General features: G+C 71.2%; 47 protein-coding genes, 2 pseudogenes and 1 riboswitch (1 of these 50 running past the window's edge). Of the genes and pseudogenes, 14 read left to right on the top strand and 35 right to left on the bottom strand.

Annotation, left to right across the window (positions count from 1 at the left end):
- The 14 genes from ACGF8B_RS39885 to ACGF8B_RS39820 form a co-directional block, all read right to left on the bottom strand.
- Positions 1-315: the start of an MMPL family transporter gene (locus tag ACGF8B_RS39885; protein ID WP_392747574.1), read on the bottom strand. Its footprint begins 1905 nt before the window's first position; 315 of the gene's 2220 nt are visible here — the first part of the coding sequence; it begins with the start codon at positions 313-315; its stop codon lies off the left edge, out of view.
- Positions 316-497: 182 nt separating this feature from the next.
- Positions 498-1979, bottom strand: coding sequence for a hypothetical protein (locus ACGF8B_RS39880; RefSeq protein ID WP_392747573.1), 1482 nt, complete (start codon positions 1977-1979; stop codon positions 498-500).
- Between the two features lie 67 nt (positions 1980-2046).
- Entirely contained in the window at positions 2047-4173 is a 2127-nt protein-coding gene (locus ACGF8B_RS39875) for a phosphocholine-specific phospholipase C (RefSeq protein WP_392747572.1), read from the bottom strand.
- Positions 4174-4378: 205 nt separating this feature from the next.
- Positions 4379-5887, bottom strand: a complete 1509-nt coding sequence (gene gatB, locus ACGF8B_RS39870; protein WP_392747571.1) for an Asp-tRNA(Asn)/Glu-tRNA(Gln) amidotransferase subunit GatB — start codon at positions 5885-5887, stop codon at positions 4379-4381.
- 15 nt (positions 5888-5902) lie between these two features.
- Positions 5903-6142, bottom strand: a complete 240-nt coding sequence (locus tag ACGF8B_RS39865) for a hypothetical protein (protein WP_266911811.1) — start codon at positions 6140-6142, stop codon at positions 5903-5905.
- Positions 6139-7641 (bottom strand): Asp-tRNA(Asn)/Glu-tRNA(Gln) amidotransferase subunit GatA, encoded by a 1503-nt coding sequence (gatA, locus tag ACGF8B_RS39860; protein ID WP_392747569.1) that lies wholly within the window; start codon positions 7639-7641, stop codon positions 6139-6141. Before gatA ends, ACGF8B_RS39865 begins: the two co-directional genes overlap by 4 nt.
- A gap of 5 nt (positions 7642-7646) precedes the next feature.
- Complete coding sequence (gene gatC / locus ACGF8B_RS39855) at positions 7647-7943, bottom strand: Asp-tRNA(Asn)/Glu-tRNA(Gln) amidotransferase subunit GatC (RefSeq protein ID WP_003966094.1); 297 nt, start codon at positions 7941-7943, stop codon at positions 7647-7649.
- 265 nt (positions 7944-8208) lie between these two features.
- Positions 8209-8700, bottom strand: a complete 492-nt coding sequence (locus ACGF8B_RS39850; protein ID WP_392747567.1) for a cupin domain-containing protein — start codon at positions 8698-8700, stop codon at positions 8209-8211.
- Between the two features lie 16 nt (positions 8701-8716).
- A complete protein-coding gene (locus ACGF8B_RS39845; RefSeq protein WP_392747566.1) occupies positions 8717-9085 on the bottom strand; it encodes a DUF4267 domain-containing protein in 369 nt (122 codons plus the stop codon).
- A 933-nt stretch (positions 9086-10018) separates the two neighbouring features.
- Entirely contained in the window at positions 10019-12097 is a 2079-nt protein-coding gene (locus ACGF8B_RS39840; protein ID WP_392747597.1) for a putative bifunctional diguanylate cyclase/phosphodiesterase, read from the bottom strand.
- Positions 12098-12542: 445 nt separating this feature from the next.
- Positions 12543-14735, bottom strand: coding sequence for an NAD-dependent DNA ligase LigA (gene ligA, locus ACGF8B_RS39835; RefSeq protein ID WP_392747564.1), 2193 nt, complete (start codon positions 14733-14735; stop codon positions 12543-12545).
- A gap of 30 nt (positions 14736-14765) precedes the next feature.
- A complete protein-coding gene (locus ACGF8B_RS39830) occupies positions 14766-15791 on the bottom strand; it encodes a methionine synthase (RefSeq protein ID WP_392747562.1) in 1026 nt (341 codons plus the stop codon).
- Between the two features lie 46 nt (positions 15792-15837).
- The gene (locus ACGF8B_RS39825; RefSeq protein WP_392747560.1) at positions 15838-16527 is read right to left on the bottom strand and encodes an SDR family oxidoreductase; all 690 of its coding nucleotides are present in this window, start codon (positions 16525-16527) and stop codon (positions 15838-15840) included.
- Positions 16528-16556: 29 nt separating this feature from the next.
- The gene (locus ACGF8B_RS39820; protein ID WP_365475418.1) at positions 16557-17096 is read right to left on the bottom strand and encodes a TIGR00730 family Rossman fold protein; all 540 of its coding nucleotides are present in this window, start codon (positions 17094-17096) and stop codon (positions 16557-16559) included.
- 192 nt (positions 17097-17288) lie between these two features.
- Here ACGF8B_RS39820 and ACGF8B_RS39815 point away from each other — a divergent pair, with 192 nt between their 5' ends.
- The 5 genes and pseudogenes from ACGF8B_RS39815 to ACGF8B_RS39795 all read left to right on the top strand — a co-directional run bounded on the left by ACGF8B_RS39815 (position 17289) and on the right by ACGF8B_RS39795 (position 19897).
- Positions 17289-17624, top strand: coding sequence for a DUF427 domain-containing protein (locus ACGF8B_RS39815; RefSeq protein ID WP_392747558.1), 336 nt, complete (start codon positions 17289-17291; stop codon positions 17622-17624).
- Between the two features lie 95 nt (positions 17625-17719).
- Complete coding sequence (locus tag ACGF8B_RS39810) at positions 17720-18520, top strand: alpha/beta fold hydrolase (protein WP_392747556.1); 801 nt, start codon at positions 17720-17722, stop codon at positions 18518-18520.
- A 248-nt stretch (positions 18521-18768) separates the two neighbouring features.
- A pseudogene (locus ACGF8B_RS39805) lies at positions 18769-18846 on the top strand (hypothetical protein); the annotation flags it as partial.
- A 179-nt stretch (positions 18847-19025) separates the two neighbouring features.
- Positions 19026-19415: pseudogene (locus tag ACGF8B_RS39800) on the top strand (SseB family protein); the annotation flags it as partial.
- A 101-nt stretch (positions 19416-19516) separates the two neighbouring features.
- A complete protein-coding gene (locus tag ACGF8B_RS39795; protein ID WP_392747554.1) occupies positions 19517-19897 on the top strand; it encodes a hypothetical protein in 381 nt (126 codons plus the stop codon).
- A 417-nt stretch (positions 19898-20314) separates the two neighbouring features.
- On the opposite strand, the gene mnmA is transcribed toward ACGF8B_RS39795, so the two are convergent.
- Complete coding sequence (gene mnmA, locus ACGF8B_RS39790) at positions 20315-21451, bottom strand: tRNA 2-thiouridine(34) synthase MnmA (protein ID WP_392747552.1); 1137 nt, start codon at positions 21449-21451, stop codon at positions 20315-20317.
- Between the two features lie 61 nt (positions 21452-21512).
- Here mnmA and ACGF8B_RS39785 point away from each other — a divergent pair, with 61 nt between their 5' ends.
- Positions 21513-22214 carry an N-acetylmuramoyl-L-alanine amidase gene (locus ACGF8B_RS39785; protein ID WP_392747550.1) on the top strand — a complete coding sequence of 234 codons (702 nt, stop codon included), beginning with the start codon at positions 21513-21515 and terminating at the stop codon, positions 22212-22214.
- A gap of 92 nt (positions 22215-22306) precedes the next feature.
- Here ACGF8B_RS39785 and ACGF8B_RS39780 read toward each other — a convergent pair whose 3' ends face one another.
- Positions 22307-23476, bottom strand: coding sequence for a cysteine desulfurase family protein (locus ACGF8B_RS39780; RefSeq protein ID WP_392747548.1), 1170 nt, complete (start codon positions 23474-23476; stop codon positions 22307-22309).
- A gap of 464 nt (positions 23477-23940) precedes the next feature.
- Here ACGF8B_RS39780 and ACGF8B_RS39775 point away from each other — a divergent pair, with 464 nt between their 5' ends.
- Positions 23941-27702, top strand: a complete 3762-nt coding sequence (locus ACGF8B_RS39775; RefSeq protein WP_392747546.1) for a S8 family serine peptidase — start codon at positions 23941-23943, stop codon at positions 27700-27702.
- 53 nt (positions 27703-27755) lie between these two features.
- Here the strand turns inward: ACGF8B_RS39775 and ACGF8B_RS39770 are convergent, their stop codons facing one another.
- The 3 genes from ACGF8B_RS39770 to ACGF8B_RS39760 form a co-directional block, all read right to left on the bottom strand.
- Positions 27756-28766, bottom strand: coding sequence for a helix-turn-helix domain-containing protein (locus ACGF8B_RS39770; protein ID WP_392747544.1), 1011 nt, complete (start codon positions 28764-28766; stop codon positions 27756-27758).
- A 192-nt stretch (positions 28767-28958) separates the two neighbouring features.
- Positions 28959-29303 carry a DUF4190 domain-containing protein gene (locus ACGF8B_RS39765; protein ID WP_392747542.1) on the bottom strand — a complete coding sequence of 115 codons (345 nt, stop codon included), beginning with the start codon at positions 29301-29303 and terminating at the stop codon, positions 28959-28961.
- 100 nt (positions 29304-29403) lie between these two features.
- On the bottom strand, positions 29404-29565 hold the full coding sequence (locus ACGF8B_RS39760; RefSeq protein ID WP_392747540.1) for a hypothetical protein: 162 nt from the start codon (positions 29563-29565) through the stop codon (positions 29404-29406).
- A 117-nt stretch (positions 29566-29682) separates the two neighbouring features.
- Here ACGF8B_RS39760 and ACGF8B_RS39755 point away from each other — a divergent pair, with 117 nt between their 5' ends.
- Positions 29683-30324, top strand: a complete 642-nt coding sequence (locus tag ACGF8B_RS39755) for a TetR family transcriptional regulator (RefSeq protein ID WP_392747538.1) — start codon at positions 29683-29685, stop codon at positions 30322-30324.
- A gap of 15 nt (positions 30325-30339) precedes the next feature.
- Here ACGF8B_RS39755 and ACGF8B_RS39750 read toward each other — a convergent pair whose 3' ends face one another.
- From ACGF8B_RS39750 to ACGF8B_RS39700, 11 genes are all read right to left on the bottom strand, one after another.
- A complete protein-coding gene (locus ACGF8B_RS39750) occupies positions 30340-31383 on the bottom strand; it encodes a helix-turn-helix transcriptional regulator (RefSeq protein WP_392747536.1) in 1044 nt (347 codons plus the stop codon).
- 168 nt (positions 31384-31551) lie between these two features.
- Positions 31552-32418 carry a thioesterase family protein gene (locus ACGF8B_RS39745; RefSeq protein WP_392747534.1) on the bottom strand — a complete coding sequence of 289 codons (867 nt, stop codon included), beginning with the start codon at positions 32416-32418 and terminating at the stop codon, positions 31552-31554.
- A 99-nt stretch (positions 32419-32517) separates the two neighbouring features.
- A complete protein-coding gene (locus ACGF8B_RS39740; RefSeq protein ID WP_392747532.1) occupies positions 32518-33189 on the bottom strand; it encodes a trimeric intracellular cation channel family protein in 672 nt (223 codons plus the stop codon).
- Between the two features lie 18 nt (positions 33190-33207).
- Complete coding sequence (locus tag ACGF8B_RS39735; RefSeq protein ID WP_392747530.1) at positions 33208-34416, bottom strand: ABC transporter ATP-binding protein; 1209 nt, start codon at positions 34414-34416, stop codon at positions 33208-33210.
- Positions 34413-35513 carry an ABC transporter ATP-binding protein gene (locus tag ACGF8B_RS39730; protein WP_392747528.1) on the bottom strand — a complete coding sequence of 367 codons (1101 nt, stop codon included), beginning with the start codon at positions 35511-35513 and terminating at the stop codon, positions 34413-34415. Before ACGF8B_RS39730 ends, ACGF8B_RS39735 begins: the two co-directional genes overlap by 4 nt.
- On the bottom strand, positions 35510-36511 hold the full coding sequence (locus ACGF8B_RS39725) for an ABC transporter permease (RefSeq protein ID WP_124717342.1): 1002 nt from the start codon (positions 36509-36511) through the stop codon (positions 35510-35512). The genes ACGF8B_RS39730 and ACGF8B_RS39725 overlap by 4 nt, the downstream gene beginning before the upstream one ends.
- A 144-nt stretch (positions 36512-36655) precedes the next feature.
- Complete coding sequence (locus tag ACGF8B_RS39720; protein ID WP_392747526.1) at positions 36656-38428, bottom strand: ABC transporter substrate-binding protein; 1773 nt, start codon at positions 38426-38428, stop codon at positions 36656-36658.
- A gap of 95 nt (positions 38429-38523) precedes the next feature.
- Positions 38524-39528, bottom strand: coding sequence for an ABC transporter permease (locus ACGF8B_RS39715; RefSeq protein ID WP_342284114.1), 1005 nt, complete (start codon positions 39526-39528; stop codon positions 38524-38526).
- 500 nt (positions 39529-40028) lie between these two features.
- The gene (locus ACGF8B_RS39710) at positions 40029-40808 is read right to left on the bottom strand and encodes an enhanced serine sensitivity protein SseB C-terminal domain-containing protein (protein ID WP_386895170.1); all 780 of its coding nucleotides are present in this window, start codon (positions 40806-40808) and stop codon (positions 40029-40031) included.
- A gap of 178 nt (positions 40809-40986) precedes the next feature.
- Positions 40987-41757, bottom strand: coding sequence for an enhanced serine sensitivity protein SseB (locus tag ACGF8B_RS39705; RefSeq protein ID WP_392747523.1), 771 nt, complete (start codon positions 41755-41757; stop codon positions 40987-40989).
- A 68-nt stretch (positions 41758-41825) separates the two neighbouring features.
- Positions 41826-42515, bottom strand: a complete 690-nt coding sequence (locus ACGF8B_RS39700) for an AAA family ATPase (RefSeq protein WP_392747522.1) — start codon at positions 42513-42515, stop codon at positions 41826-41828.
- Positions 42516-42674: 159 nt separating this feature from the next.
- Positions 42675-42772: riboswitch (glycine riboswitch) on the top strand.
- A gap of 141 nt (positions 42773-42913) precedes the next feature.
- Between ACGF8B_RS39700 and gcvT the strand changes: the two genes are divergently transcribed.
- The 4 genes from gcvT to ACGF8B_RS39680 all read left to right on the top strand — a co-directional run bounded on the left by gcvT (position 42914) and on the right by ACGF8B_RS39680 (position 47342).
- Positions 42914-44050 carry a glycine cleavage system aminomethyltransferase GcvT gene (gene gcvT, locus ACGF8B_RS39695; protein ID WP_392747520.1) on the top strand — a complete coding sequence of 379 codons (1137 nt, stop codon included), beginning with the start codon at positions 42914-42916 and terminating at the stop codon, positions 44048-44050.
- Between the two features lie 92 nt (positions 44051-44142).
- Positions 44143-44520, top strand: a complete 378-nt coding sequence (gene gcvH, locus ACGF8B_RS39690; protein WP_382926199.1) for a glycine cleavage system protein GcvH — start codon at positions 44143-44145, stop codon at positions 44518-44520.
- A gap of 20 nt (positions 44521-44540) precedes the next feature.
- Positions 44541-45800, top strand: a complete 1260-nt coding sequence (gene glyA / locus ACGF8B_RS39685; RefSeq protein ID WP_392747518.1) for a serine hydroxymethyltransferase — start codon at positions 44541-44543, stop codon at positions 45798-45800.
- Between the two features lie 159 nt (positions 45801-45959).
- Complete coding sequence (locus tag ACGF8B_RS39680; protein ID WP_392747516.1) at positions 45960-47342, top strand: L-serine ammonia-lyase; 1383 nt, start codon at positions 45960-45962, stop codon at positions 47340-47342.
- A 71-nt stretch (positions 47343-47413) separates the two neighbouring features.
- Here ACGF8B_RS39680 and ACGF8B_RS39675 read toward each other — a convergent pair whose 3' ends face one another.
- A complete protein-coding gene (locus ACGF8B_RS39675) occupies positions 47414-48436 on the bottom strand; it encodes a hypothetical protein (protein WP_392747515.1) in 1023 nt (340 codons plus the stop codon).
- A 173-nt stretch (positions 48437-48609) separates the two neighbouring features.
- On the opposite strand from ACGF8B_RS39675, the gene ACGF8B_RS39670 reads away from it, so the two are divergent.
- Entirely contained in the window at positions 48610-50487 is a 1878-nt protein-coding gene (locus tag ACGF8B_RS39670) for a caspase family protein (RefSeq protein WP_392747513.1), read from the top strand.
- On the opposite strand, the gene ACGF8B_RS39665 is transcribed toward ACGF8B_RS39670, so the two are convergent.
- The 4 genes from ACGF8B_RS39665 to ACGF8B_RS39650 all read right to left on the bottom strand — a co-directional run bounded on the left by ACGF8B_RS39665 (position 50468) and on the right by ACGF8B_RS39650 (position 56270).
- Positions 50468-53305: a CHAT domain-containing protein gene (locus tag ACGF8B_RS39665; RefSeq protein WP_392747512.1), complete on the bottom strand. Its 2838-nt coding sequence runs from the start codon at positions 53303-53305 to the stop codon at positions 50468-50470. The two genes, ACGF8B_RS39670 and ACGF8B_RS39665, sit on opposite strands and share 20 nt — an antisense overlap.
- A 2-nt stretch (positions 53306-53307) precedes the next feature.
- Entirely contained in the window at positions 53308-53988 is a 681-nt protein-coding gene (locus ACGF8B_RS39660; RefSeq protein WP_392747510.1) for an RES family NAD+ phosphorylase, read from the bottom strand.
- A gap of 3 nt (positions 53989-53991) precedes the next feature.
- Positions 53992-54657, bottom strand: a complete 666-nt coding sequence (locus ACGF8B_RS39655; RefSeq protein ID WP_392747508.1) for a hypothetical protein — start codon at positions 54655-54657, stop codon at positions 53992-53994.
- 332 nt (positions 54658-54989) lie between these two features.
- A complete protein-coding gene (locus ACGF8B_RS39650; protein ID WP_342284127.1) occupies positions 54990-56270 on the bottom strand; it encodes a cytochrome P450 in 1281 nt (426 codons plus the stop codon).
- A gap of 336 nt (positions 56271-56606) precedes the next feature.
- On the opposite strand from ACGF8B_RS39650, the gene ACGF8B_RS39645 reads away from it, so the two are divergent.
- On the top strand, positions 56607-57371 hold the full coding sequence (locus tag ACGF8B_RS39645) for a hypothetical protein (RefSeq protein ID WP_392747507.1): 765 nt from the start codon (positions 56607-56609) through the stop codon (positions 57369-57371).
- The last annotated feature ends 300 nt before the right edge of the window (positions 57372-57671 follow it).

The raw sequence follows: 57671 nt of genomic DNA, 5'->3' as shown, positions 1-57671 counted from the left end.
GCCGGTGACCGCGCCGACCCCGGGCAGTCCCTCGACCGCGTGCAGGGTCCGGGTCATCGTCTGCCGGACGTCGTCGGCCCGCACGGTGGAGTCGGAGGTGTGCCAGACGATGGTGTCGGTGTCGCCGCCGAGATCCGTGAAGCCGGACCGGAGGAGCTCGGTGGCCCGGCCGGCCTCCGTGCCGGGCACCTCGTAGTCGTTGGAGTACGCGGAGCCCGCGAAGCCGGCCGCGGTGGCGGCGCCACCGAGGGTGAGCAGCCAGATGAGGACGGCGACGAGACGGTGCCTGATGCACCAGCGGGCGATGGCAGCCAACGGACGTGCTCCCTGCTGGTTCGTGGTCCTTGGGCAGCACAACACATGAATCAGCCGCAGAGAACGCATGACCTGAGAACCGTCACTCTGGCAGCAGAAAGTGATCCTTTGTCTCTTTCGTGGCCTTACTCACAACGGCCGGGGAATGACCGTGCCCCGTGCCGCGATGGCCTCCGGCCACCTCACCCGGCCAGTCGTTCCTCCTCCGCCTCCAGCTCTTCCTCGAACTGCTCCTCGATCTCCGTGATGCCCTTCGTCACGACCTCCGCCAGATGGACGGGGCAGGTCAGCACGTCACTGCTGAAGCCCTGGCCGGAGTCCTGGCCAGGGGCGGGGCCTGCGTCCGGGGCGTAGAGATGGGCGATGCGTGCCATGTGGTCGGACGAGCGCTCATGGCGCGGCGCATGACCGTCCGCGTGGTCGCAAGCGCCGCCGGGCAGGGTGGTGGCAGCGGTACGGAGGATGCCGAGGATCTCGCGGGCGATTCCGTACGACAGCTCCAGGGAATCGGCCGCCGCGCCCATCAGGAGCAGCAGGACGGTCCGGTCGGGCGCGGCTCCGTCCGGGCCGAGCCGCTCGTACCGCCGGGCCGCCCAGAGCGCCGCCTCCTCGGAGGCCGTCTCGTCCTTGAACGGGACGTGCCGCTCGCTCAGCGGTCCGATGTCGAGCCGGCCGTCGGGGCGCAGGTACACCTGGTCCAGATGTGCCGTCTCGCGGGTGCCGAAGAGCCGGTCGACCGCTTCGCGCAGATGGTCGCGGGCCTCGACGGCGAGGGCGCGCAGGAAGGTGGTGCACGTCCATGCCTCCAGCGAGGCGCCGTATCCGTCCGCGTGTTCCTCGCGCAGCACGGCCCGGCCGCCGGGGCTCTGCAGGTGGATGCCCTCGGAGGCCTGCTCGGCGCTGCCGGAGCGCAGTGCCGGGTGCTCGCCGTCCTCGTGCGCGCAGGCCTCGTCCGGCAGCAGCGGCAGTACGGACTCCAGGCCCTTGATCATGTCGTCGAGCAGCGACCGCTGTCTGATCCGGCCCGACCCCGCGTACCAGCAGTTCGCATGGGCGACGACGACATAGCCGGCGAGAGCGGCCCGGGAGAGGTCGCCGGGCGGTACGGCGTGGATGTCCAGGTCCCAGAACGGATCACCGTTCGGATAGTCGTTGAGCACACTGCCCAGGCTGCGGATGTATCTCTGATGGTCTTCGGGGACGATCTCGGGGATGCCGTCCGTGCTGCCCGGCAGGATCACATCGGCGGCCGTCCGCGCCCATCCGGCGGCATTGCGGGGGCAGGCCTCGGCCGCGTCCCACTCGTCGAACGGAACCTCGGTGTCCGGCGCGTGGAGCAGCCCGTCCGTGTCCGTCTCCCACTCCTCCAGGCTGTCGGTGTACGGATGGGCCTCGTGCCCGCACCCGCGACCCTGCTCGTCCATGGCCTCGGCGGCGGCGCCGAGCGCGTCCACCACGGCCCGCTCGACGGCCGCGCCGCGTCGCCCGAGGACGTACGGCGCCATGCTCACGAGCCCGAAGGTCAGCAGGACCGCCTGCTCGCCGTCCGGTTCGGCGGCGAGCAGGCGGGCGCACTCCAGGACGACGGGGTCCGCCTCCTCGGGGGCGGCGCCCGCCGTGACTTCGTCCCATTTCTCGATCAGTTCGTTCATGATCAAGGACACGCGGGCCGCGCCCCGGTGGTTCCTGTGGGCGCCGAACCCCCGTGCGAAGGGCCCGCCGGGCGGCCCGTCAGCCGGAGACGCTCGCCCGGCCGTTCTCGATGTGCCCCATCAGCCGTCGCCGGAACGCGTCGTCCCCGTCGACGGTGACGTCCAGGTCGTACCAGCCGTGCGCGTCGGCCGCCGAGTGGACCACCGTGCGGCTGCGTCCCGGCTTGACCTTGATGGTCCGGGTCCAGTCCCGCAGGTCCGCCTCGTCGACGTAGCCGAGCGGCCGCACCGTGAAGGTGAGCGTGGTCCGGCCGGTGTTGCGGAGCGTGAGGTGCAGGTCGCGCTCGTGGGCGTCGACCCGCGAGGCGACCTCGGCCCCGGCCGAGGCGCCGCCCTTCACGGGCCCGGCGAACTCCCGGCGGAAGCCGTTCGGCCCCGTCACCGTGAACCGGTAGGCCTCGCCGGTGACGGGCACCGTCCACTGCGCGGTGCGCTTCACGTCCCGGTGCTGCGGTACGGGGAACTCACCCGCGTACGGGTACAGCGCGAAGTGCGCCGACGAGCGCCCCGTGTTGCTGAGGGCCACCCGCACCGCGCCGTTCACCACCTTCGCCTGCGCGTCCGGCTGGTACGGCAGCGCGCGGGCCGGACGGGCGCCGGGCTCCTGCACCGGCATCTGCTGCACGGCCGGCGGCTTCGGCGACCAGCGGCCGCTGAACGGCGGGATGGCGCCCGGCTGTTCCACCTCGGGCCGGCGGCGGGTGCGCGAGAAGTCGAAGGCGGAGGTCAGGTCGCCGGTGACGGTGCGCCGCCAGTCGCTGATGTTCGGTTCCTTCACCCCGGTCCAGCGCTCCAGGAAGCGGACCACGGAGGTGTGGTCGAAGACCTCGGAGCAGACGTAGCCGCCGATGGTCCACGGCGACACCACGAGCATCGGGACCCGCATGCCGAGGCCGGTGGGCTTGCCCTCCCACTGCTCCTCGGTCACCTCGGACGGGGCGACGGGCGGCGGCACGTGGTCGAAGAAGCCGTCGTTCTCGTCGTAGTTGATGAAGACCGCGGTGTGCCGCCACACGTCGGGGTGCTTGCCCAGCGCGTCCAGGACCTTGTAGACGATCGTCGCGCTGTGGATCGGCGAGGAGACGCTCGGGTGCTCGGAGTCGACGGCGGAGGGCACCAGGTACGAGACCTCCGGCAGGGTGCCCGCCGCGACGTCCTTGGCGAACTCGTCGGCCAGCGTCCCGGTCTCCACCCGGCGCAACGCCCGCTCGAACAAGCTGCGTTCGGTCTTGCCGAGGGTGGCGACACCCTCCTCCAGCAGGCCGAACAGCCGCTCCCGCTCCGTGGCGTCGGCGTCCCGGACCGCGGCGTAGAACGACTCCATGAAGGTGTGGCCGCCGGTCTTCGCCAGCGCCTTGCGGGCCACCGCCTTGAAGGTGGCGAAGAACTCGATCTGGTTGTCGGTGAAGTTCTCCCACTCGGTGTACGTGCGCCAGCTGCGCCCGGCCTTCTCCAGCCGCTCCGCGTACGTGCCCCAGTCGTAGCCGGGGTGGGTGCCCTCGTCGTACGCGTCGTTGCCGACGGCCCGCTTGCCGTTCGGTTCGTTGCCGGTCTTCCCGCTCCACAGGTGGTTGCGGTTGGGGCTGGTCGAGGAGTGGATGGAGGAGTGGTAGGCGTCGCAGACCGTGAAGGTGTCGGCCAGTTCGTAGTGCAGCGGGATGTCGCGGCGGTCGTAGTACGCCATGGTGGCGGCCGTCTTCGCGCTCACCCAGCCGTTCATCCACCCGCCGGCCCACGCCTTGCCGCCACCGCTCCAGGAGTGGTCGAGCGCGCCGATGTACTGGAGGTCCTTCTTCTGCGTCTCGGCGGCGTCGCGCACCGGGAACGGCAGCACGGAGGAGCCGAGCGCCGCGGGCTGCTCGAAGACCGGCTTGCCCGAGGGCAGTTCGACGGCATTGCGGTCACCGAAGCCGCGTACGCCCCGGAGCGTCCCGAAGTAGTGGTCGAAGGAACGGTTCTCCTGCATCAGGATCACCACGTGCTTGATGGCGCCGAGCCCGTCCCGGCCACCGGACCCCGCCGAGTGTGCCGGCTGCGCGGCGATCGCGGCCTGCAGCGAAGGCGGCAGCAGCGACCCCGCCGCCGCGGCGCCGAGTGCACCGCCGCCCAGCGCGAAGAGCCGTCGCCGTGAAATGTCCGTGGTCAAGTGAGCCTCCCGAGTCCTGTCGTACAGCCGGGAAGCTAATCAAGCCAAGTGGCGTGCGGAAGGATTCCGTACGGCTCGGTGGTGAACGTCCAACAGGTCGTGCGGGAAAGTCCAAGGGGCGGCGCACCCGGCTCACGGGTGCGCCGCCCCTCGGGGAACGTGCCTGCGCAGAGGGGTCGGCCCTCGACGCCGAACGTCTCCAGGATCAGCCCTCGACGCCGAGCTTCTCCAGGATCAGCTCGCGCACCCGGGCAGCGTCCGCCTGGCCGCGGGTGGCCTTCATGACCGCGCCGACGAGCGCGCCCGCCGCCGCGACCTTGCCGCCGCGGATCTTGTCCGCGATGGCCGCGTTGGCCGCGATGGCCTCGTCGACCGCGGTGGACAGCGCGCCCTCGTCGGAGACGACCTTCAGGCCGCGCTTCTCGACGACGGTGTCCGGGTCGCCCTCGCCCGCGAGGACGCCCTCGATGACCTGGCGGGCCAGCTTGTCGTTGAGGTCGCCCGAGGTGACGAGCTCGGCCACCCTGGCGACCTGCACCGGGGTGATCGGCAGCTCGTCGAGGCCGCGGGCGGTCTCGTTGGCGTTACGGGCCAGCTCGCCCATCCACCACTTGCGGGCCTGGTCCGAGGGGGCGCCCGCGTCGGTCGTGGCGACGATCAGGTCGACCGCGCCCGCGTTGAGGATGGACTGCATGTCGTGCTCGGAGACGCCCCACTCCTCCTTGAGCCGCGCCCGGCGCAGCCGGGGCAGCTCGGGCAGGCCCTTGCGCAGTTCCTCGACCCACTCGCGGGCCGGGGCGACCGGCACCAGGTCCGGCTCGGGGAAGTAGCGGTAGTCCTCGGCGTTGTCCTTGATGCGGCCGGCCGTGGTGGAGCCGTCCTCCTCGTGGAAGTGCCGGGTCTCCTGCACGATCGTGCCGCCGGAGGACAGCACGGCCGCGTGGCGCTGGATCTCGAACCGGGCGGCCCGCTCGACGGAACGCAGCGAGTTCACGTTCTTCGTCTCGGAGCGGGTACCGAAGGTCTCGGTGCCGTTGGGGCGCAGCGACAGGTTGACGTCGCAGCGCATCTGGCCCATCTCCATGCGGGCCTCCGAGACGCCGAGCGCCTTGATGAGCTCGCGGAGCTCGGCGACGTACGCCTTGGCGACCTCGGGAGCCCGTGCGCCCGCGCCCTCGATCGGCTTGGTGACGATCTCGATGAGCGGGATGCCCGCGCGGTTGTAGTCGAGCAGGGAGTGGGACGCGCCGTGGATACGGCCGGTGGCTCCGCCGACGTGGGTCGACTTGCCGGTGTCCTCCTCCATGTGGGCGCGCTCGATCTGCACCCGGAAGATCTCCCCGTCCTCCAGCTGGACGTCCAGATAGCCGTCGAAGGCGATCGGCTCGTCGTACTGGGAGGTCTGGAAGTTCTTCGGCATGTCCGGATAGAAGTAGTTCTTCCGGGCGAAGCGGCACCACTCGGCGATCTCGCAGTTCAGCGCGAGGCCGATCTTGATGGCGGACTCGACGCCGATCTCGTTGACGACCGGCAGGGCGCCGGGCAGGCCGAGGCAGACCGGGCAGGTCTGGGAGTTGGCGTCCTGCTTGAGCTCGGTGGAGCAGCCGCAGAACATCTTGGTCTTGGTGCCGAGCTCGACATGGACCTCCAGGCCCATGACGGGGTCGTAGGACGCGAGCGCGTCCTCGTACGACACCAGGTCGGTGACAGTCACGGTGAAACTTCCCTCTCAGCCCAGCAGTACGTCGTCGTCGCCGAGGCGCTTGAGTTCGCGCAGCAGCAGGGCGACACCGGTGGCGATGGCGGCGGCGGAGACAACGGCGTCGATCAGTCGGAGCGTGTCGTGCTCGTAGCGGGCCTTCCTGGCCTGCTTGAGCACACTGACGGCCCCGAAGGCGGTGGTGCCGATGGACAGGTACGTGCCGGTCTTGGACTTCTTGAAGCCCTTGGCCTTGGTCAGTGCACTCACAACGACGGAGCCTCCTCCAGCAGCGGGTGACCCCACTTTTCCACGAAGGCGGCCTCGACGGCGGCTCCGACCTTGTAGAGACGGTCGTCCTTCATGGCGGGGGCGATGATCTGCAGCCCGACCGGCAGGCCGTCCTCGGGTGCCAGGCCGCAGGGCAGCGACATGGCGGAGTTGCCCGCGAGGTTGGTCGGGATGGTGCACAGGTCCGCGAGGTACATCGCCATCGGGTCGTCGGCGCGCTCGCCGATCGGGAAGGCGGTGGTGGGCGTCGTCGGGGAGACGATGACGTCCACCTGCTCGAAGGCCTTCTCGAAGTCCTGCGTGATGAGGGTGCGGACCTTCTGCGCCGAGCCGTAGTACGCGTCGTAGTAGCCGGAGCTGAGGGCGTACGTACCGAGGATGACGCGGCGCTTGACCTCGTCGCCGAAGCCGGCCTCGCGGGTGAGCGCGGTGACGTCCTCGGCCGAGCGCGTGCCGTCGTCGCCGACGCGCAGCCCGTAGCGCATGGCGTCGAAGCGGGCCAGGTTGGAGGAGCACTCGGACGGCGCGATCAGGTAGTACGCGGAGAGCGCCAGGTCGAAGGACGGGCAGTCCAGCTCGACGACGGTGGCGCCGAGCGACTTGAGCAGCTCGACCGACTCGTTGAAGCGCTGGACGACGCCGGCCTGGTAGCCCTCACCGGCGAACTGCTTCACGACACCGACGCGCATGCCCTCGACGCTGCCGTTGCGCGCGGCCTCGACGACCGGCGGGACCGGGGCGTCGATCGACGTGGAGTCCATCGGGTCGTGCCCGCCGATGACCTCGTGCAGCAGGGCCGCGTCCAGGACGGTACGGGCACAGGGCCCGCCCTGGTCCAGGGAGCTGGAGAAGGCCACCATGCCGTAGCGGGAGACGCCGCCGTAGGTGGGCTTGACGCCGACGGTCCCGGTGACGGCGGCGGGCTGGCGGATGGAGCCGCCGGTGTCCGTGCCGATGGCGAGCGGGGCCTCGTACGAGGCGAGCGCGGCGGACGAGCCGCCGCCGGAGCCGCCGGGGATGCGGGTGAGGTCCCACGGGTTGCCGGTCGGGCCGTAGGCGCTGTTCTCGGTGGAGGACCCCATGGCGAACTCGTCCATGTTGGTCTTGCCGAGGATGACGACGTCGGCGGCCTTCAGCTTCCGGGTGAGGGTCGCGTCGTACGGCGGGATCCAGCCTTCGAGAATCTTGGAGCCGACGGTGGTCGGCATGTCCTGCGTGGTGAAGATGTCCTTCAGCGCGAGCGGGACGCCGGCCAGCGGGCCGAGCTTCTCGCCGGCCGCCTTCTTGGCGTCGATGGCACGGGCCTGCGCGAGCGCGCCCTCGCGGTCGACGTGCAGGAAGGCATGGACCTTCTCGTCGACCGCGTCGATCCTGGCCAGGTGGGCCTCGGTGACCTCGACGGCCGTGAGCGCGCCGGAAGCGATCTTCGCGGCGATCTCGGCTGCGGTGAGCCTGATGATGATGCTGTGGTCCGTCATGGTTGTTAGTCCTCCCCCAGGATCTGCGGCACCTTGAAACGCTGCTGCTCCTGGGCCGGGGCGCCGGAGAGCGCCTGCGCGGGGGTGAGCGACGGACGGACCTCGTCCGCGCGCATGACGTTGGTCAGCGGCAGCGGGTGGGAGGTCGGCGGTACGTCTTGGTCGGCGACCTCGGAGACGCGGGCGACCGCGCCGATGATGTCGTCGAGCTGACCGGCGAAGTGATCGAGCTCTTCGCCCTTCAGCTCCAGACGCGCCAGCCGGGCGAGGTGGGCGACCTCCTCGCGCGTGATGCCAGGCATGCAGCGATCCTCAGGGGTTGGTGTGGTTTTGGCCGGGCCGGAGGCACATTTCCGTCGTCCGTCCGAAGGACGGGCCGCGCGGCGTCCGGCGCGTGCGATCGCAAAGCGCCGGAGCGCCCTCGTGGCGGGGGCCACGTGGGCGATTCGGCAACGCGGCGAGCGTGCGTGCCAGGCGTCGCGCGGCAGGTGGAAATGTGCCGCCGGCCCCCCAATCCTATGGGGCCCGGAGGCATGGCCCCTAAACGGTTTCCCCCGGAGGGTCTCCTCAGTGCCTTTTCTCCCAGACCGCGCTGTTCAGGAAGTGGTTGTCGTAGCGCTCCTGCACCTCCAGGAGCGACTCGGGGCTCAGCTCGCCCAGCGCGATGCGCTGGAGGTGGCGGAAGTACTCGAAGCGTTCCACGCCGGGCGTGATGACGATGAGCAGATCGGTGTCGCAGCCGGGGGCGGCGGCGAACGCGTGCGGCATGCGGGGCGGCACCACGACGAGGTCGCCCTGCCCGGCCGTGACGACCTCCTCCCCCGCCAGGAACTCGGCGGCGCCGTCGAGCACGTAGAACATCTCGGCGCTGCGCTCGTGGCGGTGCGGGGTGGCGCCGGCGGCGCCGGCGGCGAGCGTGACGCGCTGCGTGGACAGGGCGCCGCCGGTCGCGCTGCTGTCGGCGAGCAGCCGCACGGTGGTGGGCGCGCGGCCGATCACTTCGGCGTCGGTGGAACGGACGACGACGGACTCGTCGAACTCGGGAACGATCAGCGACATTTCGGCTCCTCGGTTCTCAGACGGCGAACAGCAGGCCGGCACTGACGAGCACCGTGACGGCGGTCGCGAAGTGGATGCCGTACGCGACCGCCTTCGTCCCGCCGTGGCGCAGCACTATGAGCGTGTCGCCGAGCGGTGCCAACGCCACGAGCAGCATGAACCACGCCTCGGCCCGCGCGCCGACGAACGCGAGAAGCGCCAGGCCGACCAGGCCGAAGGTGAGGTCCCTGAGCCCCTTGATCGTGAGGTACGCGCGATCCCCGTCCTCCTTGGCGGGGACGCCGTATCCGGCGGCGGCGGGCAGGGGCTGGAGCAGGAAGCGGGCTCCGATGAACACGACGAACAGGTCGAGCACCACGGCGAGCGTGTACGCGGCGACGGTCATGGCAGGACTCCTGGCTTCTGCCGGCTTCACACCGGACGAGTTCATGGGGCGGCTTCACAGGCCACCGCTGCTAGCGCCGCTAGCAACGAGAGCGAAGGTAGCAGAAGCGTCGGCAGCATTTCTAGCACTGATAGAACTTCTGGCACGACCATTCGGACGCACCGGGAGCGGAGGCGCGCGGAGCGGAAGCGCGGAGCGCGGACGGGCGGAGCGCGGACGGGCGGAGCGGAAGCGCGGAACGGAAGCGCGGAACGGACGGGCGGAGCGGAGGCGCGGAGCGCGAACGGGCGGAGCGGGCGGAGCGCCAGTAGCTGAGCGTGGCGGCCACGCGGAGGGCAGGCACGGCCGGAGGGCAGGCACGGCCGGAGGGCAGGCACGGCCGGAGGGCAGGCGGGCGACGACCACGCGCTGGATCGCCTCGGAGGTCGAGTACGGCCGGGCCGATCCTCTACAGCCACCTCAAGGGCACGGACGTGCTCATGGCGGCGGTAGTGGTGGAGGGCTGTGGCGGGCCGGCCACGGCGCTACGGGCGGCCCGCATCTCGGCGGTGGACGAGCGGGGCGCGTCGGCCGCGCTCAGCCGGGCGCACACGGATGTCGCGCGCGAACGGCCGGCGATGTACGACGCGACGCTCACGCACGCGGTGGATCCGCCATTCGCCACGCCCGAGGCACCGGCCGCGCCACACGAGGCGTTCGGCGCAGCTCCGGACCACCGCACGCCGGTACCACCGCAGGCCCGGACCACTGCACGCCGGTACCACCGCAGGCCGGCACCACCGCACGTCGGCACCACCGCAGCCCCGGACCACCGCACGCCGGCACTCCCGCAACCTCGGACCACCGCGTGCCAGTACCTCCGCGGCTCGGGCCGCCAGAAGCTGGGACCACCGCGGCAGCTCAGGCCGCCACGCGCTCCCAGCCCCCCAATCCTCAGGTCGTCGCGGGCCGGGAGTTGACCGGTCGGCCGGGCGGGCGCTGTTCCAGTTCCGGCTGGGTGCCGGCCGCCGCCGCGGCGGCGGCCGCTGCCGCGGCCAGCTCGGCCGGGCGCCGCCAGCCGTGCTCGCCGCGTGCCCGCAGCCAGGCCGTGGTCTCCTGCGGCGGCATCGCCGCGGCGACCAGCCAGCCCTGCACCGCGTCGCAGCGCAGATCCCGCAGCCGCTCCCAGGTCTCGTCGTCCTCGACCCCTTCCGCGACGACCAGCAGACCCAGCGAGTGGGCCAGGTCGATCGTGCAGCGGACGATCTCCGCGTCCTCGTTGTCCACGGCCAGCCGGGCCACGAACGAGCGGTCGATCTTCAGCTCGCTGACCGGCAGCCGGCGCAGATGGACGAGTGAGGAGTACCCGGTGCCGAAGTCGTCGAGGGACATCTTCACTCCGTGCCCGGTCAGCCCGGCGAGTGTGTCGGCGGCGCGCTGCGGGTCCTCCAGCAGCACGTGTTCCGTTATCTCCAGCTGCAGCGCACCGGCCGGGACGCCGTGCCGGGCGAGCCGGGCCGCGACGCCGCCCGCGAAACCTGGGGTGTGGACGTCGCGCGGGGAGACGTTGACCGCGACGGGGACGAACAGGCCCTGCGCACGCCACCGGGCGACCTGGGCCAGCGCGGTCTCCAGGACGTACTCCGTGAGGTGCGGCATGAGGCCGGACGACTCGGCGATGGCGATGAACTCGTCCGGAGGAACCCTGCCGCGTTCCGGATGCACCCAGCGCACCAGGGCTTCGAGGCCGGCCACCTGGCCGTCGAAGCGGACCTTCGGCTGGTAGTGGAGCTCGACCTCGCCGGCGTCCAGAGCACGGCGCAGATCACCCAGCAGCCCGAGCCGGTCCGGGGTGTTGCTGTCCCGCTTGGACTCGTAGACCTCGACGCCCGTGCGGTCCCGCTTGGCCTGGTACATCGCCACGTCCGCACGCCTGAGCAGCCCCTCGGCGTCCAGCGCGTGGTCCGGATAGACGGCGACTCCGGCGCTGGCCTCCAGCACCAGGGTCAGCCCGTCGAGGTCCAGCGGGGAGGACAGTTCGGCGACCAGATGGCGGGCGACCCGCTGGGCGCTGGTGGTGGAGTCCGCGGTCGGCAGGAGCACCGCGAACTCGTCGCCGCCCAGCCGTGCGGCCTCCGCGCCCCGGGGCAGGGCGAGTCTGAGGCGTTCCGCTATCTGCAACAGCAGCCGGTCCCCCGCCAGATGACCAAGGGTGTCGTTGACCGCGCGGAAACGGTCGAGGTCGATCAGGACGAGAGCTGATCTGGCGCCGACGGACTCGGCGTCCTCCAGGGCCGTCCAGGTGCGCTCCAGCAGCCACTGCCGGTTGGGCAGCCCGGTCAGCGGGTCGCGCAGCTGCTCCTCGGCCCGGGCCCTGGCGATCCAGAGGGCGGAGTCGAGGGCGATCAGCGGGACGGCGAAGAGCGGCAGGAGCAGAGGGGTGGCCATCGCGACGACGCAGATCAGCGGTGCGATCGCGACGAGGGCCAGGGCGACGAGACCCTGGCGCAGCAGGGCGGTGCGGGCGATGGTCGGCAGTCCGCCGCCCTGCGGCGTCCTCGCGTACCACAGCAGGACCCTGGTGACCACGAGGTAGGTGGAGGCGGCGAGGAGGACCTCCGGGACGGAGTCGATGCCCCAGTCGAGTGGCTGCCAGGGTGACTCGACGGTCTGCACCTCGCCGAGGGCGCCGAGCACCAGAGCCGCCGCGCCGATCCCCAGGATGTCCACGGCGCCGTGCAGCAGCCCTTGCCACCAGCGGTGTCTGCGGGCGACGCCGACGAGGACGACGACGACCAGGGAGACCAGCGCGGCGGGCACCCAGCCGTAGAGCAGCAGCACCGCCAGGGTGAGGGAGGCACCGGAACCGGTCCCTCCCCACCAGCGGTCGCGGCCGAGCGCGACGAGATGGCCGACGATGATTCCGGTCAGGACGGCGAGGGACCAGCCGGCCCTGCCGTCGGGGAAGAGCGCGTGTCCCTCGCTCACGGTCCGGTAGAAACCGGTCGCGATCTGGACAACGGCGATCGCCATGGCAACGGCGCCCACTTTGGGCGTGAGGCCGACGAAACCTTGCAGCCGCGACACCGGTGCGGCGCTCTCGGTCGGTTTCATTCCGTCCCTCTCACAGCCGGCGATGCCGATGTCACCCGATGGTTCCGTTCCACGCCGCCACGACCCGGTTTCCCACCCCGCAGCCGGGCACGGCAGGTGCACGTCTCAACAGTAGGCCGCGGAGGGCTTCTACGGGCAGCGCTCTGACGCTCTTGCCCGAATGCGGACCGACCATCCGTCAGCATCTGCTATGCACCGATCGGGTGAACCGGCCGAAACCATGAAACCCTTGCCCCGATCCGCCCCTCTACACCCTTGATCGCCCCCTTGCGCACCATTCGCCCACCTCCCGGTCGTACGGCCACCGCTCCGTTCCGACGGACGCCGTTCTGTACCGATACCCCGCCCGGGGGCGGGGATCCGCCTACTGCGCCGGTTCCTCGGCCGGAACCACCGCCTCGCGGGCCGCATCCGGACCCTGTCCGAGCAGTACGGCGAAGCCGTCCTCGTCCAGCACCGGCACCTTCAACTGCATGGCCTTTTCGTACTTCGAACCGGGGTTGTCACCGACGACCACGAAGGAGGTCTTCTTCGAAACGGAACCTGTCACCTTCGCGCCGCGGCTCTGGAGCGCCTCTTTCGCGCCATCCCTGGTGTGGCCGACCAGCGTGCCGGTGACGACGACGGTGAGTCCTTCGAGCGGACGCGGCCCCTCGTCCTCCCCCGCGCTCTCGTCCTCCATCCGGACGCCGGCCTCGCGCCACTTGCGCAGGATCTCCCGGTGCCAGTCCTCGGCGAACCACTGCTTCACCGACGCGGCGATGATGGGACCGACCCCGTCGGCGTCGGACAGCTCCTTCTCGGTGGCCTCGTCGATCCGGTCGATGGAACGGAACTGACGGGCCAGCTCCGCGGCGGCGACCGGGCCGACATGGCGGATGGAGAGCCCGGTGAGGATCCGGGCCAGCGGTGCTTCCTTGGCCGCGGCGATGGCGTCGAGCATGGCGAGCGCGTTCTTCTTCGGCTCGCCCTGCTGATTGGCGAAGACCCAGGCGGTCTTCTCCTCGCCGGACTTCGGATCGCGCTTGGGCAGCCCGCTGTCCTGGTCCAGGACGTAGGCCCGGATCGGCAGCAGCTCCTCGATCGTCAGCCCGAACAGATCGCCCTCGTCGCGCAGCGGCGGCTCGGCGGGCTCCAGCGGCCTGGTGAGGGCCGCGGCCGCGACATAGCCGAAGTGGTCGATGTCGAGGCACTTGCGGCCCGCGAGGTAGGCCACGCGTTCGCGCAACTGGGCCGGGCAGGAGCGCGCGTTGGGGCAGCGGAGGTCGATGTCGGCCTCCTTCATCGGCCGCAGCTCCGTACCGCACTCCGGGCATTCGGTGGGCATGACGAACGCCCGCTCGGTGCCGTCACGGAGGTCGACGACCGGGCCGAGGATCTCCGGGATCACGTCGCCCGCCTTGCGGAGCACCACCGTGTCCCCGATGAGGACGCCCTTCGCCTTCACCACGTTCTGGTTGTGCAGGGTGGCGAACTCCACCTCGGAGCCCGCCACTTCGACCGGCTCGACCTGCGCGTACGGTGTGACCCGGCCGGTCCGGCCGACGCCGACCCGGATGTTGACCAGCTTGGTGTTGACCTCCTCCGGGGCGTACTTCCAGGCGATCGCCCAGCGCGGAGCGCGGGAGGTGGAGCCGAGCCGGCCCTGGAGCGGGATCTCGTCGAGCTTGACGACGACGCCGTCGATCTCGTGCTCCACGGAGTGCCGGTTCTCACCGAAGTACCTGATGAACTCCCTTACTCCGTCGAGGGAGTCCACCACCTTGTTGTACTTGGCGGTGGGCAGGCCCCATTCGTGCAGCAGCTCGTAGGCGTGCGAGAGGCAGTCGATGTCGAAGCCCTCGCGGGCGCCGATGCCGTGCACCACCATGTGAAGCGGGCGGGTGGCGGTGACCTTCGGGTCCTTCTGGCGCAGTGAACCGGCCGCCGCGTTGCGCGGGTTGGCGAACGGCTTGTCGTCGGCCTCGACGAGCCGGGCGTTGAGCTCCTCGAAGGCCTCCATCGGGAAGAAGACCTCGCCACGGATCTCGACCAGCGCCGGGATCCGGTCGCCCTTCAGCCGGTGCGGGATCTCGGCGATCGTACGGATGTTGGGGGTGATGTCCTCGCCGGTGCGGCCGTCGCCGCGGGTGGCGGCCCGGGTCAGCCGCCCGTGCTCATAGGTGAGGTTGACCGCCAGCCCGTCGACCTTCGGCTCGCACAGGAAGTGGTAGTCGGTGGTGCCGACGTCCCGGGCGATCCGCTCGCCCCAGGCGGCCAGCTCCAGATCGTCGAAGGCGTTGTCCAGCGAGAGCATCCGCTCCCGGTGCTCGACCGAGGTGAATTCCGTCCGGTAGGGGCCCGCGACCTTCTGCGTCGGCGAATCCGGGGTGCGCAGCTGGGGGTACGTGTCCTCCAGCGCCTCCAGCTCGCGCATCAGCCGGTCGAACTCGGCGTCGCTGACGACCGGCTGGTCGCTCACGTAGTACCGGAAGCGGTGCTCCTCGATCTGCTCGGCGAGCAGCGCGTGCTGCTCCTGGGCCTGTGCGGGCACCGTCGTCTGCTGTTCGCCGGCCATCGTCTCGTCCTCCCGTTACCCGTTGCCCCGTTACTCAGGGTTGTCTGCGAGCGATCTCGCGGCCCGGACGCAGTGGGCGAGCGCGGCGCGCGCGTACGCGGGCGAGGCACCCGCGAGCCCGCACGACGGGGTGATCACCACGGACTCCGTCAGAGTCCCCGGATTCAGCCCCAGCCTGCGCCACAACGTCCTGACACCCATGACGCTACCGCCCGGGTCCGACAATCCGCCCGAGGCCGGGTCGGTGCCCGGCACCACTCCGAGGAGAAGCTGGGTGCCGCCCTCGACGGCTTCGCCGATCGCTTCCTCCTCACGCTCGGTGAGCAGTGAGAAGTCGAACGAGATGCCGCCGGCCCCGGCCCTGCGCAGCAGCGCGAACGGCACCTCGGGCGCGCAGGTGTGCACGAGCGTCGTCCCGTCCCCGGCCGCCGCCAGGACGTCGCGCAGGGTGCCCTCGACGACCTGGCGGTCCACGGCCCGGTACGTGCGGTAGCCGCTGGCCGTCCTGACCCGCCCGCGCAGTACGGCGGTCAGGGACGGCTCGTCGAGCTGGAGGACCACTCGGGCGCCGGGCACCCTGCGCCGTACCTCCGCGAGGTGGGCGCGCAGCCCTTCCGCGAGTGAGCCCGCCAGGTCGCGGCAGGCTCCGGGGTCGCCGAGCGCGGCCTCGCCGCCCCGGCGCTCCAGTGCGGAGGCCAGCGTCCAGGGGCCGACGGCCTGGACCTTGAGCGGTCCCTCGTACCCCTGGGTGAACTCCTCCAGGGCGTCGAGGTCCTCGCCGAGCCAGGACCTGGCCCGGCGGGTGTCGCGTCCGGGCCGGTCGCTGATCCGCCAGCCGCTGGGCTCGACGTGCCCGTACAGGTCGACGAGCAGCCCGATGGTCCGCCCGATCATGTCCGCGCCGGGCCCGCGGGCGGGCAGCTCCGCCAGATGCGGCAGGCCCTCACCGCCCGCGAAGGAGCCGGTGACGGTCTTCGCCGCCTCCCGCGCGTCTCCGCCGGGCATGGACCCGATCCCGGTGGCCGGGCAACCGCTGAACTCGCTCTTCTCGCTCACACGGGAAGCCTAAGGCCGCGCCGGGCCACCACCGGCGCCGCGTCGCTCAGCGTCCGGGGCGCACCGTCAGGTCGTTGACCTCGGCGTCGCGCGGCAGGTCGATGGCCATCAGGATCGTGGTGGCCACCGACTCCGGGTCGATCCAGCGGGAGGGGTCGTACTCCTTGCCCTCCTGCTGGTGGACCTTGGCCTGCATGGGACTGGCGGTGCGCCCCGGGTAGACGGAGGTGACCCGGACACCGTTGGCGTGCTCCTCGTGGCGCAGCGAGTCGGCGAGGGCCTTCAGGCCGTGCTTGCTCGCGGCGTACCCGCTCCACTCGGCGTGCGCGGCGAGGCCGGCGCCGGAGTTCACGAAGAGGACGTGGCCCTGGGCGACGCGCAGCTGCGGCAGCAGGAGCCGGGTGATCTCGGCGGGCGCGACCAGGTTGGTGTTGAGCTGGAAGTGCCAGGCCTTGGGCGTGAGGTCACCGACCCGGCCGAGCTCGACCACACCCGCGACGTGCAGCAGCGAGTCGATCCGATCCGGCATCGCCTGCTGGGCGAACGCCCAGGAGAGCCGGTCCGGGTTGGAGAGGTCTCCGACGAGCGTACGGGCGCCGGGGTGGAGCCCGGCCAGCTCCTTGGCACGGCCCGCGTCGCGGGCCAGGAGCACGGTCTCGTCACCGCGCTCCAGCAGACGACGGGTGACGGCGGCTCCGATGCCGGAGCCGGCACCGGTGATGACATGAGTGGGCATGCCCTCATGATCGCACCCCCGCAGCCCCGTCACCGCAGGCCGGACCACTCCTCCAGGTAGGCCAGCGCGCCCACGCCGTCCTTGGCGAAGAACACCAGGTCGGTCAGCGGGACGGGCAGGAAGCCCTCGTCCTCCATGCGCTGGAACTGCTGGCGCAGCCCGTCGTAGAAGCCCGCCGTGTTGAGCAGGACGACCGGCTTGTCGTGCTTGCCGTGCTTCTTCAGCTCCAGGATCTCGGTCGCCTCGTCGAGCGTCCCGGTGCCGCCCACCATGATCACGACCGCGTCGGCCTTCTCCAGGAGCAGCGCCTTGCGCTCGGCCAGATCGCGCGCGATCACCATCTCGTCCGCGTCGGCCCGCGCCTTGGCCGCCAGGAAGTCCACCGACACCCCCACCAGCCGTCCGCCCGACTCCTGGACACCGTCGGCGACGACCTTCATCAGCCCGCTCTCCGAGCCTCCCCAGACCAGGGTGTGGCCGCCCTTGCCGAGCAGCTCGGCGAATTCGCGGGCGGGCCGGGTGTAGCGCTCGTCGAGGTCGGCGGCGGAGAGAAATACGCAGATCTTCATGGACCAACCGTAAGGGCCAGCGCCGACAGGCCCCCGCACCCTGTGGAAAACCGCCCCTGGCGGGGACCGGCGGGCAAGAGGGCCGGGGCTGGGGCCGAAGGCGGCGGGCTCGGGCCGCGAGCTGCGAAACCCGGCAACCGGGCAACCGGGGAACCGGGGAAGAATCCGGTCCGCGAAACGGCTGACCTTTACATGACTACGTCACCAGGACACCGCATCACGGTCGAGCCCGGCACCGAGCATGTACGTGTGGTCCGCGACGGGCAGGTGCTCGCCGAGAGCCGACGCCCGCTCGTCCTGCGCGAGACGGGCTGTCCGGTCCGCTACTACCTGCCGCCCGAGGACGTCCGTACCGAACTCATCACGGCCTCGGACACCCGAACCCACTGCCCGTTCAAGGGAGATGCCTCCTACTGGTCGCTCCCGGACGCCGCGGATCTCGTCTGGGCCTATCCGGAGCCGAAGCCCGAAGTCGCCGCGATCAAGGACCACTTCTGCTTCTACGACACCGAGATCGCTGCCGACTGATCATCAAGAACAGCCCTGACCTGGGCAATCGAAGAACTTCAGAAAAACTTCGGCTGGAGCGATGAGTTTTCGCGGGCCCGGCGGTCCACCCTCGCATGGACAAGATTCTCTCCCGCGACGGCACCTTGATCGCGTACCGGCGACGCGGTGAAGGCCCGCCGGTGATCCTGGTGGGCGGCTCGCTGGGCACCGCGGCGACCGAGGCGCCGCTGGCGCGGCTGCTCGCGCCGCACTTCCACGTCGTCACGTACGACAGGCGCGGCCGCGGCTCCAGCGGCGACAGCTCCCCGTACGCGGTGGAACGCGAGATCGAGGACCTGGCCGCGCTCGTCTCCGCGACGGGCGGCCGGGCCTCCGTCTTCGGCATGGGCGCCGGCGGGGCCCTGGCCCTGGAGGCGCAGGCCTCCGGCCTCCCCGTCGATCTGCTGGCCGTGTACGAACCGCCCTACACGCCGGGTGCCTCGGGCCTCCGGTACAAGGCGTGCTGCACCTCGCGCCTGCACCGGCTGCTGTCCGCCGGGGACCGCGCGGGAGCCGTCGAGCTGTTCCTGTCCGTGACGGGCGTGCCGGCCGACATGATCGCCCGCATGCGCCGCGCCCCGCTCTGGAGCGACCTGCTGGCGATGGCGCACACCCTCGCGTACGACGACGCGATCCTCGGCACCGGCGCGATCCCGGCCGCCCGCTTCGCCTCCGTCACGGCCCGCACGCTGGTGATCTGCGGCGGTTCCAGCCCCACCCCGTCCCGCCTCGCCTCCCGCGCCCTCGCGGACGCCCTCCCCCGCGCCCGCCACCGCACCCTGACGGGCCAGACCCGCGATCTGGCCCCGCAGGCGGTGGCCCCGGTCCTCACGGACTTCTTCACCAGGTCCGTATCCCTGCGTCAGGCTTCCTGACCCACGACCCGCCCCGCGCGGTCCCGCCCGTACGGGGGTCGGACGCGACCGCGCGGGGCGCCGCAGAGGCGTCCGGCCCCATGTCCCGGACGCCGATCCGGAGCGTCGGTGCCGCCACTGGATCGCACGGCGGCCGGCCCTCGGGGCGACGCACGGGGCCGCTGGCCAGCTTGGCTGTCAACACCTGTGCTTGGTAGTCGAGTTCGGTCAACTCGTGGGCGCCGAGGTTCGCATGACAGCGCTCTTCATTCTGTACGGACAGCGGCAACAACCGCGTCGAAGTTGCCGCAGTGAAGGGCACACACCTCGCGATCCGCGAGAGCTGACGCCCTGAGCGCGTCGTCACGACGAACCGAGCCGTACTCCCGCTCACGTGTGGTGGCGGCAAGGGCCTGCGACGCAGGCCTTTGCCGAGCGAGAGACGGCTGCGCCCGCTGCTCGACCGCATCCGTTGCTTTTCGGCCAGCAGGCAGCATCGCATCGCAATGGAAAATACAAACATGTGATGATCCCACTCGTGACCACGGGTGGGGACAGGACATCGAACCAACAACGACCGTCACGGCTGGCCGACTTGGTCGGCCTGGTGGCAACACCGATACCGGACGCGCCGGAGGCTCACGCGCCGACGCCTGACATCGGGGCCGATCCGCCGGCTGCTGCGCGTCGGGAGTTCGCGGTGCTGCTGGGCGAGTTCCGTCGTACGGCGGTACTGGTCCCGTTCGACGCATCGGGGAGCCTGTGGTCGGCCGACCGGAACGGCGTGCGGTGAATCTGCGCGTTCTCGGACGAGGAGGCACTGGCCCGGTTCGCCTACGCACAGGGTGATGTCGGCAGGGAGTGGATGTACCGGACGGTTCTGGGCGCGCGGTTGCTGGATGTGCTGGTGCCGCTGCCGTTCCAGGGAAAAAGCTTGTCGTTACGAACGGCGGATATTCCGGACCGCTGTGGTGAAATCTGGGGACGCATAGAATGACTTCGCGAGCGACGCGATGCATGGCACTTCTGTCCAGGTTCGGCGAGCTGGCCTGGTTCAAGCTCATATCAGAACCGGATCCCCTTCGCGGACGCCAACAAGTCCCTTACCTTGCGTGGAGATACACCTCACCCGGAGAGAGAACTACGGAAATTTTCGAGAGCGCAGTGACTGATCCCCCGATGCAGCTCAAATGGACCTTCGATCCATCTGCGAGGAATTGGTTCATCACCCCCTCTCGCATCGTCCGAGAGTTGCAAGAGCGCGGCAATTCTGAATTTCAGAAGATCATGTGTGAAATCAAAGATGAAGACCATGAATTTTGCATCACGGCTCTGCATGATTTCGACAGAATGATTTCCTTCCTGGAAGAAATCCCGCTTCCTGCGGAGGACACGTAGACGCGACAGCGGTGGCGGCGATGGCGATTGCTGTTGCGCGTTTACTCTGCCGAGGCCAGAAAACTAGGAAGCCCGGCACGCTTTGGAACGCACTGAAACGGTACGGAACGTTCCCCGGCCCCTTTGCTCCGCCTCGCACTCGCACTCGCACTCGCACTCGCACTCGCACTCGCACTCGCACGAATTCATATTCTCGGCGCACTGGTTTCGACGCCGAGGGAATGGTCGCTCTCGGATTACGACAGCGACATCGGAACACACCGATCGCACCGCTCCCAACGTACGCAAATACAATCCATTCTCGCGAGACATAGCTGTTTCCCCCTGCCGCTCCCGTGCAGGGGCTGTTGCACATGAGCCGACGGAGCCGCTCGGGCGGCGGACAAAGGATCGGCGTAGCTCCGGAGGTCGTCCAGGTCAGCCGGACGTCGTCGCTGCCGCCGTCTCCCGTCGCGCCGTCGTCGCGATCGTCGCCGAGCCGACCACGCGGGTGCCGTCGTACAGGACGATCGCCTGGCCGGGGGCCACGCCCCGTACCGGCTCGGTGAAGGTGACGTGGAGCGTGCCGTCGGTCAGTTCCGCCGTCACCTCCGTCTCGCCGCCGTGGGCGCGGAGCTGGGCGGTGTAGGTGCCGGGGCCCGCCGGGGCGGTGCCGCACCAGCGGGGCTTGATGGCGGTGAGGGCGGTGACGTCGAGGGACTCGGCCGGGCCGACCGTCACCGTGTTGTTCACCGGGGAGATGTCCAGGACGTAGCGCGGCTTGCCGTCGGGGGCGGGGTGGCCGATGCGCAGGCCCTTGCGCTGGCCGATGGTGAAGCCGAAGGCGCCCTCGTGGGTGCCGACCTTCGTGCCCGACTCGTCGACGATGTCGCCCTCGGCGGTGCCGAGGCGGCTCGCCAGGAAGCCCTGGGTGTCGCCGTCGGCGATGAAGCAGATGTCGTGGCTGTCGGGCTTCTTGGCGACCGCGAGTCCCCGGCGCTCGGCCTCGGCGCGGATCTCGTCCTTGGTGGTGAGGGTGTCGCCGAGCGGGAACATCGCGTGGGCGAGCTGCTTCTCGTCCAGGACGCCGAGGACGTACGACTGGTCCTTGGCCATGTCGGAGGCGCGGTGCAGCTCGCGGCCGCCGTCCTCGCCCCGGACGACGGTGGCGTAGTGGCCGGTGCAGACCGCGTCGAAGCCGAGCGCGAGGGCCTTGTCGAGGAGCGCGGCGAACTTGATCTTCTCGTTGCAGCGCAGGCACGGGTTGGGGGTGCGCCCCGCCTCGTACTCGGCGATGAAGTCGTCGACGACGTCCTCGCGGAAGCGTTCCGCCAGGTCCCAGACGTAGAACGGGATGCCGATGACGTCCGCCGCGCGGCGGGCGTCGCGGGAGTCCTCGATCGTGCAACAGCCGCGCGCCCCGGTACGGAAGGACTGCGGGTTGGCGGAGAGGGCGAGGTGCACACCGGTCACGTCGTGGCCCGCCTCGGCGGCGCGGGCCGCCGCGACGGCGGAGTCGACACCGCCCGACATGGCGGCGAGGACTCGGAGGGGGCGCTGGGAAGTCTCAGTCATAGCTCCACCAGGGTACGGGTCGCCGGGAACCGAACGCGCTCGGATATGCGTTGTGGATCACATGGGGACCAAGGGGACATCGGGCGCCAAGAGCTCCGGGGGCGCGAAGTCCGGGCGCGGCATCAGCCGGCGCGGGCTGCTGATCGGCGCCGCGGTCACGGCCGTGGGCACCGCGGCGCTGGCGCGGGAGCAGCTGGAGCACGCCTGGTGGCGGCTGCCGGGGGTGGCGAAGCCCCGGAAGCCCGGCGAGGTGGATTACGCGCGCGCCCAGTGGATATCGGCCTCCTCGGCGAACTGGCGGCGGGCCGACCGCCCCGACGACTACACGATCGACCGGGTCGTCATCCATGTCACCCAGGGCAGCTACCAGAGCGCGGTGAAGGTCTTCCAGGACCCGGGACACGGGGCGGCGGCGCATTACGTGGTGCGCAAGGACGGCCATGTGACGCAGATGATCCGTGAGCTGGACGTGGCGTTCCACGCGGGGAACAGGTCGTACAACGAGCGCAGTGTCGGGATAGAGCACGAGGGCTTCGTGGACCGGCCGCAGGACTTCACGGCCGCGATGTACGGGGCCTCGGCGCGGCTCACGGCGGCGATCTGCGCGCGGTACGGGATGCCGGTGGACCGGGAGCACATCGTCGGGCACGTGGAGGTACCGGGCGCGGACCACACCGATCCGGGCAAGCACTGGGACTGGGACCGGTATCTGAAGCTGGTCCGGGCGGCGGAGAAGGAGATGACCACCACGCGCAAGGGGTGACCTCGGAGCCCGCCCTGCCGCCGGGGCAAGGGGTGACCTCGGAGCCCGCCCTGCCGCCGGGCGGGCCCGGGGTCAGGTGTACGGTCCCGGGCTCAGCTGAGGCCCGCTGTCCGTGCCCGTTCCACCGCCGGTCCGATCGCGCGGGCCACCTCGTCGATGTCCTGCTTGGTGGACGTGTGGCCGAGCGAGAAGCGCAGGGTGCCGCGGGCCAGGTCCGGATCGGTGCCGGTGGCCAGCAGTACGTGGCTGGGCTGGGCGATCCCGGCGGTGCACGCGGAGCCGGTGGAGCACTCGATGCCCTGGGCGTCCAGCAGCAGGAGCAGGGAGTCGCCCTCGCAGCCGGGGAAGGTGAAGTGGGCATTGGCGGGGAGCCGGCCGCCGGGGGCCGGGTCGCCGCCGAGTACGGCATCGGGCACGGCCGCCAGCACGGCCGCGACCAGTGCGTCGCGCAGTCCGCCGATCTCACGGGCGAACTCCTCGCGCCCGTCGGCGGCCAGCCGCCCCGCGAGGGCGAAGGAGGCGATGGCGGGCACATCGAGGGTGCCCGAGCGGACGTGCCGTTCCTGGCCGCCGCCGTGGAGCACGGGTACGGGGGTGTACTCGCGGCCGAGCAGGAGCGCGCCGATACCGAAGGGGCCGCCGATCTTGTGCCCGCTGACCGTCATCGCGGCCAGCCCGGACCGGGCGAAGTCGACCTCCAGCTGACCGAACGCCTGCACCGCGTCCGCGTGCATCGGTACGTCGAACTCGCGGGCCACGGCGGCCAGTTCACGTACCGGCATGATGGTGCCGATCTCGTTGTTGGCCCACATCACGGTGACCAGCGCGACATCGTCGGGGTCACGGAGGATCGCCGCGCGCAGGGCGTCCGGGTGGACGCGCCCGTGCCGGTCGACGGGGAGGTATTCGACGTTCGCGCCCTCGTGTTCGGCGAGCCAGTCGACGGCGTCCAGCACCGCGTGGTGCTCGACCGGGCTGGCCAGCACCCTGGTGCGGCGGGGGTCGGCGTCGCGGCGGGCCCAGTAGAGGCCCTTCACGGCGAGGTTGTCGGCCTCGGTGCCGCCGGAGGTGAAGACCACCTCGCTGGGGCGTGCGCCGAGGGCGTCGGCGAGGGTCTCTCTCGACTCCTCGACGGTACGGCGGGCCCGGCGCCCGGCGGCGTGCAGGGAGGACGCGTTGCCGGTGACGGCGAGCTGGGCGGTCATCGCCTCGATCGCTTCCGGAAGCATCGGCGTGGTCGCGGCGTGGTCGAGGTAAGCCATGGTGGGCTCGATTCTACGAGCCCGCCGCGGGGCGTACGGCGGGCGCACCCGCGCACGGCCCGGTGCGGTCTTCCTGCACGGCCCGGTGCGGTCTTCCTCGCCCCGCCCCCGGGTCCGTCCGGGCGGGGAGCATGTCGGGGCTCCGCTCCCGGCCCGGCGAAGTCCCGGGCGAGGAGCCCGTTCCCGGTGACGACGAGCCCGTTCCCGGTGACGAGGAGGGGCTGCTCGGTGACGAGGAGGGGCTGCTCGGCCCCGGTGGCTCTGTCGGTACGCGCGGTGGAGCGCGCTCTGTCGTTTTGGCGACATGTCGCAAGCACGGCAGGGAAAAGGCTGGTGCGGCCGATCAGTGGAGCCCCAGTCTTGAGCCGCACCGCGTGTCCATCCCCTTGCCTTCCGGAAAGGTTCCGATGCACAGACGGTATCGCTCTGCCGCCGTACTGGCGGCAGGAGTCCTCATCGCCACCTTGGCCCCAACCTCCTCCGGCGCGAGCGCCGCCCCGGCGCCCGCCTCCGTCGGCGCGAACTCCGCCGGCCGCCCCCAGGTCAGCGCCGTCACGCTCGTGACCGGTGACCGGGTGCGGCTGGAAACCTTCCCCGGCGGCCGGAAGGCCGTCTCCGTCGAGCCGGCCTCGGGCGCTTCGCAGGCCGACTTCACCCAACTGGAGATCGACAAGCAGCTGTACGTGCTGCCCCGCGCCGCGCTCCCGTACATCGCCTCCGGCAAACTGGACCGGCAGCTGTTCAACATCACCTCCCTGGTCAAGCAGGGGTACGACGACGCCCACACCTCCGCCATCCCGCTGATCGCCCGCTACACCGGCGGCACGAACCCCACGTCCAAAGGGGCGCCCACCGGTTCGCGCAAGGGCCTGGTCATCAAGAGCCTGCGCGGCTCGGCACTGAAGGCGGACAAGAAGCAGGCCGGGCGCTTCTGGAAGGCCATCGACGACGACGCGCTCGCCAGGAGCGGCGCCGAGGGCGGTGCGAAGAACGCTTCCAAGAACTCCTCCTTCAAGAACGCGGCCTTCGAGGGCGGCGTCGAGAAGCTGTGGCTGGACGCGAAGGTCCACGCCTCCCTCGATCGCAGCACCGCGCAGATCGGTGCGCCCGAGGCGTGGCAGGCCGGCTACGACGGACACGGCGCGACCGTCGCCGTCCTGGACACCGGCGTCGACGCCACCCACCCCGACCTGGCCGGGAAGCTCGGCGAGGTACGCAACTTCACCGACGGCCCCAGCGCGAACGACGGCCACGGCCACGGCACCCACGTCGCCTCCACCGTCGCCGGCAGCGGCGCCGCCTCGGGCGGCTCGCGCAAGGGCGTGGCACCGGGTGCCCGGCTGCTGATAGGCAAGGTGCTCGACGACGCCGGCTCCGGCTCGTACTCCGCCATCATGGGCGGCATGGACTGGGCCGCCCACTCGGGCGCCGACATCGTCAGCATGAGCCTGGGCGGCGACGCCACCGACGGCACGGACATACTCAGCCTCGTCCTCGACGACCTCAGCAAGGAGACCGGCACCCTCTTCGTCGTCGCGGCGGGCAACACGGGGTCCGACTACTCGGTGGGCTCCCCGGGCGCCGCGGCGAGCGCGCTGACCGTGGGCGCCGTCGACCGCGACGACGAGCTGGCCCCCTTCTCCAGCCGCGGCCCGCGCGTCGGGGACAACGGCGCCAAGCCCGACCTCACCGCTCCCGGCGTCGGCATCGTCGCCGCCCGCGCGGCCGGCACGTCCATGGGCGACCCGGTGGACGCGGCCTACACCACCGCCTCGGGTACGTCCATGGCGACCCCGCACGTGGCGGGCGCTGCGGCGATCCTGGCCGGGCAGCACCCCGACTGGAGCGGCCCGCAGCTCAAGGACGCGTTGATGAGCACGACGCGTACCGCCCCCGACCGGACGGTCTACGAGCAGGGCACCGGCCGGGTGGATGTGGCCCGCTCGGTGCGCCAGCGGGTGCGCGCCACCGGCACCACCAGCTTCGGCACCCTGACCCCGGACGCGGGCCCGCAGAAGGTGGACGTCACCTATACCAACGACGGTGACGCGTCCGTCTCGCTCGCCCTGGACACCACCTTCGACAAGCTCTACGGCTCCCCGGCCCCGGCGGCCGCCATGGACGCCCCCGAGCAGGTCACCGTGCCCGCCCACGGCACCGCAGACGTGACCGTGACCCTTGACGCGTCCGCACTGCCGGAAGGTGTCTACGGCGGCCGTCTCACCGCCACCTCGGCCGACGGGCAGACCGTCGCGCACACCGTTCTCTCCGCGGCGAAGGACCCGGTCACGCACAAGGTCACCGTGCGCGGCATCGATCGCGCCGGGCAGCCGGCGACCATCTGGCCGCTGATCCTGCTGGGCCCCACGGGCCGCTTCGACGTCGTCCAGGCGGTGCCGGCGGGGCAGAGCCTGACGGTGGCCCTCCCCGAGGGCAGTTACTACCTGCACGGTGTCATCACGCAGGCCTCGGAGGAGAACGTCTCCAGCAGCCTGGTGGTCGACCCCCGGCTGCGGGTGGGCGGCGCCATGGACCTGGTGCTCGACGCGCGCAAGGCGGTCCCCGTGGAGATCCGGACCCCCAAGCCCGCCGAGCAGCGGGGCTCGATGGTCTTCTCCACCCACTGGAAGTCCGGCGACCGGGAGTTCACCAGCTCCTTCACCAACGGACACAGCGGCGGTCAGCTCCTCTATGTCACGCCCACCGAGAAGTTCACCGAGGGAACCTTCGAGTTCACCTCCCGCTGGCAGCTGACGGCAGCGATGCTCCGCGCACGCGCGGTCTCCGGCGCCCGCGCATCCGATGTCCCCGTCCGTCTGCTGCACAACTCCCCCGCCGTGGAAGGCACACGAAGCCTGCGGGTGGTGGACGCCGGTCACGGACGCCCCGAGGACTACGCGGCGCTGCGCGCACGGGGCATCGACGTCCGCGGAGCGGCGGTGCTCGTGGAACTGGAGGGCGTGGAGTACGACGAGGCGGTGGCCACGGCCGCCCGGGAGGGGGCCGCGGCCGCCGTCACCACCGCCGGCGGCGACAGGTACGCGGCAGCCACCTGGCAGCCGGTGGGCCAACGGCTGCCGGCGATCGGGCTCTACGCCTCCCACGCCGCCGCACAGCGGCTGCGCGCCCCGGGCACCGTGCTGAAGCTGAGGGGGACCCCGGAAAGCCCCTACCTCTACGACGTCGTGCAGGTCGCCGAACAGCGCATCCCGGAGCACGTCGTCCACAAGGTCGGGCCGAAGAACACGGCCACCGTGGTCTCGCGCTACCCGGACACCGGCGGGACGCGCTACGTCACGGAGAACCGGCCGTCCTGGCGTCCGTGGGAGGGCGTGTACCTCTCCCAGCAGGCCCGGTACGTCCGCACCGGGCAGGCGCGGACGGAGTACGTGAGCGGTCCCGCCGACACCCGGTGGCTGCACTGGGTCAACCCCCGCAACGCCTGGGCGGGCCAGGCCGCGGGGACCGGAATGTTCGGCTCCCTGCGCACCTACCGGCCCGGTGAGCGCGTCACGGAGAGCTGGTACGCCCCCGTGGTGCGCCCGGCGATCCCCCGGGGCGTCGAAGGGCTCGCCTACCGCGAGGGCGACCAGCTGACCATCGGGATACCCGAGTTCGCCGACAGCGCCTCCGGCCACTACGGCTACGCTCTGCCCCGCAAGGACGCCAACACCCCTTACCCCGACGAGACCCGGGCCGTACTCCGTCACGACGGCGAGATCCTCGCCGAAGGCCCCCGGGCGTGGGGCCCCTTCCCCGCGGGCGGGAGCGACGGCCGTTACCAGTTGGACCTGGACGTGAAGCGCACCAGCCCCGAGGGCACCCTCTCGCGGGCCACCAGCACCCGCTGGTCGTTCACGGCCCCGCGCCCGGCCGAGGGCGCGCGGTCCCCGCTTCCGCTCCTCCAGCTCGACTACGACGTGGCCACCGACCTCCGGGGCGCCGCCCCCGACTCGGGGTCCTTCGCCTTCGGAGTGAGCGCCCGTCACCAGGACGGCCTGACGGGCCGTTCCGTGAAGGGCATGGAGGTGTCCGTCTCGTACGACGACGGCGGGCACTGGCGGGCGGCGAAGGCTTCCGCCCGGGGCGACGGCGCCTACCGTGTCCGGGTCACCCACCCCTCGACGGCCCGCACCAGCGGGTACGTCACGCTGCGGGTCCGCGCCTGGGACGACGCGGGCAACGAGGTGACGCAGGAGATCGAGCGGGCGTACGCGCTCAGGTAGTACGCGAGATCCGGAAGCCGCGGCCGGCCCCGGTCGCGGCTTCCGTGCGTCCCTCAGGACAGCCAGTCGCGCCGCGCCGCCTGCCACACCAGCTGTGTACGCGTCGTCGCGCCCGCCCGCTGCATCAGCGCGGTGATCCGGCGCTGCACCGTGCGCTGGCTGACCCGCAGCTGGGTGGCGATCGCCTTGTCCGTCACGCCCGCGACGACCAGGGAGAGCAGATAGCGCTCGTCGTCGGCGAGACTGCCGCCCGGGCCCATGCCGTCGGGGAAGTCGGCCAGCTCGCCCGCCTCCGTGACGTGCAGTGGGGTCCCCGCCGCCCAGTGGATGTCGAACAGGGCGACGAGGGCGTCCAGGAGAGTGCTGCTGCGGATGATCGCGGCGGTCGGCTCGCCGCGGGTGCCGGTCGGGCTGCCCGGCATCAGCGGGCAGACGGCGACAGAGCTGTCGACGATGACCATGCGTACGGGGAGTGCGCTGGTGGCACGGGCCACTTCCCCGGCGCGGATGCCCTGGGCGACGTTGTCGACCATGCCGGGCTGCTCCAGGCAGGCCCGTTCGTAGATCGCCTCGTAGCGGATGCCCTTGGCGAGCAGCTCGAACTCCTCGTCGTTGTCCTGGGCGCGCAGCGCCACGGGATCGGCCTTGCAGAACCACCGCAGGTCACTGCGGGCCCCGTAGGCGAGTTGACGCAGCTGCTGACGGATGGCGCCGGCCCCGGTGATCACCTCGACCAGTTGCCCGGCGTCATGGCGCCGGCCGCCCGCCCGGTACTCCTCGGCCAACTGCTCCACTCCACGCCGCGCCCACTCCAGCGCTTCCTGGCCGCGCGACAGCAGAGGCTGGAGCGCCACGTCCGGCGGGACGGGTACGTAACGCATTCCGCCGTCGCCCGGCAGCCGCCCGACCAGGCCCTTGTCATGCAGGGAGGACAGAAGCGACGCCGCCTCGCGTTCCCGGATGTGGAGCCGCTGGACGATCTCGTCCACGCCCGCACCCCGTACCTCCACCAGGTGGCGGTAGACCCGCTCCTCCGCTGCCCCGATCCCCGCTATCTCCAGCACGCACCCTCTCCCTCGCCGCAGCCCACCCCAGACGGACGCCCGCTGTGCCATCCATGATCGAACAGGATGCGGGCGGCCCTGTCGAGCGACCGGAGGACACCACGGTCTCCGCGGGCCCGGGGCGGGACGTACGGCGGGCACCCGGTGTCCCGGGACCCGAGCACCGCGGCGGCGAGGTCCGCTCCGCCCGGTTCAGCCGCCGAAGTTCCAGGCGACGACGCCGTTTCCGGCGACGAGGAAGGCGAGGACCACGAGGTCGGCGATGCCGAGCGCGAGCCCGAGCAGGGCGCGGCCGCGGCGGGACGTGGACCGGACGAGGGCGAGTATCGCCATCACGATGGCGGCCGGGCCGAGCAGGATGTTCATCACCAGCAGGCCGACGAGCCCGAGCACGAACGAGGCCACGGCCAGCCCATCGGCGTCCCGGGTGCCGCGCGACGGCCCCTTCGGCGCGGTGGCGACGTCGGTTCCTGGAGCGGCTTCGGCGGGAGTCGCCCCGTCCGCCCCGGGCCGGCGGATCGGTGTGGTGAGTGTCATGACACGGGCTCCTTCGTATCGGTGGCCGGAAGGGGAATCGGACCGGCGGCCGGAGCAACGGCCGCGACGGCAGGGACAGCCGGGACAGCCCGGGCGGTGGTCACTGCGAACGGCGCCGCGCACCCGTCCGCTCCCGCACGGCGAAGACCAGCAGCCAGCAGCCGATCGCGGCGGTGCATACGAGGCTCAGCGGCAGCGGGATCTGGGCCACCGCTCCGAGCACGATCCCGAGCAGGAGCAGGGCGACGACGAGGGCGATCATGTTCAGCCTTTCCGCGGGCTCTCCACGAGCATTTGAGAGTACGACTGTTCACTGACTTGCCAGTCTAGACCCGCCCATCACTTCCCCACTCCGGAGAACAGTTGTTTACTGAATGGCATGAGTCACACCTTCGGCGTCCGCCAGACCCAGAAGCTGAGAACCCGTCAGGCGCTGCTGGACGCCGCACTCGGACTCCTGGAGCATCAGAGCCTCAGCAGCCTCGGGCTGCGCGAGGTGACCCGGGCCGCGGGCCTCACGCCCACCGCCTTCTACCGGCACTTCGACGACACCGCCGCGCTCGGTGTGGCACTCGTCGAGGAGGCGCTGGGCAGCCTGCACGGAATGATCGGCGCGGTCCTCGCCGAGACCGGCGACAGCGAGGAGCGCCTGGGGCGCGGCGTCGAGCTGATCCTGCGCCATGTCGGCGAACAGCCCGCCCACTTCCGCTTCATCGCCCGGGAACAGCACGGCGGCGCGGGCCCGGTCCGCGCGGCCATAGCGGCCCAACTGCGGCTCTTCGCGGAGGAAGTGGCGGCGGCCATCGCGGGAGAACCGCAGTCACGGGGGTGGAGCGAGGAGGACCTGCTGATGCTGGGAGGTCTCTATGTCGACCTCATGGTGATCACCACGTCGGCGCTGCTGGACGTGGGACCGGGCGGCGAGCAGGAGGTGGCCCGGGTGGCCCGCCGCCGGCTGAGGCTGATCAACCTCGGCCGGCTGCACTGGCTGGACGACACGGGCGGCGCCGGCACCCCTTGAGGCCGCGCCGGCCCCTCAGGGCCCGCCCGCTTCCCCGTACAGCTCCACGACCGCCACCGCGTGACGCAGGAGGACGTCCCGCGCCTCGGGCGGCGAGACCACTTCCACGTTCGGGCCGAAGGAGAGCAGGGCGCGGGCCCACTCGACCGAGTCCACGGCCAGCTCGGCCCGCACCCACTCCCCGCACCCGTCTCCGGCCGCGCCCACCTCCGGGCCGTCGGAACCGTCCGGGTCCTCCGGGCCGCCCGGGCCGTCCAGGTCGTCCGGCTGCGGCTCCCCCGTCAGTGCCCCGCCGTGCAGGCGTACGAACAGATCGAGCCGGGAGCGGTGCACGCGTACCGACAGCCGCACGCGCCCCGGCCGTTCCTCGACCTGTCGGCGCAGGGCGTCCCACAGGTCCGCCAGTTCCACCCCGGGCCGCCGCACGACCGCTTCGTCCGCGAGGGTGGCGCGCCGCACCCGGTCGGCCCGGAAGAGCCGGGGCACCCCGTCCCGGTCCGCCACCAGGTACCAGACGCCCGCCTTCACGACGAGGCCGTACGGATCGACGGTGTAGGTGCGCGGGGTGCCCGTACCGCTGTGGCGGTAGTCCAGCCGCAACCGCCGGTCGGCGAAGACGGCGTCGTGGAGTTCGGCCACGTCGACGGCGGGCTGCGGGCCGCTCATCCAGCGCACCGGGTCGACCAGGATCCGCCTGCTGGTCAGCTCGGCGGCGGGCCGGTGCGGTTCGGGCAGGGCGGCCATCACCTTGCGCAGCGCGGAGCCGAGCGCCTCGTCGAGGCCGAGCGCGGCATGGGCGCCCTCGGCGGCGAGGACGAAGAGGGCACGGGCCTCGTCGGCGGTGAGCCCGGTGACATCGGTGCGGAACCCGGGCAGCAGCGCGATGCCGCCGTGCCGCCCGCGCTCGGCGTAGACCGGGACGCCGGAGGCGGACAGCGCCTCGATGTCGCGGTAGATGGTGCGTACGGAGACTTCGAGGCGCTCGGCCAGCTCGGTGGCGGGCACCAGACCGCGGGTCTGGAGCAGCAGGAGGATCGAGAGCAGCCGGTCGGATTTCACCTCACCAGCCTCTCGCGTCCGCGACCCTCGCCCGTGCCCCGCCCCCGCCTCTGCCCCTGTCCAGTTCCCGGCGTCCCTGCCCGGCGCCCCGGTGCCTCTGTCCAGTTCCCGGCGTCCCTGCCCGGCGCCCCGGTGCCTCTGCCCAGTTCCCCCGGCCGCCGCCGGCCGTCAGGAGCGCGGTGCGCGGGCCAGCTGGCGGGACTGGGCCACCAGCCGGTCCGCGCTGTCCCAGACCTCCGCGTCCTCCTCCAGGAAGCCGCCCGCGAGGTTGCGGGTGGTGATGGAGACGCGCAGCGGGCCGGGGGCCGGGCGGCAGCGGATGTGGGTGGTGAGCTCGATGGTGGGCGTCCAGCCCTTGATACCCAGCTCGAACGAGGTGGGCGGCAGCGCGTCGACGGTGAGCAGCAGCGAGAGCGGGTCGGCGTCGCGGCCGTCCGAGAGACCGAACCAGCCGCGCATCTCGCCCTTGCCCGAGGGTGCGCCGACGGCCCAGCCGACCGTCGCCGGGTCGAGCTTGATGTCGAGCCGTCCGGTGATGGCGGAGCTGCCGGGGATCGGGGCGGGGCCGTCGCCCGGGCCGAGGCAGTACTCCACCGGCGGGATGGCCGGCGGCTTCGCCGACGTACGGACCTCGTCGGACAGTCCGTCCAGGTCGCCGTAGGTGGCGATGACCCGGATGCGCTCGACCTCCGTACCGTCCTGCGCGAACTGGAAGAGGGAGGCCTGACCGGTGGAGAGGGTACGGCCGGTACGGACGGTCTGGGTCCGGATCACCGCGGGGCCGGGGACGGAGGCGGTGAGGTAGTGCGCCGAGACGGAGAAGGGGTCCGGGTGCGGCAGGGCCTGGCCGAGCGCACGACCCAGCATGGCCAGCAGATATCCACCGTTGACGGCTTGGATGATCGTCCATCCGGCGGAGAGTTCGGCGTCGTAGACGCCGTCCTCGCGAAGGGTGACGGCGGTGTCGCGGTCGAACTCGCTGTCCCCGATGGTCGCCTGTCCGGTCCGCGCCGCCTGCTCTGCTGCCTGTGCCATGCGATGCACCGTACACCGATTGTATTACTGAGCGGTAGCTTTTTGGCTGGAACGGTCTCGCGAAATATGTCTCACGGAACACGTCTCGCGGAATGCGTCTCAGGTGGCCGCCGGGCTCTCCTCGGCCGACGCGGACTTCCGGTTGTAGGCGCGCGGGGCCCGCCAGTGGTAGCGCATCGCCAGCAGCCGCAGCACGAAGGCGACGATCACGGCGGTGCCGCTGGTGAACGCGTTGAGCGTGTCGAAGCGGATGCAGAGGACGATCATCGCGGCGCCGACGATGGCGGGCACCGCATACAGATCGCGGTCCCAGCGCAGCAGCGAGGGCACCTCGTTGGCCAGCACGTCACGCAGCACACCGCCGCCGACCGCGGTGGCGAGACCGAGGGCCGCCGACGCGGTGAGCCCCAGGCCGTAGTCGTACGCCTTGACCGTGCCCGTGACGCAGAACAGTCCCAGGCCCGCCGCGTCGAAGACATTGACGCCGACCTGGATCCGCTCGACGTGCGGGTGCATGAAGAACACCAGGACGGCGGCGAGCAGCGGGGTGGTGAAGTAGCCGAGATCCGTGAAGGCCGCGGGCGGGACCGCCCCGATGACGATGTCACGGAACAGCCCCCCGCCCAGCGCGGTCACCTCGGCGAGCACCGCGATGCCGAAGACATCGAAGTTCTTGCGTACGGCGAGCAGAGCGCCGGAGATCGCGAAGACGAAGATTCCGACGATGTCGAGCGCATGCTGGACGGAGGGCGTGAACAGTTCGTTGAGCACCGGGCAATTGTGCCGGTACTACTCCTTCGTGCTGTCCTCCGGCGTATCGGGCGAGGAGGCGCCACCCTCCGCCCCGGTCGCCCCGGCGGCCTCCGGCTTCTGCACGTCGACGATCTGGATCGCCTCGCGCGCCGCCGCGGTGACCGTCTCGCCGGGCACCTGGTCGGGCGCGTTCTCCGGGTGGTGGCAGGCCACCTGGTGCCCGGTCTTCAGCGCGGCCAGCGGCGGTTCCTGCGTCTTGCAGACCTCCGTCGCCTTCCAGCACCGGGTGTGGAAGCGGCAGCCGCTGGGCGGCGAGATCGGCGAGGGCACGTCGCCCTTGAGCAGGATCCGCTCGCTCTTGACCGACCGGCGCCTGGGGTCCGGGATCGGGACCGCCGAGAGCAGCGCCTTCGTGTACGGGTGCATCGGCGCCCGGTAGAGCGACTCGCGGTCTGCGAGCTCCACGATCTTGCCGAGGTACATCACCGCGATCCGGTCCGAGACGTGCCGGACCACCGACAGGTCGTGGGCGATGATCACGTACGTGAGGCCCAGCTCGCTCTGGAGGTCGTCGAGCAGGTTCACCACCTGCGCCTGGATCGACACGTCCAGCGCCGACACCGGCTCGTCCGCCACGACCATCCTGGGGTTGAGCGCCAGTGCGCGGGCGATCCCGATGCGCTGGCGCTGACCGCCGGAGAACTCGTGCGGGTAGCGGTTGTAGTGCTCGGGGTTCAGGCCCACGACCTCCAGCAGCCGCTGCACCTCCTTGCGGACGCCACCGTCCGGCGTGACGCCCTGAAGCTTGAAGGGGGCGCCCACGATCGTGCCGATCGTGTGCCGTGGGTTCAGCGAGGAGTACGGGTCCTGGAAGATCATCTGCATGTCCCGGCGCATCGGGCGCATGCCGCCCACGCCGAGGTGCGTGATGTCCCTCCCCTCGAACTCGATCTTCCCCGCGGTGGGTTCGAGCAGCCGGGTGATCAGCCGGCCCATCGTCGACTTGCCGCAGCCGGACTCGCCGACGACGCCCAGGGTCTCGCCCGAGCGCACCTCGAAGTCGATCCCGTCGACGGCCTTCACCGCACCGGCGTTGCGCTGCAGCAGCCCCTTCTTGATGGGGAAGTGCTTCTGCAGCCCGGTCACCTTGAGCAGCACCTCGCGGGAGGCGGTGTCACCGGCCGACCTCTGCGCCGGAACGTCGACGCCCTTGTCCTCGCTCGTCACGGCCTTGTCCTCGCTCACAGCTTGGGCGCAATCTCTTCGGTCCAGATACGCTCCCGCTGCTCCGGCGACAGGTGGCAGGCCGCCCAGTGCCGGCCGCCGACCTCCTGGAGCTCGGGCCGTACGGTGCGGGTGACGTCGTCCTTGGGCACGTCCGCGTACGGGCAGCGCGGGTTGAAGGCGCAGCCCGACGGGATGTTGATGAGCGACGGCGGGGAACCCTTGACCGGGATGAGCCGGTCGGTCTGGTCGCGGTCCAGGCGCGGCATCGAGCCCAGCAGGCCCCAGGTGTAGGGGTGCCGGGGCTCGTAGAACACCTTCTCGGCCGGTCCGCGCTCCACGCAGCGCCCGCCGTACATCACCAGGATGTCGTCGGCGAGCTCGGCCACGACGCCCAGGTCGTGGGTGATGATGATGACCGCGGAGCCGAACTCCTTCTGCAGGTCCCGGATCAGGTCGAGGATCTGCGCCTGGACGGTGACGTCCAGCGCGGTCGTCGGCTCGTCGGCGATCAGCAGCTCGGGGTTGTTGACCAGCGACATGGCGATCATCGCGCGCTGGCGCATACCGCCGGAGAACTCGTGCGGGTAGCTGTCGACGCGCTTGTCGGGCTGCGGGATGCCTACCCGGTCGAGCATCTCGACCGCCCTCTTGCGGGCGGTCTTCTTGTCGACGCTGTGATGGACCCGGTACGCCTCCACGATCTGCTTGCCGATCGTGTAGTACGGGTGCAGCGCGGACAGCGGGTCCTGGAAGATCATGGCCATGTCGCGGCCGCGCAGCTTGCGCACCTCGTCGGGGTCGGCGGACAGCAGCTCCTTGCCGTCCAGCCAGATCTCGCCGGAGACCTGCGCCTTGCGCTTGCCGTACTGGCCCGTGGTGTGCAGGCCCATGATGCCCAGCGAGGTGACGGACTTGCCGGAGCCGGACTCGCCGACGATCCCGAGGGTCTTGCCCTTCTCCAGCTGGAAGTTGAGCCCGTCGACGGACTTGACCAGGCCGTCGTCGGTCGGGAAGTGCACCTTGAGGTCGCGCACTTCGAGGAAGGCGGTGGGAGCGGGCGAGCCGGCCGGGGAGGGTTCGCCCAGCGCGGCACCGCTCTTGTGCAGTTCGGTCATCCCAGCCTCACTCGCGGGTCGATGACGGCGTACATGATGTCGACGACGAGGTTGGCGACGGCGATCGCGAGAGCCGCGAACAGGGTGACGCCGAGAATCACCGGCAGGTCCTTGTTGCTGATCGCCTGGACCGCGGCGAGCCCGAGCCCGGGCAGGTTGAACGTGGACTCGGTGAGGACGGCGCCACCGAGGAGCACGCCGATGTCCAGACCGAAGACGGTGAGGATCGGAGTCATCGCGGACCGCAGGGCGTGCCGGGTGATGACGGTGCCCTCGCCCAGGCCCTTGGCGCGGGCGGTGCGGATGTAGTCCTCGCCGAGCACTTCGAGCATGGTGGCTCTGGTGAGGCGGGCGTACATCGCGGCGTTCAGGAAGGCGAGCACGATCCACGGCAGGATCAGGCTCTGGAACCAGGTGCCGATGCCGTCGTCCGTGGAGAGGTTGTCGGCGATGTGGACCCAGCCGAAGTTGTGCACGAACAGGCCCATGGCGACCATGCCGGTGAAGAAGATCGGCAGCGAGACGCCGGCGAGCGCCGTGGTCATCGCGGCGCGGTCCCAGATCGTGCCGCGCCGGAGCGCGGACACCACACCGGTGGCGACGCCGCCGAGGAGCCACAGCACGCAGGCACCGGCGGCGAGCGCGCCGGTCACGGGCAGCGCGTCCTTGAGGGTGGTCCAGACGGGGACCTCCGTGCGGAAGGAGTACCCGAAGCAGGGCGCGGCGCAGTGGGTGACATCGGCACCGTTCGCGTAGTCGCGTCCCATCGGGATGCCCTTGACGAAGTCCCAGAACTGGACGAGGAGGGGGTCGTCGAGACCCAGTTTGATCCGGATGCCCTGGAGCTGCTCGACACCCGTGGCCTTGCCGGCGAAGAGGACTGCGACGTCCTGACCCGCCCACTTGGGCAGCATGAAGAAGATGGTGAACGTCGCGAGCAGTACGACGAGCACCATGATGACTACGGCGAACAGGCGCCGGATGAGATAAGCAAGCACTGTGTGCGGCCCGGCGGTGGCCGGGAACCCCTTGTGGGGGCTCCCGGCCACCGCCCCGGCCCTCACCTGCCCTTCGGACTGGCGGGTTTCGGCGGCGGTGGAACAGTCAACCGGGTTGACTGCAGATGCTGTTGACTACAGCGGCTACTTGACGACGCCGAGCGAGACGTAGTCGTAACGGCCGTTGTAGGCGTCGGACATGTAGGCGTTCGTCAGACGGCTGCCGCGCCAGGTGATGTTCTTCTCGTAGATGAAGGGCATCCAGTCGGCCTGGTCGAGGATCCGCTTGTCGAGAGCCTTGTAGATCTCGCCGGCCTTGACCGGGTCGGTCTCCGCGATCGCGTTGTCGAAGAGCTTGTCGATCTGCGGGTCCTTGATCTGGGACTCGTTGTAGTTACCGGTGTCCGAGAGGAACCGGCTGTCCCACAGCGGCTGGCCGAAGCCCTGGCCGGACGGGAAGTCCGGGCCCCAGCCGCTCATCGTCATGCCGTAGCCGCGCTTCTTCACGACGGACGGCGAGCCGGTGATGCTGGACGCCTCGGCGCCGTCGAGCGGGTCGACCTCGATCTTGATGCCGACCTTGCCGAGCTGCTCCTGGAGCGCCTCGGCGGTGTCGACCTCGCCCGGGTTGTTGTTGCGGGCGGTGAGCTTGGTGGAGAAGCCGGTCGGGTGACCGCACTGCTTCAGCTCGTCCTTGGCCTTGGCCAGGTCCGGCTTGCCCTTGCGGGCGAGGACGCCGTACGGGTCGTAGTCGCTGTGACCCTTGATGGAGACCGGCAGGGTGCTGTTGGCGATCGCACCACCGGCGATCTCGCCACCGCGGGTCTGCTGGAGACCGGCGAAGTCGGTGGCGTAGAAGACGGCCTTGCGGCAGTGGACGTCGTCCAGCGGCTTCGCGGTGTGGACGAGCGCGACGTAGCGGACGAAGGACGTCTGCATGTTGTCGACGCTGTCCTTGTGGTCCTGGACGGCGGTGACGCGGCCGGACTGGGTCATGCCGGTGCCGTTGAGGTCGACGTCGTAGTCGCCCTCCATCAGCTTCTTGTCGTTCTCCTCCAGGTTGGCGGAGATCGTCACGGTGACCTTGTCCGGGAGCGCGGCGCGCAGCGGGTCGGAGGCCTTCTGCCACTTGTCGTTGCGGACGAGCACGATGCTCTTGCCCGGCTTGTACGACTCGAACTTGTACGGGCCGGAGGAGAACGGGCGCTGGGTGTACTTGGCGCCGTTGTCCTTGTCCGCCTTCACGGGCGAGCCGGACGGCATGGCGAGGAACTGCTCGAAGTCACCGTTGGGCTTGGGCAGCTTGAAGACGATGGTGTTGTCGTCGGGCGTCTCGATCGACTTGAGACCGAGCTTGTCCGCGGACTTGTCCTTGTAGGGGCCCTTGTACTCGCCCTTGGGGTCCAGCGTCTGCTTGAGGTACTGCGGGCCACCGGTGATGGTGTCCGTCGCCCAGATGCGCTCGATGCCGTACTTGACGTCCTTGGAGGTCAGCTTCGAGCCGTCCTCCCAGGTGATGCCGTCACGCAGCTTGTACGTGTAGGTCTTGCCGCCGTCGGTGATCTCACCGGGGCCGGTGGCCAGGTCGCCGACCAGCTTGGTGGAGCCCGCACCCGGCTTGGTGTCGTAGCTGACCAGCTGGCGGGTGTAGAAGCGCATGAAGTCCCAGGCCATGCCGTAGTAGGCACGCTGGGGGTCGGCGGAGTCGAGGTCCTGCTTGCCGACCATCTTCAGCGTTCCACCCGTTTTGGTGGACGGGTTGGCGACCTTGTTGAACGCGGCGTTGAAGCCGGCGCCCTTCGACTTGCCGCCGCCTTCGCTGTCGTCGCCGCCGCCGCACGCCGTGGTGGTCATCAGCGCCGCGACCACGAGGGCCGCACCAGCGGTGAGCCGTCGTTTCGAGGTAACTGTGGACATTTTCTCGTAACCTCCGAGATCGCGGTCCCAGGCCGTTGCTTGCCGGAGAACCATGGGAAAAGCCACCTGACGATGCGGCAGGGGCAAGTCGTGGGTTATCGGGTCCCCTTGGGGTCCAGGGCGTCGCGCAGCCCGTCCCCGAAGAGGTTGAAGGCCAGCACGGTGATGAAGATCGTCACGCCGGGGAAGACCATGAACATCGGGTCGTGCTCGTACGTCTCCAGCGCGTCCCGCAGCATTCCGCCCCAGGAGGCGGTCGGCGGCCGGACACCGGCGCCCAGGAAGCTGAGGGCCGCCTCGGTGAGGATGTTGGTGGGGATCATCAGCGTCGCGTAGACGGTGATCGGCGCCACCAGGTTGGGCAGCAGCTCGCGGAAGAGGATGTGCGTCCGCCCGCCGCCGAGGCTGCGCGCCGCCTCCACGTACTCGCGCTCGCGCAGCGAGAGCGTCTGCCCGCGGACGATGCGTCCGACGTAGGGCCAGCCGAAGAAGCCGATGACGGCGACGAGTACGGCGATGCGCACGCCGCTGCCGGTGAGCCCGAGCAGGTCGTCGGGGAGGACCGAGACCAGGGAGATGATGAAGAGGAGCTGCGGGAAGGAGAGCAGCACGTCCATGACCCGGCTGATCACCGCGTCCACCCAGCCGCCGAAGTAGCCGGCGATGATCCCGAAGAGGGTGCCGAGGGCGACGGCGACCAGGGCCGCCAGGAACGCCACCAGCAGCGAGATCCGGGCGCCGTAGACGATCCGGCTGAAGATGTCGCGCCCCTTGTTGGGCTCGACGCCGAACAGGTAGTCGCCGCTCACGCCGCCGAGGCTGCCCGTGGGGAGATTGGTCAGCGGGTCGAGCAGGTCCTGGTGGAACTCGTTCGGCGGGTGCCCGAACAGGTTCACGATCAGCGGCGCGAAGACGGCCACCACGATCAGGACGAGGACAACGATGCCACCCGTCAGAGCGACCTTGTCCTGCTTCAGGCGGTTCCAGGCGATCTGCTTGAGCGACCGTCCCTCGACCTTCTTCACCCCGGAGTCGACTGCGGGACCGCCGGCCGCGATCGGATCCGCTTCCTTGGTCGGCTCGTGCAGTGGTGCCGTCATCGTGGCAAGGACCCCTCTCAACCGGCGGTGGCCGGGCCGAACTGGCCGCTGTGGCGGCGCGATCAGTCAGTCGTACGCAGAGGCGGCAAGACGCCCTTGCTGCGGGAGTCTTCATTGCCGTTACGACTGGTAGCCATACCGACAGGCGAATGGATGCCTAACCGTGATGCGCTCTGGGGTGTTCCGTTATCCGGACGGATGTGAACGCCCGCCGAACACAGGTCAGTTGATACGGAAGGGGGGCATGCGCGCGGATTCACGACGCATTCACCACGAGTTGTGCCGAGCACGGAAATCTCGGACATGGGCGGCCCGGTGGGCCGCGGCGCGGATGAACACGCCTTCACATTCGGGGAGTTGGCGCCCGATGGCCGCTTCCCGGACATCGGGAACGTACAGCCGCATTCGGGCTTCCGGGAGTGAACCGCCCCTTTACGGACGGCGGGAGGGCGCACCGGCCCTCCCGGTGCGGGGGACGAGCGGCCGGGTGTCCGGACGGGTCAGTACGCGCTCTGCGGCGGGTATCCGTAGCCCGCGACGGGGGCCGCCGGGGCGTGTGCCTCGCGGTCGTAGAACGGGCGGGCGTTGGCCCGCAGCCACATCGCGACCGGGTCGTACTCGTCGGACATCGCGACGGTGGAGACGGGCAGCCCCTCCGGGACGGCGGAGACCGACTGCTGCATCATCGCGCGCGCCGCGTCCACCGAGGGCGGGCTCGTGTCGTAGAGGTCGAGGCCGATGGTGAGGTACGGGACGCCGAGCGCGGGCTGCACCCAGGCGCGGCGCAGCGAGCGGATCGCCGGGGTGTGGTGGGCGTTCTGCGTGAGCAGGGCGTAGAACTGCGGGATCTCGATGGCCGGCTCGGTGAGCCGGAGCGGGCCGGCGGGCATCCGGTCGAGGCCGGTGGCGATCCGGCGCAGATCCAGCCAGGGGACGCCCACGCCGCCGCCCGGGGCGTGCGGGTTGAGCCAGATGCCCCAGCGGTCGGGGAAGAGGGTGCGGGCGATGTCCCGGCCGTCGACCAGCTCATGGGCGCGGTTCCAGCCACTGGCCGAGAGCTCCTGGGCGGAGGTCACGCAGGGGGCGTAGCCGAGGCCGTCGACCTCCATGTTCCCGTACTGGGCGTCGGGCGAGCCGGCCTGGCCCTGCCAGAGGAGCATCCAGATCCGGCCGCCCGCGAGGGCCTGCAGCAGCGCCTCGTACGCGTCGTAGCGCCCGGGCGTCACTTGGCGCAGCATGTGCTCGACCTGCCCGGCCGCCGCGGTGCCTGACGCACTCACCTGGTCCCGCCCCTCTTCGATCCACTGTGTCGGCCCGCCGCCCCGGGCACACGGGTGCGGCGTGATGCCGAGGCACCAGCCATGAAACCAGCTTATGCGCCGGTCCTGACACCGACTTGACGTCATGGGTCCGGGCGGTGTTCCCCACCGGTGCCCGGCGGAGGTCCCGCGCCGTGTTCTATATGCCCGCTCGCTGGTAGAACGGCCGGATCCGCTCCCGCATCCAGTCGCCGACCGGGTCCTGTGCCACGTCGAGCAGTACGAGATTGACCGGCCAGGGAACCCCGACCCGGCCCAGGGCGCGGCCGAGGGCGTCCATCGGGGCGTTGCGCCCCGCGCCGTCCCAGGTGGAGAACTCGACACCGATGAAGAGGACGGGGTCGCCTCCCTCGATGCTGGCGAGCGCCCGGCGGGCGGAGAGCACCACACCGCTCTCCTCGAACTCACCGGCCGCGGCGGCCAGGAAGTCGACCGGCTCCTCCTTCCAGTCCGGCTCGTACAGCCGGACCCTGCCGCCGCCGGCCGGCCCGTCCAGCGGGGTGCGCCCGGCCCGGCAGAGTTCGGCCACGGCGGGCGGCGGCAGCGGCATCCCGACCGCGCCGCCCGGGTTCACCGCGATGCCGAGCTGCGGGGGCAGTCCGCGGGCGAAGTCGCGGGCGGGCGCGACGGTGAAGGACATGTGGGCGCCGACACAGGCGAGGAACTGCTGTTCGGAGCTGAAGACCGGGACGTACGGGGCGCCCTCGATCTCCGTCGTCGGCAGGTCCAGGGCCCCCGAGTCCGGACCGCCGCCGTTGGGCAGCGGTACCCAGACCTGGCTGCGGCCGAGCACCTCGACGAGCCGTCCGCCCGCCTCCGGGCTGCCCACCGAGGCCATCAGCACTTCTTCGAGCTCGTTGCCCGGCCATCCGCCCTGCGGATGGGACTGGACCTGCGCCGGAACGTCCACTGCTTCCCCTTCTCGCCCAAGCCTTCCGGCAGAAGATTAACGCCCGGCCCCGAAGCGGCTCCGCCCCGCTACCGCCCGCCGGGCGGCCCGCCGGTGAACTCGATCCGGGCGAGCCGCCCCGCCGCCTCCCGGTCCAGCAGCACCGCCGAGCCGCATCCGGGCGGCAGCAGCCCCTTCTCCGTCGCCCGCAGCAGCCTGCCCACCGCCCTGCGGTGCCGGGCGAAGGCGTATCCCGATACGCCGCGTCCGCGCTCGCGCTGGCCCTCCCGCGCGGTCTCGGGCGTGACGTCGAGCAGGACCAGCCGCAGCGCCCGGCCCCGGCGCCGCGCGTCCCGGGCCAGCCAGCCGCGCACCCAGGACTGCGTCCCGCAGTCGTGGACGACGACGGACACCCCGGAACGCAGCACCCGCCACAGCCCCCAGTAGTGGGCGGCACGGACGAGCGGGCGGTAGAGGGCGTACGGGAATAACCGGGGCACGGACCGCGCCCAGCGGTCCCGGGTGTCCTGGGAGTCGATGGCGTGCGCCGTCGTCACCGCGCGCCGGATGAGCGTCGACTTGCCGCTGCCGGGCAGCCCGGAGACCACGACCACGTCGCCCGCCGCGAACCGCAGGGCGCGCGGGCTGCGCCCGGCCCGCTCCCGCAGATCCCGTACGACGGGCGCGCGCCCCGACATCTCCCTGGCCGGGGCCCCCGGCTGTGCGGGCATCGCCCCGTGTGCGAACCCCGCGGTCGTCGCGTACCGCTGCAACGTCATCGCCCTCCCCCTGTCGGATCACCCCACGTATGCCCCTGAAGTGTAAAGAAAAGGTAATGCGGCACAACCGTCCACGCCGGTGATTTCCGGCGGGGGACCGGGGCCCCACTCCGGCCCGATGCGTGCGATGATGGCCCGGCCAACTGCATAAAGGCCGTTCGAATCCGCGCGGGAGAGTTCCGGTCACTACCTGTGCCGGGCGCCGAAGGAGCAAGTTCCTCCCTTGAATCTCTCAGGCCCCGTACCGCGTGGATGAGGCAGATCTGAAAAGCGGGCCGCTTCGCGGCTCCACCCAAGGTGCAAGCCGAACCCTTCCAGGGGGTCTCGGCGAACCTCTCAGGTTCCGATGACAGATGGGGAGGGATCGTCCTCGTCGTCATGCCCTGGGAGCCATATCCATGAGCACCGCCCCCCGCCTCACCGCCCTCGATGCCCTGCACCGTTCGCTGGGCGCGACCATGACCGACTTCGCGGGCTGGGACATGCCCCTGCGGTACGCCAGTGAGCGCGACGAGCACAACGCGGTGCGCACGAAGGCCGGACTCTTCGACCTGTCGCACATGGGCGAGATCACCGTCACCGGCCCCGCGGCCGCGGCCTTCCTGAACTTCGCGCTGGTCGGCAACATCGGCACCGTCGCCGTGGGCCGGGCGCGCTACACGATGATCTGCGCCGAGGACGGCGGCATCCTCGACGACCTGATCGTCTACCGGCTGGGGGAGGCGGAGGCCCCCGAGTATCTGGTCGTCGCCAACGCGGGCAACGCCCAGATCGTGCTGGACGCGCTGACGGCCCGCGTCGAGGGCTTCGACGCCGAGGTGCGCGACGACCGGGACGCGTACGCGCTGCTCGCCGTCCAGGGCCCGGAGTCCCCCGCCATCCTGGCCTCGGTCACCGACGCCGACCTGGACGGCCTGAAGTACTACGCCGGTCTGCCGGGCACGGTCGCCGGTGTCCCCGCGCTGATCGCCCGTACCGGCTACACCGGCGAGGACGGCTTCGAGCTGTTCGTCGCCCCCGAGCACGCCGAGCGGCTGTGGCAGGCGCTGACCGAGGCGGGCGCCTCCCGGGGCCTGATCCCGTGCGGGCTCTCCTGCCGCGACACGCTGCGCCTGGAGGCGGGCATGCCGCTGTACGGGCACGAGCTGACCACGGAGCTCACCCCCTTCGACGCCGGTCTCGGCCGGGTCGTGAAGTTCGAGAAGGAGGGCGACTTCGTCGGCCGCAAGGCCCTTGAGGCCGCCGCCGAGCGCGCCGAGACCGCTCCGCCGCGCAAGCTGGTCGGCCTGGTCGCCGAGGGCCGCCGGGTGCCGCGCGCCGGCTACCCCGTTGTCGCCGTGGGCGGAGCCGGCGTCCAGGTCGTCGGGGAGGTCACCTCCGGCGCCCCGTCCCCGACCCTGGGCAGGCCGATCGCCATGGCATACGTCGACGCCGCGCACGCCACGCCCGGCACCGAGGGCGTCGCGGTGGACATCCGTGGCACCCACGAGCCGTACGAGGTCGTGGCGCTGCCGTTCTACAAGCGCCAGAAGTGACCCCCGCGCTCATCGAGAAGTGACGCAGTCGCGTCTCACACCGTAAGACCACCGTTCATCAGCACTCCCCCGCGTACAGGAGAATTCAGGTCATGAGCAACCCCCAGCAGCTGCGTTACAGCAAGGAGCACGAGTGGCTGTCGGCCGTCGAGGACGGTGTGGCCACGATCGGCATCACCGAGTACGCGGCCAACGCGCTCGGCGACGTCGTCTACGCCCAGCTCCCCGCGGTCGGTGACACGGTGACCGCGGGCGAGACCTGCGGTGAGCTGGAGTCGACCAAGTCGGTCAGCGACCTGTACTCCCCGGTCACCGGCGAGGTCACCGAGGCGAACCAGGACGTCGTGGACGACCCGTCGCTGGTGAACTCCGCTCCCTTCGAGGGCGGCTGGCTGTTCAAGGTACGCGTCACGGAGGAGCCGGCCGACCTGCTCTCCGCCGACGAGTACACCGAGTTCTCCGGCAACTAAAGACCCCAAGGGACCACCTGATGTCGCTTCTCAACTCATCCCTCCACGAGCTGGACCCCGACGTCGCCGCCGCCGTCGACGCCGAGCTCCACCGTCAGCAGTCCACCCTCGAAATGATCGCCTCGGAGAACTTCGCTCCGGTCGCGGTCATGGAGGCCCAGGGCTCCGTCCTGACCAACAAGTACGCCGAGGGCTACCCCGGCCGCCGCTACTACGGCGGCTGCGAGCACGTCGACGTGGTCGAGCAGATCGCCATCGACCGCATCAAGGCGCTCTTCGGCGCCGAGGCCGCGAACGTCCAGCCGCACTCCGGTGCGCAGGCCAACGCCGCCGCGATGTTCGCGCTGCTCAAGCCGGGCGACACGATCATGGGCCTGAACCTGGCCCACGGCGGTCACCTGACCCACGGCATGAAGATCAACTTCTCCGGCAAGCTCTACAACGTGGTCCCGTACCACGTCGACGAGACCGGCGTCGTGGACATGGCCGAGGTCGAGCGCCTCGCCAAGGAGTCCAAGCCGAAGCTGATCGTCGCCGGCTGGTCCGCGTACCCCCGTCAGCTGGACTTCGCCGCCTTCCGCCGCATCGCGGACGAGGTCGGCGCGTACCTGATGGTCGACATGGCGCACTTCGCCGGTCTGGTGGCCGCGGGGCTGCACCCCAACCCGGTGCCGCACGCCCACGTCGTCACGACCACCACGCACAAGACCCTCGGCGGTCCGCGCGGCGGTGTGATCCTCTCCACCCAGGAACTCGCCAAGAAGATCAACTCGGCGGTCTTCCCGGGCCAGCAGGGCGGTCCGCTGGAGCACGTGATCGCGGCCAAGGCGGTCTCGTTCAAGGTCGCGGCGACCGAGGAGTTCAAGGAGCGCCAGCAGCGCACCCTGGACGGCGCCCGCATCCTCGCCGAGCGCCTGGTACAGCCGGACGTCACCGAGGTCGGCGTCTCCGTCCTCTCCGGCGGTACGGACGTGCACCTGGTCCTCGTCGACCTGCGCAACTCGGAGCTGGACGGCCAGCAGGCCGAGGACCGGCTGCACGAGCTGGGCATCACGGTCAACCGGAACGCCATCCCGAACGACCCCCGGCCCCCGATGGTCACCTCGGGCCTGCGGATCGGTACGCCCGCCCTGGCGACCCGCGGCTTCCAGGCCGAGGACTTCACCGAGGTCGCGGAGATCATCGCCGCCGCCCTCAAGCCGTCGTACGACGCGGACGCCCTGAAGGCCCGCGTCGTCGCGCTGGCCGGGAAGTTCCCGCTGTACCCCGGCCTGAAGTAGTCCGGACAAGTTCTGGTAACACGTTGGGGCGGGGCACCGCGCACACTGAACTGTGAGCGCGGTGCCCCGTCCCATGCCCCCGCCCTCCGGGCCGCCCGGCCCATACCGCACCGCACCACCCGGCAGACAGCGACGTCTACCAACCCCTGAGGAGTCACCGTGGCCATCTCGGTCTTCGACCTGTTCTCGATCGGCATCGGCCCGTCCAGCTCCCATACGGTCGGCCCGATGCGCGCCGCCCGGATGTTCGCGCGCCGGCTGAAGAACGAGGGGCTGATCGCCCACACCGTCTCGATACGCGCCGAGCTGTACGGCTCGCTCGGTGCGACCGGTCACGGCCACGGCACCCCCAAGGCCGTACTGCTCGGCCTGGAGGGCGAGTCGCCGCGCACCGTCGACGTGGAGTCCGCCGACGACCGGGTGGAGCAGATCCGCTCCACCGGCCGGATCAACCTGCTCGGCATGCACGAGATCGACTTCGACGCCGACGAGCAGCTGATCCTGCACCGCCGCAAGGCCCTGCCGTACCACGCGAACGGCATGACCATCCTCGCCTTCGGCCACGAGGGCGAGGTGCTCCTGGAGAAGACCTACTACTCGGTCGGCGGCGGCTTCGTCGTCGACGAGGACGCGGTGGGCGAGGACCGGATCGTGCTCGACGACACCGTGCTCAAGCACCCCTTCCGCACCGGCGACGAGCTGCTGCGGCTCGCCCACGACACCGGGCTGTCCATCTCCTCGCTGATGCTGGAGAACGAGAAGGCCTGGCGCACCGAGGACGAGATCCGCTCGGGGCTGCTGGACATCTGGCGCGTCATGCAGGCCTGTGTCTCGCGCGGCATGTCCCGCGAGGGCATCCTGCCCGGCGGCCTCAAGGTCCGCCGCCGCGCCGCGAACACCGCCCGCCAGCTGAGGGCCGAGGGCGACCCGCAGACCCACGCGATGGAGTGGATCACCCTCTACGCGATGGCGGTCAACGAGGAGAACGCGGCGGGCGGCCGGGTCGTCACCGCCCCCACCAACGGCGCCGCGGGCATCATCCCGGCGGTCCTGCACTACTACATGAACTTCGCGGCCGGCGGCGCCACCGAGGCGGAGAAGGAGGACGGCGTCGTCCGCTTCCTCCTCGCGGCCGGTGCCATCGGCATGCTCTTCAAGGAGAACGCCTCCATCTCCGGCGCCGAGGTCGGCTGCCAGGGCGAGGTCGGCTCCGCCTGTTCCATGGCCGCCGGCGCCCTCGCCGAGGTCCTCGGCGGCACCCCCGAGCAGGTCGAGAACGCCGCCGAGATCGGCATGGAACACAACCTGGGCCTCACCTGCGACCCGGTCGGCGGTCTGGTCCAGATCCCGTGCATCGAGCGCAACGGCATGGCCGCGGTCAAGGCCGTCACGGCGGCGAAGATGGCGCTGCGCGGCGACGGCAGCCACAAGGTCTCCCTCGACAAGGTCATCAAGACCATGAAGGAGACCGGCGCGGACATGAGCGTGAAGTACAAGGAGACGGCGCGGGGCGGGCTCGCGGTGAACATCATCGAGTGCTGAGGGAGCGGGCCCGGCCCGGCCCGGCCGGCGGGTTCCGCCGAGGGAGCGGGCCCGGCCCGGCCGGCGGGTTCTCAGGGCAGCTGCCGGCCCCGCAGGGTCACCCCGTACCTCGTGCGCAGGCGGTCGATCTCCCACCAGGCCACGGCCGAGACCGAGGCCGGCCCGCCTATCACGGCGCAGAGCTGGACGAGCGGCGGGCCCGGCGGCATCCCGCTCATGAGCAGGTTGACGACCGCCAGCTCCCACACCAGCACCCCGGTCAGCAGGGCCGGAAGCGTGGCGTGCACCTCGGAGGTGCCGAACACGGTGCGGATCATCGTCCGCGACGCGAACAACACGAAGAACAGCATCCACACCACCGGGGCGGCCAGGGCGAGCGAGACGAACGGGGTGAAGATGTATGCCTCCATGTTCTGGCCGATGAGGAAGACGGCCATGGCCAGCAGCGGCACCGACGTGAGCGCGCCGAAGTACATCAGGGCCGAGCGCACCGCCGGGCGCAGGCGTGCGCGCATGCCCGGCCGCGCGGCCTCGGGTGCGATCCGGAACAGGACCAGGATCACCAGCGGCGCGCTGAGCAGCAGCAGCCACGGGGTGAAGGCGAGCCGGAGCGCGTACTGCTCCTGGACCTCCGCGAAGTCCGCCTCGGTGCCGTAGACGAGGAGGATCAGGAACGACGTGGCCAGCGCGGCCCAGGCCCTGATCTGCTGCACGCGCACCACCTGCGGGTCCACGATGCGGCGGTGCGCGTGCGGGGGGAACCTCAGGTGCGCCTGCCTGCGGGCCGTGCGGGCCAGCGGGTAGGCCAGGCCGAGCATGAGCAGGGGCCAGAAGCAGCACACCAGCAGGGCCCACACGCACCCGTGGATGGGCAGCGCCCGCAACACCTCCATCAGCGGGGGCCAGTCGCCGTCGCGGAACTGCTGCCACACCGAGCGGTGCGGGACGTACGGGCGGTGGGGCGGCGGGCCCTGGGGCGGATACGGCCCGGGGTAGGGATACGGCCCCGGTTGCGGGGGCACGCCCGGTGGTGGCGGTGGCTGCCCGTTCGGCCGCCACGACGGGTCGTACGGATTGTGTCCCCCGAAAGTCACGCCGTTCTTCCTTCCTGAACCGGGCGGCGGGTGTGCCGCGGATCCGATCTTGGTGAATCTCCGTCAGCAGTCAACCCTCCGTACGAGGGCCGCGCATCGAGTGGTGCGTGTCCGCCCGGCAATCGCCCCGGATTCGCCCTGCCACCGGCCCGGCCGGCTGGCAGGATCACCGCATGGGAACCGTGTACGCGCTCCTGGTGGGCATCGACGACTATCCGGACAAGCCGCTGGGCGGTTGCGTCAACGACGTGGCGGAGGCGGAGAGTTGGCTCCGTCAGCACGGCGGTCCCGATCTCCGGATCCTTCCGCTGCGCGACAGGGCGGCGACCAGGGCGGCGGTGGTCGAGGGCATCAGGGGGCACCTGGGGCGCGGCGGTCCGGGCGACACGGCGCTGTTGTGGTTCAGCGGGCACGGCAGCGAGGACGAGAGCGACGGTCCCCGTACGGCGACCGGGCGCAGTCAGGCGCTCGTGTGCGCCGACAGCCTGGACCCGGGCGGTCAGCCGATCCAGGACACCGAACTCGGGGCGCTGCTGGACGAGATCGCGGCGGGCGGCGCGCATGTGGTCGCCGTGCTCGACTGCTGCCACTCCGGCGGGATCACCCGTGATCCGCCGCCCGGTGCGCGCTCGCGCCGGGTGGCCTGGCAGCCGTGGTGGCGTACGGACCGCGACGGGGCTCCGCGCGGTGCGGGTGCGCAGGACGCCGAGCCGCTGCGGCATGTGCTGCTCGCCGCGTGCCGGGAGCAGGAGCTCGCGTACGAGGCGCTGGTGGACGGCGAGCAGCGCGGGTACTTCAGCCATTCACTGGTGCACGCGCTGCGGCGGCTCGGCCCGGCGGCCACGCTCGGGAAGGCGCACGCGCTCACCGAGGAGCGGGTGCGTGGCCGGTACGACGCGCAACATCCCGAACTGCGCGGTCCGGAGCATCTGCGCTTCCTGCACGGCGACGCGCTGTCCGTCCCCCCGTTCCTGCTCCGGCACACGGTCTCGGGGTGGGAGGTCAACTGCGGCCAGGTGCACGGACTGCGGGCCGTGGGAGCGGAGTTCACCCTGGTCGAGGAGACGGCCGGAGGAAGGTCCGACGGGCCGCGGGTGGTGGTCGTGCGGGAATTGCGCCCCGAGTCGGCACTGGTGGAGCCGGCCGGCTGGACGCCCGGGCGGGACGATCTCACCACGGTGCACGGGGTGAATCCGTCGGCCCCGGCGTTCCCTCCGGCCGCGGTGACGGTCGTCGGTGACCCGGCGGCCGTCGGGATGATGACGGCGGCCGTGGCCGGTGCGCCGATGCTGTCCACCGGCGGGCCGGGACTGGCGCTGCGGCTGGACGTCGGGGGCGGCCTGGCCCGGGTGACCGGGGGCGACGGGCATCCGGTCGGCCCGCTGCCGCTGCGTTCGTCCGACGATGCCGCCCGGGTGGTCGACTGCCTTTCCCACATCGCCCGTTGGCATCAGCTGAAGGACCTCGACAACCCCGACCCCTGGCTGTCGTCGCTGGTGCGGGTGACGGTCGAACCACTCGTCGGCGACCTGTGGCACACGGCGACGGGCGAGGTGGTCTGCGCGTACACGCGCAGCGGGCAGGAGCCGCAGGTGCGGGTCCGGGTCCACAACGACTCCCCGCGCATGCTGTGGTGCGTACTGCTGGATCTGGCGGACGACTACGCGTCCTCGCCCGCCCTGTTCGAGGGCGACTTCGTGGCGTCCGGGCACGCGGGGACGGCACGGCACGGCGAGCCGGTGTGGCTGCGGCTGCCGCCCGGCCGTTCCCTGGTCCGGGGTTCGTTCGCCCGGGACTGGCTGCGGCTGATCGTCGCGGAGAACGAGCTGAACGTGGCCCCGTTCCGGCTGCCGGCCTGGTCTTCGGACGCCCCTGGCGCGGAGCGCGGCGCCGTGGGCCGGCCGGACCGGGACGCGGGCTCCGTGCTGCGGCTCGCGCCGCCGACGGGCCCCCGGACCGCGGGGGGTCCGGCCGGGGACGTGGGCCGGTGGGGCACTGTCGTGGTGCCGGTGCGCACCGTATGCCCTGACCTCACCATCCGAGGTGCGTGAAACCCGCCCAGCCGGTCGGGTCGGTGGCGTCGATCAGCGGCACGCGGGCAACCATGTTCGCGGGCATTCCGGCCGGCGCCCCGCGCCCCTTGTCGAGCATCCACAACTGGGTGTCGCGCAGGGCCTGTCCGGGTGTCCGGCCGGCCCGGCACATGAAGTGGTGGGTCATGTACATCAGTACGGACGTGGCCGCGTCCGGCACCGGCCACAGCGAACCGAGCACCGAGCGCGCGCCCGCGACGAGGAACGCGGTGGACAGGCTGTACGCCTCGTCGTAGCCGTGCCCGGACACGTTGGTGCTGCAGGCCGCCAGGACGACGAGTTCCAGGTGGGGGTAGCGGGCGGTGCCCTCGGTCAGTTCCTCGGCGTTCAGGTTCCCGCCGGACAGCTTGAGGTACGCGCTGTTCCGCCGGCCCTGCCGCACCTCGCCGTGGCAGGCCAGGTGCAGCACGCCGCCGCGCTGCCGGCCAAGCCAGTCGGTCACGGCGGCGGGCGTGGCGGTGCCGGGGCCGAGGAGTTCGCCGTCCGGGTAGAAGGCACGGAAGATGGCCTCGGCCTCCTGTCCCGCGTGGAAGAGGTCGCGGGTCGGGTCGCCGACGACGAGGGCCTGCCGGGTGTCGGCGGCGGGCCGGGTGGCCACCTCGCACAGCAGGCGGGCGGAGGGTGCGTACGAGATCTCCGCCTCGTGACATGCGTACTGCCGGGTGCCGCGACGGTCGGGCAGGCGCGCGGCGTGCCAGGGCACGACGCCCAGTTCGGCCATCGGCACCAGCACCAGGGCCGGGTCCCCGGCCTGCCTTCGGCCCCGGGAGACTTCCTTGAGCAGCGGCTCCATCACCGCCTTGCCCGCCCAGTCGCACAGCCGCTCCAGCGCGATGCGGCCCTCGGTCCGGGTGGCCGGCTGCGGCCGGGTCGGGGCCTCGGGGGGTCCACCGGCGGTACGGCCCGGGGCTCCGACGGCCCGGTAGCCCGTCAGCTCGTCGGCGGTGACGGTGAGCCGGGGCAGTCCGAGTGCCCTGGCCGTGCCGTCGGCGGAGACGATCAGCGCCGTGCCGGGCACGCCGTCGCCGCCGGGCACCAGATAGACCAGCGCGGTGCGGCCCATGGCACGCAGCGCCCGGCCGATGTCCGTGAGGGTGGGGACGTCCAGCAGCCGCCGCCGGTGCGGGGACGCGGCGAGTGCCTGGAGGACTCGGCGCCGGAGCCGGCTGGAGGGGCCCGAGGCGGGGGGCGCGGCGGTGGGGGTGGTCCCGGGGGCCGGTTCGGGTGCGACGCCGCCCGCCGCCCGCCACTCGTCGGCCGGGCCGGACTGCCCGAGGGCGTCCAGCATGTCGGGCACGGTGGCGGCGACGGTCGCCGCGTGCAGGACGAGGCCGCGTCCGGCGTCCAGGGCCCGTACGGCGTCGTCGTGGGCGCCGTCGGTCAGGCACCAGCGGGCCACGCCGAGCGCCTGCTCGCCGGCCCGGCGGCCGGTCTCGGCGGCGTGCACCGTACCGGACTGGAGGAGGACGCTCCAGGTGGCGGCGCGCATCGCGTCGAGGCCGATGCGGCGGGACTCGGCGTGGTTGAGACGGGTGGCACGGGTGTTGAACAGCTGGTTGTCGCCGCGGAACCGGTAGCCCGAGGCCAGGGCCATCCCGATGGTGTTCCACAGCGGGTGCGCCGGGCCGCCGGCCAGGCGCAGGGTGTGTTTCAGCCAGGAGATGCCCTGGTCGAGGTGGCCGGGCCGGTCGGCGCGCGGGACCGACGCCATTCCGCCCAGCGCGCAGTGGGCGGAGCCGAGCGAGAGGGCGTTGCGGATCCAGCGGTCGTCGTCGGGTTCGAGGAGGTCCAGGGCGTCCCGGAGCAGCTGGGTCGCCTCGACGACCCCTCGGGCGTTGCCGGCGAACATGGCCCGGCTGACGCTGCTGATGCCCGCCTCGCCGAGCCGGTCGATCTGTCCCTCGCGCGGCAGCAGCGCGATCTGCCGCCGTACCTCGGCGATGTCGGGGGTGGCCATCATCGCGGAGTGGTCCGGGAAGACGCCTGCGGTGCCGCGGCCCCGCAGGATCTCCAGGTTGGCCCGGGCGATGTCGAGGTTGGCCTCCAGCCCGACCCGGTCCATGTGGTCGGGGGACAGCCGGGCGACGACCTCCTCCAACTCGCCGACCTGCTGGGCGAGCGCGTCCGCGTCCTCGCTCCGGACGGCCTGGTGCCCGCGGAACACGGCGAGCTGTCCGTCGAAGGCCAGGCGCGTTCCGGCGTCGAAGGCCGGCGAGTTCCGCAGCCGTGCCAGGTCCTCCACGGCCGAGTCGAAATCGTCCTCGCCGCCTCCGACCTGGGCGAGGTGGGCCCGGAGTCCGGCGTGGGTCGCGTCGAGCGCGTCCCGTTCCCGGCTGCCGGCCGGGAAGGCGTCGCGATTCTGCTCGATCTGGGCGATCGCCGCCTCCATCTCGGCGGGGGTCTCGATCCGTTGCAGTCCGGACATGCTGTTCGTGGCGGCGACCGTCGCCTTCCAGCGGCCCTCCGGTCCGTGGGCCTCGGCCTCCCGCAGGAGTTCGTCCACCTCGTCCGGGCTTCCGACCGACTGGTGCCAGCGCAGCGTCGGGAGGACGACGAGGATCTGTCCGGCGCGCATGCCGGACATCAAGGTCCCGCGTTCCAGGGCCTGCCAGTCGGTGTACAGCCGCGCCCACGCCTCGCCGGCCGTGTCGCAGCCGAGCCGGTCGAGTACGAGATCGGCGGCGCGGGTGAGGTCCTGGGCGTCGGTCCTGGCGGCCAGGAGCGACTGCTGGATCTCGTAGGTGAGGGCCTGGAGGTCGTACGGCTTCCCCGGCATGTCTAGCGCATCCATTCCTGCTGTCGTGGCGCGGCCTGTGTGCGGTACGGGGCGAGGACACCGTTCAGCCATCGCTCGCCCTCGTCGGTCCCGAAGTCGATCCGGGGGGCTCCGGTGGGTTCGAGCGGTGGTGTCGCGCACCGGTCCTCGAACAGGACGGCCACCCGGTCCGCGGGTTCGCGTTTGGAGGGCCAGACGAAGCCCTGCGCCCAGGGCGCGGTCCGGCGGCGGATCCAGTGGCCCCAGTCGCGGGTCTGCGGGTAGTCCGCGCCCTCGGCGTGCACGAGCCACGAGTCCTGGGCGACCGCCGCCAGGTCCCTGCCGGACATCAGCGGCACCACGTCCACATCGGTGGCCAGGCGCAGGAAGGACAGGCTGCGGCGCTCGAACGCGGCTCGCGGGAGCAGACGCGTACCGCCGTCACCGCCGCCGTCGAAGGGGAGCGAACGCAGCAGCACCTCGCACACGGCGGCGCCGACGCCGAACCCGACGTACAGGTAGCCGTACTTCTCGTACGGGGTGCTGTCGAAGCGTCCGCCGTAGTAGAAGGCGTGCGCGGGCTCGGGGTTGAAGGCGACCGGGTCGCGGTGGCTGCTGTGGACGCGGTGGACGAGGGTGCCGGCGGGCAGGGTGACGCGGCCGGGTTCGCCGGGCAGTTCCTCGGGGGGCGGATACTTGGGCACGGTCTACCAATCCCCGTCCGTGACGGTCAGCGCGCGGGCGGCGCCCAGGAGTTCGGGGTCGCGCCCCTGACCGAGAAGGCTGCTCGGCGGGGCGCCGGTCCACGCGTTCGCGGAGAGCCACCAGTCGGCGGCGCCCCAGGGGTCCCGGTCGGCGCGGAGCACGTCGGCCACCTCCAGGACGACCTCCCACGGCATGTCCCCGGCCTCGAACTGGAAGGCGGGCAGCTGCCGTTCCCCGTACTCACGGGTCAGGACGATCAGCCGGGGGTCGACGGGGCCCGTCCCGCGCGGGCTCGACGCCGGGGCCCGCAGCAGGCGTTCGCGCACCGGGCCCAGGAGCGGGCCGACCATCCGGTTGCCGTCGATCACGAGCATGCAGAGGTCCATGACGTCGTAGCCCTCGTGGACGACGGACGGGGACGAGCCCGCGAACCGTTTCGTGGCGCCGTCGCCGCGCAGCCGGTCCGCCTCGTTTTCCGGGAGCGCGTCCAGCATGGTGCGCACCGCGCGGTCCGCCGCGTCCCGGCCGGTTCCCGGCTCGCGGGTCCGAAGGCCGGTACGCATCTCGGCCAGCGGCGCGCGCAGCGCCCGGTGCGCGTCGGGACCGAGCAGCGGCCCGAGCCGGGGCCAGTCGGCCGCGACGGCGGCGAGCATCATGAAGGGATTCACCCGCACTCACGCCCTTTCTGTTCACGGGGTCCGGTCCGTTCACGGGGTCCGGTCCGTTCACGGGGTCCGGTCCGTTCGCTGAACGCGACCTCCCGCAGTACCGAAGCAACGTCGAACGGTCCGGCGCGAGTCGGCACGGGCCCATGATCGTGCGCCGGTCACGGCATCACAAGGTGCGCCCGGCCGCCCGTCCACGCTAGCGGTAGGCGGGAGGCCCGTCGGGTCGGCGGTGGGGCGTCACCGGGTCGTCATCGGGTCGGCGCGACGGGCGGGGGTGCGCTTCCGGGGCGCGCCGCGTGCGCGGCGCATCCACCGGACGGGCGCCGGTCCGTTCAGCTCAGGTGCACCGGCAGCGATTCGATGCCGTAGACGATGGACAGCTTGCGAAAGGCCAGGTCCTGGGGCGGCACCGCGAGCCGCATCCCGGGGAACCGCCGGGCCAGGGCCGGGTAGGCGGTGCGCAGTTCCATCCGGGCCAGTTCGGCGCCGATGCAGCGGTGGATGCCGTGGCCGAAGGCGAGGTGGCTGCCCGCGGGGGTGCGGTGCGGGTCGAAGCGCCCGTCGTCGCCCACGTACCCGGCATCGCGGTTGGCGGCGCTCAGCGAGCAGAGCACCATGTCACCCTGCGGGATGACCACTCCGCCTATCTCTATGTCCCGGCGGGCGAACCGGGGGAAGGCGATCTGCACCGCCGAGAGGTAGCGCAGCACCTCCTCGACGAAGGGTGCGGTCATGGCGTCGTCATGCCGTATTCGGTCGAGCACGTCCCCGTTCTGCAGCAGCACCAGGGAGCCCAGGGCGATGGTGCTGGCGGTCGTCTCGAACCCGCCGGTGAGCACACCGTCGGCGAGGCCCGCGAGTTCCTCGTCGTCGACGTCGTCGCCGTGCTCCCGCACGATCATGCCGAGCAGGCCGTCGCCCGGCTTCTCGCGCTGCGCCTTGACGACGTCCCTGAAGTACGTCAGCGACTCCGACATCGCGCCGAAGGGCGCGGTCGTTCCGGCGAACAGGTCGAAGCGGTCCATGGCGAGCTGCTGGAAGTCGTCACGGTCCTCGTAGGGCACGCCGAGCAGTTCACAGATGGTGAGGGAGGGGATCGGCAGCGCGAACTCCTGCACCAGGTCGACCGGACCCCGGGCGGCCGCCATCGCGTCGAGGCGCTCTTCCACGATGGCGTCGATCCTGGGGCCCAGCCGCCGCAGCCGGCGCATGGTGAACTCCGGGGTCAGGATGCGGCGCAGCCTGGTGTGGACCGGCGGATCGTTGAAGCCGAGCCCGCCGGGGCTCTGCTCGGCGGCCACTCCGGCGTTCGTCGCGAGGTGGGCGAAGTCGGTGCTGAACCCGTCGGCCGAGCCGAGGACGGCCTTCGACTCCTCGTAGCCGCTGACCACCCAGGCGTCCATGCCGAACGGCAACGAAACCTTGTGCACCGGCCGCTTCGCCCGGGTCCTGGCCAGTTTGTCCACCGGGTCGAGGCCGTCTCTGCGCAGCATCATCAGCAGGTCGTCGGGCAGCAGCCTGACCGTGGATGAGCCGATCCCGTACTTCTGGATCCTGGACAGGTAGCTGCGCCCGATCCGGGCGGTGATACGGGAGCGGAACGTCGTAGTCAATCTGCACTCCAGGAGTCGTCGCGCGGTCCGCACACACGGTGCGGACGTGAAACAGCTGTGCAGCAGGCGCGGAAGTGGATAGTGGCCGGCGGCGACACGGCTTGTGCCAAACGGCATTCTGTCTCAGAGCGTGAGGAAGCGGCGCCCCGGCGGCATCGGATCCGGCCCGTGACGCCCGGTCGATCGGTGACGGCCTCCCCCGATGCCCTGCGGTCTTCCGCGCGAACCGCAATTTTATGCTGAAGGGCATGGACGGCCTGCACGGCGGGTTCACCGGCAGCCGTCCGGACGATGTTTTCCTCAAAGGGGCCGAAAACGAAGGGGGCCGGACCCGAAGTGGCAGATGACCTTCCGCTCCTCGTGCTCGAACGGCTGCGTGCCATCGACTGGAACGACGACTCGGCGGCCTACGAGCACGCGAATTCGCGCGCTCTGCTGATGCGTGAATATCTGCGCCGTGCGGCCGGCTGGGCCCGGGCGTACCGCGCCGAGGAGTCATGGCCGTTCTTCGACATCGCGGAGCATGTCACCCCCGGGGTCCGGACGCCGTCCGATGTCGCCACCGAACTGGAAGCGGTACTCACGGGCCTGGCTCCGTCCTCGCTCAAAAAGACGTGCCGGGGCGCCGTCCGGTGGGCCGTGCTGCGGGGCGCCGGAGGCGAGTTGCCCCGAGATCTTCCGGATGACCCCTATGAGCCGCTTCTGCTCATGTACGAGCGGGGTGGTGGTTACTTCGTCGAGGAGTTCATCGACCTCGATGGCGCGATGCTGCGGCTCGGGACGGTGGAGAGCAACCTCTCGGCCCGCCCGTTCCGCACACTTGCCCCCGCGACCCTGGACGCCCTGGACGCCGAGGGCGAGATCACATACTTCGCGAGGACCGGTGAAGGGCATCCGGGGGCGGGCGGCCCGCGCGGCATCGTCAGGCGCCGGGTCGACGACGGCCGGACGTACGACGAGGCGTTCACCCACGACCTCCGCTGGGAGCCGACCGATCACCTCCGGTTGTGCGAACCCGGCCACGACGAGTCCGGCCGTGCCGGGATCACCGAAATCGAAGCCGCCGCATTCATCGAGCTGGCGGTCGTGGGCACGGCATGAAGGACGGCCCGAGGTCATCGGGGTCCCGTCGCGCCGGAGGGCTTCCGTCTCCGCGCTCCGGTCGAGCGCTCCGCCTCCGGGCCTCGTCACCCGTACTGTGATTCGGTGGCTGTGTCACAGACTGTCCACAGCCTGGTGGTCTTCGATTGCCTTCGGTGTCGGGGAGTTGATAGGCATGATCCGTGCATTTGTTCGTTCGGCTCGGCAGGGGGATTGAATGAAGTTCGACATGGGGGCGCAGGTTCTGACGAGTCTGTCGTCGAAGTCGCGTGGGTCGAGTGATGATCTGGGGACGTTGAT

The organism is Streptomyces sp. NPDC047917 (assembly GCF_043204345.1).
Lineage (GTDB): Bacteria > Actinomycetota > Actinomycetes > Streptomycetales > Streptomycetaceae > Streptomyces > Streptomyces sanglieri.
Note: the sequence above shows the minus strand (reverse complement) of the source record. Positions and strands in the feature narration are given on the sequence as shown.

Excerpts from the sequence above, each read along its gene's own strand:
- gcvH (WP_382926199.1), top strand. The coding sequence starts at position 44,143 with ATGAGCAACCCCCAGCAGCTGCGTTACAGCAAGGAGCACGAGTGGCTG.
- ACGF8B_RS39755 (WP_392747538.1), top strand. The coding sequence starts at position 29,683 with ATGAGTCACACCTTCGGCGTCCGCCAGACCCAGAAGCTGAGAACCCGT.
- ACGF8B_RS39780 (WP_392747548.1), bottom strand. The coding sequence starts at position 23,476 with ATGGCTTACCTCGACCACGCCGCGACCACGCCGATGCTTCCGGAAGCG.
- ACGF8B_RS39760 (WP_392747540.1), bottom strand. The coding sequence starts at position 29,565 with ATGATCGCCCTCGTCGTCGCCCTGCTCCTGCTCGGGATCGTGCTCGGA.
- ACGF8B_RS39850 (WP_392747567.1), bottom strand. The coding sequence starts at position 8,700 with ATGTCGCTGATCGTTCCCGAGTTCGACGAGTCCGTCGTCGTCCGTTCC.
- ACGF8B_RS39820 (WP_365475418.1), bottom strand. The coding sequence starts at position 17,096 with ATGAAGATCTGCGTATTTCTCTCCGCCGCCGACCTCGACGAGCGCTAC.
- ACGF8B_RS39745 (WP_392747534.1), bottom strand. The coding sequence starts at position 32,418 with ATGGCACAGGCAGCAGAGCAGGCGGCGCGGACCGGACAGGCGACCATC.
- ACGF8B_RS39730 (WP_392747528.1), bottom strand. The coding sequence starts at position 35,513 with ATGACCGAACTGCACAAGAGCGGTGCCGCGCTGGGCGAACCCTCCCCG.
- ligA (WP_392747564.1), bottom strand. The coding sequence starts at position 14,735 with ATGGCCGGCGAACAGCAGACGACGGTGCCCGCACAGGCCCAGGAGCAG.
- ACGF8B_RS39825 (WP_392747560.1), bottom strand. The coding sequence starts at position 16,527 with ATGCCCACTCATGTCATCACCGGTGCCGGCTCCGGCATCGGAGCCGCC.
- glyA (WP_392747518.1), top strand. The coding sequence starts at position 44,541 with ATGTCGCTTCTCAACTCATCCCTCCACGAGCTGGACCCCGACGTCGCC.
- ACGF8B_RS39815 (WP_392747558.1), top strand. The coding sequence starts at position 17,289 with ATGACTACGTCACCAGGACACCGCATCACGGTCGAGCCCGGCACCGAG.
- mnmA (WP_392747552.1), bottom strand. The coding sequence starts at position 21,451 with ATGACTGAGACTTCCCAGCGCCCCCTCCGAGTCCTCGCCGCCATGTCG.
- ACGF8B_RS39665 (WP_392747512.1), bottom strand. The coding sequence starts at position 53,305 with ATGCCGGGGAAGCCGTACGACCTCCAGGCCCTCACCTACGAGATCCAG.
- ACGF8B_RS39700 (WP_392747522.1), bottom strand. The coding sequence starts at position 42,515 with ATGACGTTGCAGCGGTACGCGACGACCGCGGGGTTCGCACACGGGGCG.
- ACGF8B_RS39715 (WP_342284114.1), bottom strand. The coding sequence starts at position 39,528 with ATGACGGCACCACTGCACGAGCCGACCAAGGAAGCGGATCCGATCGCG.
- ACGF8B_RS39810 (WP_392747556.1), top strand. The coding sequence starts at position 17,720 with ATGGACAAGATTCTCTCCCGCGACGGCACCTTGATCGCGTACCGGCGA.
- ACGF8B_RS39670 (WP_392747513.1), top strand. The coding sequence starts at position 48,610 with ATGGGAACCGTGTACGCGCTCCTGGTGGGCATCGACGACTATCCGGAC.
- gcvT (WP_392747520.1), top strand. The coding sequence starts at position 42,914 with ATGAGCACCGCCCCCCGCCTCACCGCCCTCGATGCCCTGCACCGTTCG.
- gatC (WP_003966094.1), bottom strand. The coding sequence starts at position 7,943 with ATGCCTGGCATCACGCGCGAGGAGGTCGCCCACCTCGCCCGGCTGGCG.
- ACGF8B_RS39765 (WP_392747542.1), bottom strand. The coding sequence starts at position 29,303 with ATGACACTCACCACACCGATCCGCCGGCCCGGGGCGGACGGGGCGACT.
- ACGF8B_RS39785 (WP_392747550.1), top strand. The coding sequence starts at position 21,513 with ATGGGGACCAAGGGGACATCGGGCGCCAAGAGCTCCGGGGGCGCGAAG.
- ACGF8B_RS39840 (WP_392747597.1), bottom strand. The coding sequence starts at position 12,097 with ATGGCGATCGCCGTTGTCCAGATCGCGACCGGTTTCTACCGGACCGTG.
- ACGF8B_RS39795 (WP_392747554.1), top strand. The coding sequence starts at position 19,517 with ATGGCACTTCTGTCCAGGTTCGGCGAGCTGGCCTGGTTCAAGCTCATA.
- ACGF8B_RS39720 (WP_392747526.1), bottom strand. The coding sequence starts at position 38,428 with ATGTCCACAGTTACCTCGAAACGACGGCTCACCGCTGGTGCGGCCCTC.
- ACGF8B_RS39845 (WP_392747566.1), bottom strand. The coding sequence starts at position 9,085 with ATGACCGTCGCCGCGTACACGCTCGCCGTGGTGCTCGACCTGTTCGTC.
- gatA (WP_392747569.1), bottom strand. The coding sequence starts at position 7,641 with ATGACGGACCACAGCATCATCATCAGGCTCACCGCAGCCGAGATCGCC.